A 57671-nucleotide genomic window follows, 5' to 3' on the forward strand; every position below is an offset into this window, starting at 1 on the left:
ATTATTGGATTGTAAGTTTCAAGAGTGGCCTTCTAGACAACGCTTCCTCAGACCGAACGGATTGGAGACCTAGTTGCCAATTTAAATCTTTCGTTTCCGTCAATCACCGCAAAAGCAAAGACGCAGGCACTGAGTGGAAGCGCTATGCGCTTAGCTCGAATCAATAAGGTAATTTTATGGCATGGATTTATTTATTGTTTGCAGGCCTATTTGAAGTCGTATGGGCAGTAGGATTAAAGTATACAGAGGGTTTTTCAAAACTTTATCCTTCATTAGCGACAATATTTGCTATGCTATTAAGCTTTCTATTGCTTGCTCAATCGTTAAAAGTACTGCCTATTGGAACAGCCTATGCTATTTGGACAGGCATTGGAGCCGTTGGTGCTGTCTTTTATGGGATTTATTTTCTTGGAGAGCCGGCTACATTGATACGGCTTGGCTGTATTGCTCTAATCATTATCGCTATCATTGGACTAAAGCTGTCCAGCCCTCACTGATTGGTTTGTATTTTTTATGATTTCGCAAACTGCGTCGTTATTTTGAGAAAACTATCATAACGCCGCTGAGCTAGTTTACCTTCCTCCAAGGCCGCGATAATTGCACAACCAGGACTATCACGGTGGTTACAATTACGAAACTTGCACTGAGAAGTCAAGGGTTTAAATTCTCGATAACCTTGAGTGATCTCTGAGACAGGCATATGCCATAAACCAAATTCGCGAACGCCTGGAGAATCAATTAAATTGCCACCCGAAGGTAAATGATAAAGACGTGAATTGCTTGTTGTATGGCAACCTAATTCGGAGCCAACAGAGATTGCTGCGGTTTGAATATTAGTTTCATGAGGAAGTATTCCTGCAATTAATGAGGATTTTCCCACGCCAGATTGTCCAACAAAGACTGAGGTTTGATGGTTGAGTGTTTGCTTGAGTAAATCATAGCCCTGATTATCCTGACTGGACGTAAACAAAACAGGATATCCAAGCGGTTCATAAAATGCTAATAATTCGTCTTGCAAGCTAGGGTTAGCAATATCCATCTTATTGAGAACAATACAGACGTTGAGACCTAGATGTTCGATCATGACGAGATAACTATCGAGCAATGACCAAGATAGTTCGGGTTTTGCGGCAACCACCACAATGACTTGTGTAATATTTGCAGCGATTGGTTTAAACTCCCCTCGCTTATCAGGGCGGCCTAACATGGAGTCCCGAGGGAAACGGCTAACCACAACACCGTGTTTACCCTCAGCTTGCCAAATGACTCGATCTCCAGCGACTAAGGAGTCAATGTTGGGACGAATAGAGCAATGAATGCGGTCATTTGTATCGTTTTCAATAATTGCATGACGGCTAAACCGAGAAAGCACTAAACCTTGTTGCGTAGATAAAAGCTCGTCGGTTTCGATGTTTTGCCGATAGTCTGACTGTATTTTTTGAATACGTGCAGTCTGCTGTTTGTTAATTCGTCTTTTACTCATGGTTTAAACATAGTCTATAATTGAGAGCATTATAAACCATATGAACCTGAATAGCTGGCAAAATGTTAAAGCTAAGTGACTCGGTGCATATTTTTTAAATTAAAAGGTCTTTAATTGGAATGAAAGTTTATTTGGTTGGAGGAGCTGTTCGAGATCAACTATTGGGATATCCAGTAAAAGAGCGTGATTGGGTCGTCGTTGGCGCAACTCCTGAACAAATGCGCGAACAAGGCTACCAACAAGTTGGCCGTGATTTTCCAGTATTTCTACATCCTTCCACACGAGAAGAATACGCATTAGCCAGAACTGAGCGCAAGTCAGGGCCGGGTTATTATGGGTTCGATTGTGATTTCAATAAAAATGTGACGCTAGAAGACGATTTGTTGCGTCGTGATTTGACTATTAATGCGATGGCAAAAGACGAGGGCGGTCAACTTATTGATCCCTATCATGGACAAAACGATCTTAATGCAAAAATCTTACGCCATGTATCCCCAGCGTTTATAGAAGACCCCGTTCGTGTCCTTCGTGTAGCACGCTTTGCTGCTCGTTATGCGCATTTGGGTTTTAAATTAGCGGATGAGACCCGGGCTTTGATGTATGCTATGGTAACTCGCGGTGAATTAAAACATTTGGTTGCAGAACGAGTCTGGCAAGAATGGCAACGCAGTCTCAATGAACAAAATCCCGAAGTTTTTATTCAAATTTTAAGGGCATGTGGGGCACTTAAAGTGGTTTTACCGGAAATTGATGCTTTATTTGGCGTTCCCAATCCGAGACAATATCATCCTGAAGTCGATAGCGGAGTGCATTCATTAATGAGTCTTCAGGCTGCTGTTGAATTATCCCCAGACCCTCAGGTGCGGTTTGCAGCTTTACTTCATGATTTGGGGAAAGCAGAGACGCCAATGGAACAATGGCCTAAACATTATGAGCATGAAGAGCGCGGCGTGGAAATTATTAAGCCCTTATGCGAGCGTTTGCGGATTCCAGCCGATTACCGTAAATTTGCAGTGATGGTTGCACGTTTTCATTTAAATATTCATCGCTTATTTGAATTACGCGCAAACACAATAGTGAAAATTCTTGAAAAAACGGATGCTTTTCGTCGTCCCCAGTTATTTGAAAAACTTTTATTAGCATGCGAAGCAGATGCTCAGGGTTGCGGTGGTCACAAAATTGACTATCAACAAGGGGTATCTTGGCGTTATCTCTTTATGGAATGTGCTAAAGTGACTGCTCAAAATCTAATAGAGCAAGGCTTTCAAGGAGAAGCAATTAAGGAAGGGTTACATCAACGGCGTGTAGCTTGCGCTGATCTTATTTCAAATTCGTGGAAACAACATGAAAAACATCAATAATTTAATTTGGATTGATCTGGAAATGACAGGTCTTTTGCCAGAAAAAGATCGTATCATTGAAATGGCAACTATTGTTACAGACGCTCATCTCAACATTTTAGCTGAGGGCCCAGTGTTTGCTATTCGTCAGGATGAAGCTTTGCTGGCAGGAATGGATGAATGGAATACGCGACAACATAATCAGTCAGGTTTGGTTAAGCGTGTGCTGGAATCAACAGTTACTGAGGCCCAAGCTGAGCGCCAAACAATCGAATTTCTCAAAAACTATATCGACCAGGGTAAATCTCCTATGTGTGGTAATAGTATTTGTCTGGATAGACGCTTTTTGTATAAATATATGCCGGACTTAGCCGCCTATTTTCATTACCGCAATTTAGATGTGACTACTTTAAAAGAATTAGTAAAACGTTGGAGACCAAGATTGCTTCAAGGCGTGATAAAAGAATCAAAACATTTAGCACTGGATGATATCAAAGATTCAATTGCTGAACTGGCCTATTATCGTCAACATTTTATTAATTTAGCGGATGCTAATCATGATTGAGCGCGAAGATCTTATTCTACCTAATGAGGCCGATAAATTATTATTGCATTCATGCTGTGCGCCCTGTTCAGGCGAAGTCATGGAAGCCTTGTTATTTTCAGACATAAATTTTTCTATTTTTTTCTATAATCCCAATATACATCCAGTACAAGAATATGAAATCAGAAAAAATGAAAATATAGCTTTTGCAAAAAAGCATAATATTCCCTTTATCGATGCCGATTATGATAAAGATAATTGGTTTGCACGAATAAAAGGCCTTGAATGGGAGCCTGAACGTGGAAAACGTTGTACGGCCTGTTTTGATATGCGTTTTGAGCGCACAGCACTTTATGCTTATGAGCATGGTTTTCCCGTAATAAGTAGTTCACTTGGCATTTCCCGCTGGAAGGATATGAATCAAATTAATGAGGCTGGTATACGTGCAGCTAGTCGTTATCCACAGATAGAATATTGGACTTACAACTGGCGCAAAAATGGCGGGGCGGCAAGAATGTATGAAATCGCGAAGCGGGAAAGTTTCTATAAACAGGAATATTGCGGTTGTGTGTATTCTTTGCGAGACACTAATGCTTGGCGCAAACAGAACACACGTGAGCGAATTAAGATTGGTATTAATTATTATGGTACTGAACAAGAGCAGCAGGGATCGGACACACAAGAAAATTAAAGGAGAGCAGCGATGATCTTTCATGAATATGAAGAAGAAGCGCATGATCATCATAGTCACTCTCATGGTCATCATCATGGGCCCAGGGAATATAATCGGGCATTTTTGATTGCTATTATAGCGAATGGTGTGTTTGTGATTTGCCAAATTATTTTTGCTTATATTGCGAACTCCACCAGCTTATTAGCGGATGCAATTCATAATCTTGGTGATGTCTTAAGTTTGATTCTTGCTTGGATTGCCAATGGCTTACTGAAGCGAAATCCTACCCAACAGACAACTTATGGTATGAAAAAAACCTCCATTTTAGCTGCCTTGGCTAATGGAGTTTTACTGGTATTTACCTGTGGAATTATCGCGACTGAGGCGGTGTATAAATTATTCTCGCCCTCGCAAACTGAAGCAATTTCCGTCATGATCATCGCTAGCATAGGAATTCTAGTGAATGGAGCAACTGCGGCCCTCTTTTTACGTGGTTCGGATGATTTGAACATTCGCGCGGCTTTCCTGCATTTATTATATGACGCAATTATCTCAATCGGCGTTGTGCTCTCCGCAGCACTTTTGTATTGGACACATTGGTTGTGGATTGACCCCGTCGTTGGTTTGTTAATTTCTATTTTAATTATTAAAGGAACTTGGACGCTCTTCACGGATAGCTTCCGACTGATTATTGATGGAGTTCCTCGAGGGATATCGTGGAATGAAGTGCGGGAATCGTTACAGGCTGAACCAGGGGTCAAAGAAGTTCATGATCTCCATATTTGGGCAATTAGCACCCAAGAAAATGCACTCTCAGTGCACCTTTTCATGCCCGATTTGCCATTAAGTGATGAAGCACGACAGACTTTAGTGAAGCACTTGCATGATAAGCATAATATCCATCATGCGACTATCCAGGTTGAACGTGATTTATCCTTTTGCGCGGATGCTTGTACTCCTACGTTGAGCTAGGTTCTTAGAAATGTTGGGCTGTGATACCTCAGGGCTAAGGTCCAACATATCCTTATTTTTCTTCCTGAATTGCAAGAGCTAATCCCTGACGATAGGCAATACAGGCGCCCGGCTGATCGCTTAAACGTTCAAGTAAGTGGCCTAACTCCTCATAACTTTCGGGGGTTGCTGCGAGGTTAATGCTTTTTTCAAAATAAGTTTTTGCTTTACCCCATAAATGATTGTGCAGACATAATCGGCCTAGGCAAAGATATAACTCAGCAGAATGAGGTTGTTTTTTCAGTAAGGACTCGGCGAATAGGAGCTGCTTATCACTCGTTCTCACTTTACCATATAAGTTAATTAAATTTTCATCGTATTGTCGACGTAGGCAGTAGCGTAAAACGGATTCTGCTTTTTGATGGTCTTTATGAGCTATTAAAAAACGACAATATTCAGCCATCAAATCTGGATCATGAGCTAGGTTTTTGGGTAATCGGTCGATTAATTGAGTTAAATTCTCAGGTTGAGAATATTTTGTTGCATCTGAAATCGCTTGCAAATAAGTTTGCTGCTGTAATCGAGCAAAAGCATTGCCCGAGACAACATGATATTTCTTTAATTCAGGAAGAAGAGCAATAAGCTGGGGCCAATCTTTAACCTCGATATAAAGGCGCATGAGCAGCTTTAACACATAAGGATGTCGCGGAGCCAAGTCTTGCAAATGACGTAAAGTGGCTAGCGCTTGCTCCCATTGCTGATTGGCAAGTTGCAGCTGCGCTTGAGTTAGCTCCACTGCTATTTTGGCATCTGGCATGGATTGCTGAGCTTCACGAAGATAATTGTCGCGCAGTTGATTATCACCCATCTCTTGAGCCGCTCGCGCTGCCGTTAAATAGTTGAGCAAAGGACTCTCTGTATCTGGCAGTGCTTTGATTAAGTGGTTTTTAGCCTGAGACCAATGGCCCTCACTGAATTCAATTAAACCCTGCTGAGTTTTAGCTTGCGCTTTTTGAATACGTCGTTTTGCTTGCCAATTGCGAAAAGTTGTAGGGCTTCTACCTAGTTTAGCGAGTAGTAATAGAATTCCATGGAGTACAAAAAATGCGACAATCAATGAAAATATGGCAAACCAAAGCGTGGTTTCTAGACTCCAGTGGTTAACGGTGACTAGTAAGTAGCCCGGGTCATGACTTAATTGAATTCCTACATAGACGGAAATCAGTAAGACAAGAAAAATTAGGAATAAGCGAATCATTGGGCTTTGCCTCCTTCCTTGGTAGTAGAGGTATCCATCGACTGCGTTTGTTTGGAATCTATCAATTGATTGAGGATTGTAAGTGATTGATCAAGCGTTGGCCTAACTCTTTCTAATTTTTCTTTTTGCAAGGACTGTAGTTGTTTGATTAAGGTTTGTGTGGCTAATGCATTTTCATCAAAAGCACGATTGATATTGTTTAAAGCCTGTGAGAGCGCTAATTGATAGATTTTAGGATTACTGTGTAAAAGTGCCCATTGCGCCTCTTGCAAATTAAACCGGATGCTATCACGGAGTAAGGTCTGATGAAGAGGTGAAAGTAAAGGTTGAATGTCTTCATCATTACGACGAACAACAACAAGCTTTTCTAAAACATAGAGGCTTTCTTTGAATTTTTGGCGCCAAGTGGGATTTTCCTTATCGATTTTCTGATTAAGTTGCGAATCATCCAAAGGTTGTTTAATGGGTAAGTTGTCGATCACGTTTTCAGCCGCATCCAGTTGACTTAAAAGTCCGGCAACATCGATTTTAGGAAGCGATTGCAATTGTACTATTTCTTGCGCGATGGCTTGTCGTACATTAAATAACTGTTGATCGGGAATATTACGTAATAAGGCATCTGCTTGCTGTAAGAGGCCAATAGTCGCTTCCTGATCATCACTCCAATGAGCATTAATTTGTGCCAACTCCAAATAGTAACGGGCTTTTAACAATAGCCAATCTTGCGTTTGAAAAAGACGCTGTTGCATAGCAGATTGTAGTTGGTCATTCATTGCTTGCATTTGGTTTTGCATACTGGTTTGCGATTGGCTGGCGGCTGTCTTGACGGTTGCGAGATTGTTTTGGGTATCCGATTGCTGTTGTTTGATTTGTTCGACTGTACGATTAATTGTTTGTGCTTGCTGCTGATTGAGTTGCTGCGATTGTTTACTCGCATAGATGGCATAGAAAGCGACGAGGAGGGCAAGAAGAGCCAGGGCGCTTGGAAGCAAAGTTACTATTCCTGGTAGTGATTTAGAGGAAGACTTCGTTTTAATGGTCTGTTGGGTTTGAATTTTATCTAACTGAGAAGGTTTATCAGCCGGTTTGGAAGACTTTGTCTGTTCTTCATTGTTATTGGCCATGACTTAATCCTTGGTTGAATTCGTGCAATGCATTTAATAGTGTTTCTAGGGTACTGACTATAATGGTTTGCATACCCAATAATGCAGCTTCTTTCGCCAAACGCTCGCTAATTACAATACAGGGTAAACTACGAAGCCAGGCATGTCTCCCTTCACCAAACAAAAGAAAAATATTATGCATCGCTTGTTGACTTGTAAACAGTATAATATCCACAGCTTGATTGCGCCACAATGAATGAAACAGTTCTGAGTTGGCTTGTGGCAGAAGCTGTTTGTAGACCTGAAAGATCAATAAATTCGCGCCGCGAGTGCTCAGGGTTTCCTCAATGAGAGGTCTTCCTTTTTCGCCTTTAAACAGCAAAATGGTTTCATTTTTGACCTGTTGTAACGTCTGAAGTTCTAGTAAATGCTCACTGTCAGCAATCTCCGGACTAAGATCTACTTGAATGCCATAATTCCTCAAAGCGTTTGCTGTTGCCTGTCCAACAGCGATGACTTGGATAGTCGTTGGCCACTTTTGCGCTAGAGCACTAAAGCAATATTTCACGGCATTAGTGCTCACGAAGATAGCTTTTTCCACGGTATTCAATTGCGGTAATGACCTCAGCCAATCCTTAGGTGTCGGTTTAATAGTGAGGGCTGGACATTCAATTGCCACACCGCCAGCTGCATTAATCATCTGACTTAGGATTTTGCCCTGCTCAAGAGGGCGAGTATTTAAGACACGCAGGCCGTTGAGTGAACTCATGATTGGGCTAATAGCTCTGCTGCTCCTTTAGCATATAAGGCCTTAGCGCAAGCTTCAGCTAAGTCTTGTGCCTGGGATTGATGACTCCTTCGACTATCACTAATCACTTTTTTGCCATCAGGGGAGAGTACTTTTGCACGAAGCTCTAATTGGTCTTTTCCTTCGGCTCTGCAATACACGGCAAGAGGCGCATGACAGTTACCGCCTAGTAAGGCATTCACTTGACGTTCAGCACTTACACAAAGAGCAGTAAGTGGATCGTTTAAAGGGGCTAAGAGTTCTTGTATTGCCCGATCACCTTGGCGGCATTCTATACCTAAGGCACCCTGCCCACAGGCTGGTAACATTAAATCCTCGTTTAAGATTTCACTAATCGAATTATGAAACTCCATGCGTTCGAGACCAGCGACGGCAAGGATAATTGCATCATATTCGCCGGCGTGTAGCTTGTCTAATCGCGTATTAATGTTGCCACGTAGGGGTCTGATTTCAAGATCGGGACGCAGTGCTAAAAGTTGTGCCTGACGGCGGAGGCTTGCTGTTCCCACAATACTTTTTTGAGGAAGTTCGCTTAATTTTCTGTGGTTTGCGGCGATGAATGCGTCAAAGGGATTATGTCTGTCACAAATCGTAGTAAGCGCTAAACCCTCGGGGAAAGTTGCAGGCACATCTTTTAGCGAATGGACGGCTATATCAGCTCTATTATCTAAAAGAGCTTCTTCTAATTCTTTTACAAATAGTCCTTTACCACCAACCGCTTGCAACTTATCGCGTAGAAATTTATCTCCTGAGGTGGTCATGGGAACTAGCTCTATTTTAAGTGAGGGCCAGTATTGATTGATTTTTTCACCGATGTGATTTGCCTGCCACAGAGCAAGAGGACTTTTTCTTGTCGCTATCCGCAAAACTTGAATGACCATTAATTTTTCTTACACAATTTTTTATTGCCATAATACACAGGATTAGTTTTTCTTGTAACCCCTCTTATGGAGGCATTATTGAATGGGTGAATTTTGCGCAACTAATGTAGGTTGAGGTCAAGGCCCAACAAATTCATTAACCTAAGAATAGGTAAAATGTTGGGCCCAACCGATGGTTAATGCATCCTTGCCTCCTCTTAATTAAAGAACGCGACCTCCTTTTCCCCTTCAGCGATCATTGCATGCTCCATGGCAATTTTCAAAGCAGGAATATTCAAGTTCAATCTACCTTGCTTATCAATCCATTGAAGTTCGGTAATCACCTGACGAGTGAGACACTCTTCTCGCAATCCTTTGCGGAATATGTCTTCCAAAGTTGCCTCTTCGAAATGAATATCCGGTTGCAGGTTAAGTGCTTTATTATTTAATAAAGAGCTGTATTTTTTTATAAATGCGTTTTGTAATTTTTCTGTGCTAATATCAATTTCTTGATTATTGAAAATGTCTATATCTGGTGCAGAGAAATGATATTTGCGAGCAAATTTTTCATAAAAAAATTCAGCCAACAAAGCATGGATATCGGCGCTTGGATGGATATCATCCCAAAATATAGAGCCATCTGTTGGTGAAGTGTTATCCTCTCTAATTTTGAAATAAGGAGACGTCGTGTAAGGTACATCACGTTTCTTTTTCTCAAAATGGTATTTTTCTGGATTATCATAAATTTCTTTGAAATGTTTAGCGGTATCAAAGACGGTAATTGAACAATGTGGATACATTTCAGCAAGCTCATGAGACGCTTTTGCTAACTGATCATTAAAATAAACACTGCATTCATGTGCATTGTCGAGCTCAAAGCCGCCTAAGGCTTGGTATCGTGGGGATAAGGAAAGATCGGGTAAATTGAATAATACGAAGTGACGGTAGCCATTTTTGATTAACGTTTCGGCATTCTTGATTCGAGCTTTGATCGCACGATCAACTTCTTCGTGAGAAGGGCGGGCATTCACAGTAATTAAGTCATTTGCCCCTGACCATTCAATAATGAGGGTTTGGTCTTTATGAGCGGGTGAGATGTTTTGCTCCCGATCGTAGGCGAGCAATTTTTCGCGTTTTGATTCCAAAGTAGACAGAATTAAACGGCTAAAAAAGCGGGCAGGGTTATAGCTTAATGCCCAACTATAATCATGAGCGGTTAAGCCCCCCTCATCATAGGTCCTTACAAATTCATGACCTTTATATTTAATGTAAAGATCATTATCCAGGGTGTAGCTTTGGTGGATGGGATTTTCTATTTTTGCGTCACCATTCAGGATAGCATCCGAGATCTCCGTAGATTTTAGCCCTTGCCTTTTAAAGTGACTAATTAAAAAGTCACTGATAAATCGGGCACTGATGTGATCACTCCAAACATACCCGTTGGTAAATCTCCCTTTAGGTGATTTATTATGCAAATCAGAGAGATAACGTAATATTAGGCTCCGATTGGCAGTGCCTCGATCAGTAAGACTATCTCCCTGCGTGATAATGCGCGTTATGGTCTTTGGTTTCACGATTTTTTCCTTGTTAGTTTAATAAATAAACAACTAAAATCGCCCATACAAAGGTAGAAAAACCAAAAGCTGAATACCCTTTTCTGTAGTGACTATTCCAGCATAAAACAGTCTGATAAAAATTAATACTCTTTTTTAACGAAAAATTAAGCAGACAGAAAATTTTTATAACACAGTGATTTGTTAATTTAAAAAATGAGTTAATAAAAAACATTGGCTGTTTATTAATGACTTGACTTTATTGAGGAGGTAGACAAATCTAGAGTGTTCCTAGGGAAAGAAATTTCATCGCATGCAAAACTTTAAAAAAATAGTGAATAATCTCGATCATTCTATGCAACGTAGTTTGTCTAATGCTGGGCATCAGTTGGTTGCAGTAGGGGCGATTGCTTTTTTGGGGTTCCCTTTATTTTATATAATATGGACAGAATGGTTTCCTCAGTCTTATGAAACCTTTTGGTTGAGAATTATTGGTAGCTTTCTTGGACTTGGCTTAATGCTTACCCCTTATTGGCCAAATGCAACAAGACCTTATCTACCCTGGTATTGGTTTTTGTCGATTCTTTACACCCTATCGTTTTTTTTCGCTTTTTCATTTTTTATGAATAATGCGAGTGTTATTTCGGCTATGTCTCTGCTTTGTTCTGTATTTTTGTTAGTGTTGCTCGTTGACTTGCTAAGTCTAACCATTTTGCTCCTGTTAGGTTGGGGGATGGCTTTGATTTGCTATTGTTTATTTGCCCCAGAGCTTTATTTTGGTGTAGAACATATTGAAACCTCCCTTGTTTTGTTATTTGTCATTATTACCGGTTCAACTGTCAATTATAAAGCGACGATGCTTCAACAGCAGCGCTTAGAAGGTATGGCTGCCGCTGCAGGAATGATAGCGCATGAATTAAGAACCCCTTTACTAGGAATTAAAAGTGGGGCGAAAGCAATGTCGCGTTATTCTCCGCAATTGTTTCAGGCTTATCAGCTTGCCAAAGAACAAGGTCTTTTAGGCAATACCTTAAGAGACTTACGCATGCAACAACTTGAAGAAGTAAGCGATAGAATTATCTGTGAAATTGATTATGCAAACACCATTATTGATATGTTATTAATCAAAGCAGGGCGTGAAAATTTCTTGCAAAATTGCACTCTAGAATCTTGTTCTATGGCGGATTGTTTGGCGGCTGCAATAGCACGATATCCCTTTAAAACTTCTGAAGAACGCTCCCTAGTCACTTGGCAAGGTGATTTTGCGTTTACAGGCTCAAAATTACTGATGCAACATGTGCTTTTCAATCTCTTAAAAAATGCATTATATGTGATAGCAACAGCGCAAAAAGGAGAGATCAATATTTGGACTGAAAAAAGGGATAAATTTAATACGCTGTATTTTAAAGATTCTGCTATCGGCATGTCTTCTCAGCAACTAGCACGAATATTTAATCATTTTTATACAACTACTTTTATGGGAACTGGGATTGGTTTATCTTTTTGCAAGCTTGTGATGAATCGCTTTGGAGGAGATATCCGTTGTGATGCAAAGGAAGGATGTTACACACAGTTTATGCTTTCTTTTCCTGCGATTTGAGTTGAAAAAGAACGATAAAAAGATGAGGTTTTTATCTAATATTTACTCGCATTTATTTACTCGCATTTTCTTTTATTTTATTTGGAAAAATAAAGTAGTCGTGTTATTTTTATTTGCAATTTGTAAGTCTTCAATAGGTAATGCTGTCTAATGGCTTTTATTTAACTACGTATAAGCTGAAGATTGGGTAAGGGCTCAGATGAATAAAGCGCTGAACTTTTACAAACTTAGCATTAATTAGTGATAGGAACGCTCGCTCAGGAGGAGCCATGCAATACTCTTCTATACCTACCTGCTACTTTCCAAGCACGGCTTTATTTATTGATGATAGCCGTGATTTTCTATTAAATTTTGTACTGCAATTAGATGAGGGTTTGGCGTATCGAATTTTTGATTCTCCATTCGATGCACTTGATTGTATCCATAAAAAGCGCTGTGAATTAGATTTGCTAAGCCAACGTTGTTTAAGCGAATACACAGAAGCGAAGAATTGTCCTGTAACTAATCATACAATTAATCTTAATTTGGCAGCGATTCATGCTGAAATATATAATCCTCGTCGCTTCTCAGAAATTTCAGTCGTAGTGGTGGATTATGCAATGCCGGGGATGGATGGTTTAGAGTTTTGTCGGCGCATTGAAAACACTAAGATCAAAAAAATTCTATTGACAGGACAAGCTGACGAAAAGTTGGCAATTGAAGCATTTAACGAGGGATTAATTCATCGTTATATTCAAAAAAGTGATCCCAATGTCGCTGAATTGATTACTAAAAGTATCTACGATTTGCAAATGCAATATTTCCAAGCAATGTCCGATATGATTGTGAGAATGTTATCCGTTGCCTCTCCTAGCTGTTTGCGCGATAAAAAGTTCGGCGAATTTTTTCATCAACTTCGTCATGAAAAACGCATTGTTGAACATTATTTAGCTGATAATTCAGGTAGCTTTTTGTTGCTTGATGATGATGCTAATGTCAGTTTTCTGATTGTAAGAAATGAAGCTGATCTGCGGTTGCATTATGATTTGGCATTGGATAATGGTGCGAGTGGAGAAGTGTTAGATCAACTGGCAGGAGGAGAAAAAATTCCTTGTTTCTGGCAAGTTAAGACTCAAGCACCCAATTGGAGTGATTGGTCAAGCTGGCTTGTTCCAGCACAGAGATTTGACTCTAATGAAACCTATTTTTATTCCTATGTACGCGGCCCAGCGCTTTTCGACGTTCAGCAAGAGAAAATACTTTCCTATCATCGTCATCTAGAAGAGCTTGATGCAGAGGAATTGCTTTTGGTATAAATTTCGTTGGGCCTTGGCCCAACAAATTCGGTGCCCGATCAACAATTACTGCTGCGCGGTATAACCAAAAAAAGGCAATTGCCCTTTTTTTCTATCCAAGCTTGCCAGGCAATCAACGACTTTAGCCAACTCTTTTTGGCAATGATGAGCAGAGATTGATAGTCGAATTAAAGCTTTATTTTTAGGTGTTGCCGGGGCACAGAATACGGAGCCATGAAGATCTTCCTTTTCAAGTTCATTGCGAAGCCAAATGGTATTGGCTTCACTGCCCGTAATGAGTGGAATAATCTGCGAATTACTCTCACCTATATAAAAACCAAGTTGTAATAGCTTATTACGTAAAAAGGATGCGTTATCATGTAGTTTGTCGCGTCGCCACTCTTCATTAGCAATAATAGAAAGTGCAGCGCAAAACCCTGCTAAATCATGAGGGGCTAGTGCTGAGCTAAAGATGGTGGGTAAAGAAGTATAACGAATCAGCTCTATCAAATCATGATTCGCTGCGACCAAGCCCCCTCGGCCAGAGAAGGCTTTAGCAAGACTTGCTGTGATGATATCAACCTCTGATGATAAACCGAGCTCTGCGACTAACCCGCTACCTTGTGGCCCATGTGTCCCCAAGGAGTGAGATTCGTCGACGATGAGTAAGCAATCAAATTCTCTCGCAAGTTGCACATATTCAAGTAACGGACTGATGGTCCCAGTTGAACTGTAAATTGAATCTACTGCGATAATACCAGAGCCATAGCGCTTCAGACGATTGCGTAAAGATTGTACTGAATTATGTTGAAAAGGTACAGGCTTAGCATTCGCTGCCTTGACTCCTTCCCAAAATGACATATGCGCATAAAAATCCAAATAAACCGGTAAACCATGCGAAGCAAGGGCTTGGATTAAACCAATGTTAGCACACCAGCCGGATTGAGTGAGCAAGGTAGCTGGATAGTGAATAAATTGAGCAAATTGCTGTTCACAAGTTGAGAGCAAACTTTCATCGCTTAAAAATACAGGCGATTGCATCTGACCATTCCCATGTTTTTTCATGGCGTTAATTTGCGCTCGGATCAGCTTAGGATGATTGCTAATATGCAGATAATCATTACTCGAAAAAATCAACGAGTTCGCTGTGGGTATTTTTCCTTTGAGAATATGCTTGTCCTGCCAGGATTGTTTGACCCGCACATCAAAATATTGCTGCATAGCTTGATGAATAAAAAAAGGGAGTTCATCCCTTATTTTGCTAGAGAGTACATTGAATTTCTTTTGAGTGAGCGTATTTCGCTGATCGTACTTTGCCATTCCTTTGCCTTATCACTTCTAGGTATACAAAGCGATTATCCGTGCTAGTGTTTCCACTCCGTCATTTTCCTGATAAGAAATCCAGACCCATAAAGAACAATACCAGTAAGTATCAAGCTTAAAATACGTACAATGGTGGGTGTTGAGGAAGCGTCATAAAATAGTGCTTTAATCGCGGCAAAACTTAAGATAAAGAGGGCCGATTTAGCCATTATCTTATCTTGGCGAATAAAGGCAAAACCGATTACGCACATTGCATAAAAAAGCCAAGATGCCGAGACAGCAAGAGAGCCATAATCATTAGTCAGTTGATAAAGCCAGGCTATTCCAAGTAAATGTGCAGCAACCAGAACAAAATAATAGCTGTATTCATCTTTTAAAGTAAAGTAATCATGATGAAGGAGCAGAGCTGTCCAAATACTTGCAAAAGCGGCGAATCCGACGATAAACCACGGTATACTAAATTGTCCCGCGAGATGACTTAAGATATTAATGTATTCAATTCCTAAAATAATAACCAAAGCGGTTAAAGGAATAAGAAAAACGCGAGTAAATTTAAACTGGGCGAACTTAACATAAAGACTATATCCAAGAACAATAATAATAAATAACCAGGGTCGAAAAATAAGAGGCAAAAGTTCAAGATAAATGGAATGAAATCCCACGATAGTCGAAAAGGTTAAAATCACTAAACGACTATTATAAAGTCGTTCAGAAAACCATCTTGTTGCTGATAAATAAAGCCAGATGAGAAGAGCTGCAAACCCTAATGAAATCCATGGAGCAAGGACTGGCTGAATGCGATCAAGGAAATAATATTCCATTGCATAAAAAATCAATAAAACAGGCAAAAAGCTCCACGCTTCTTTCTCAGTCAATTGTTTATGGGTTAGCTGAGTATGAAAATAAGTACCGAGTGAATAGATCAAATAATATATGGCGAGAACGACAGCAATTAAACCATCCTGATTGAGTTGAAACCCAATATAAGAAGTGACTGTAATAGCCAAATAAGCAGAAATTACAGTTAATGTGCGTGTTTGAACCCAGACAGAAAGTGTTGCGAAAGTTAACGAGCAAATAATGAAATAATACAAGGAAAATACGGCATTAGAATCGAACTCTAAAAGAAGAGGACCTAAAAAAGCACCTAATGCGGCAATAATGGCATAAAGATCGTGTTTGATTTTTACGTAAAGCCAAATGCAAAATCCAGAGATAAAGCTTGTCAGCGCAATTGCGGTTTGAAATGAAATAAGATAATAAAAGGCGTAGCCAGCAAAAACGGTAAGATACAAAATAATAGCTCCCGCTGCGGGCAACAAACTGGCATAAGTGAGGTCGTATTCAAACAATTTAATGCCCGTGGTGATAAGAGCAAGACCAAATAGAATGGCAAAAGCGAGTTGTTTTTGGGGAGTTAGCCAACCGGATTGAATGGAAAGCTTAATAATAAAACCTGCAGCAAGGATGAAGCAAACCACAGCGACTATACCAAGCCAGTTGCCTGCTCTAGCAGGTTGGGATTTGTCGGTAGAGGAGGGTTGCATCAGTTTTGGCGTTTGCTTAGCAAGTTTGCTTGGAGCATTTAACGCTAATTGATTTTCGATCATAGCAAGGCGTGCTTCAATAACACCTAAACGCTCTTCAATATTGCTATAGCTCACAAACGCCTCCTTTTCGGTTAAGGGTTAAGTTTTTAAATTCTCAATATTTTCTAATGATAAATTTGCTGTCACATAGATTCATTGCTTATAAGCAAGTGTAGTCTTGATGCAGCGAAGCGGGATCAAGGTTTACTTATGCTTCTAAGTTGTAAAAACTTTTCAGTCAAGGCAGCGATTTTATCATAATTATCATCTAAATTTTCGAGTATTTTTTAATTGCAAAGATAAAAGCTATGCGGAGTATGATCAACAACAATCCTCTCAGAAAATAGCTTGAATTTATAAGCAGTTAAATTGACTACACTCTTCAACTAATTCTCGCATCAATTTAGCGACAGAAATTTCTCTACATAAATTAGCGGATTGTCCTGCCCACAATGACATAAAATCAGTACAGTTTTGTTTTCCTGCTTCGTTACGCATTCCCCGCGTCATTGCATTTTGGATAGGAAAGGGAAGTATGTATTTTTTATGATTAGACATGCGCTCAATAAATTTGTTTTTTATACCACGAGCGAATCTTCCTGAAAATGCTGAAGTTAAGACAGTGCTATCTTTTTTAGTCTCTAATAGGAGTTGTTTATATTTTGTAGAAATTTCTGATTCGTTACAGGTTAAAAAAGCAGTTCCCATTTGCACTGCAGAAGCACCTAACAAATGCGCAGCAGCTATTCCTTTTCCATTCATAATGCCCCCTGCTGCAATAATCGGAATTTTTATCTGTTCAACCAGTTGAGGCAATAAGCTGAATAGGCCAATTAAGCCGTCCTCTTCATCACCGATAAAAGTACCGCGATGCCCCCCTGCTTCACTACCTTGCGCGACAATCATATCGATGTCTGATTTTTCAAGCAAAATGGCTTCGGGAACATTCGTTGCTGTACCGATTATTATCGTTTTATTCTTTTTTAGTTTCGTTATCCAGGTTTCGGAGAGTAATCCAAAAATAAAACTGAAAACGGGGACTTTTTCCTCAATAATCACCTGCATTTGCTCTTCAAAATCAGGCGAATAGGGCGCAGGAACTGGATGCGTTTTATAATTTAACTCAGGGCTTGCTTGTTCTATCATTTTGCAAGATTGCAGAATTTGCTCCTGCTGTGCTGAGGCCGGATGTTCATTCGGTATAAAAAGATTAATAGAAAAAGAATGATCAGTTAATTCACGAATTTTGCGAATAGCGTCCCTGAGGGCTTCCGCTTGCATATAAGCCCCACCAAGCGAACCTAAACCACCCGCATTAGACACCGCTGCAACTAGAAGAGGAGTGGTTGATCCTGCCATAGGTGCTTGGATAATAGGAAATTGGCTCCCAAGTTTTTTTGCGATAGTGGCCATGGGTTTCATGAAACAGATCTCCTTATACGCCTAAACGGCAGGGCTAGTCCAAAAAAACTTAAAAATTCGCATTCCCAATATAAGCAATGATAATCTTGTCCCTAAAAAACCAATTTGCTTGATTTTTATAAGAAATCGCTGCCAAATCGGGTTCTAGATGAGCAAATTGCCGGATTAAAAAACTATAGCAGATCAATACAAAAAATGAAGACAAGCTGGAAATACGGCGTGCTTGCCGGTATCATTTTTGGATTCGTAGTAGAGGGTTTGATCATGCGTTATAGTTTTTTCTTCTTAATTGCTGCTTTATCACTAAATATTTTTGCTCTGGTGGCTCCAGATAAACAGCAAATAGAAGAGCGTATTAAACCGATTGGCCAAGTACGTATAGCGACGCAAGATAGCACGTCGACTAAAAAACCTGTGCAAAGTTCTTCAGACACTGGCTCGACTAATACTGCCGGACAAGCGACGTATGAACAATACTGTTCCACATGTCATCGTGATGGATTAGCGGGTGCGCCTAAATTCGGAGTGAAAGAAGATTGGCAGCCACGTCTAGACAAACAAGCTTTGGATGGCCTTGTTACTTCAGCAATCAAAGGACTCAATGCAATGCCAATGAGAGGTACCTGCATGCAATGCAGCGATGAGGAGATTAAAAATGCTATACAGTATATGTTGCCACAATCATGACTAAACTCACTTATAAACGCTGGCAGATCTTATTGACCTTTTTAAGTTTTCTTGTGTTGGTTAGTTCGTTTTACTTTCAATATGTAAAGGGATTACCCCCTTGTCCATTATGCTTGATGCAACGATTATGTGTATCGTTGCTATTTATGATTTGTTTTATCGGGATAAATATTCGCAGTTTAAAGGGAGGGAAGGTCGTTGCTTGCTTACAATTTATCGTTGCTGGCTGCGGTTTATTTTTTGCCAGTCGCCAACTTTGGCTACAATCCCTGCCTGTCGGGCAAGCCCCCAGTTGTATGCCAGGATTAGATGTACTGATTCGTTATTTTCCCTGGAAAGATGTGATGCATTCTCTTTTGTGGGGCACAGGCGATTGTGCTGAAATTTCTTGGCAATGGTTAGGATTATCAATGCCTGCTTGGGCTGCGTTATTTTTTGCCTTTTTATTAATAGTCGCTATCCCAGTTTTTTGGATATTACGTCAACAACTACTAAGGTTAGAACAGCGCTGAGAAGCCAGCTTAAGTTGCTATCTTCATTTGTAAATGCTATATAAAAAACAAAATACTCTTCCGCTAAGAAGGACATCATGCGGTTATTTTACTCGCTTAATTTAAGTATCATTATTTGCGGTTTAACTGCCTGTGAGCAAATTTCTGTTTTATCCACACCAAAGAAACAAGCAATTGCTTCACACAGCGAGCTTGCTAATAAAGCACAAAATTATTTCTGGGAAACCTTGCATCAGGGTAATTATCAGGATATCCCTCAGGTAGATTACTTATTAATGGCTGCTTATTTAGAAAATCCCAACGATCCCACGCTGGCAGCCCATATCGGACTGCTCCATCTCTGGAAGATTACGGAGCGTCAGCGCAACAAAACGATACCTCCTACTATTACGAATGAAATAATATTATCAAAAAAATATCTCTCTGATGCCCTGCAATTAGATCCCAATAATCCAATTTATCAAGGATTTGTGGGGGATGCTCAATTAATCGAGGGAAAAATTTTTCACGATCCACGTGAAGAAACAAGGGCTTATTTTAAGTTAAAAACTGCAATTCACAGTTGGCCAGAGTTTAACTATTTTACTGCGGGTTACACAATGACTTCATTGCCCCCGGATTCTAAATTCTTCCAAGAGGCATTAGACTGGCAATGGAAAACGCTGGATCTCTGCTCAGGACAGAAAATCGATCGCCGTAATCCTGTTTATTCTCTTGCCCCGAATCAATCCAAAGAGGGTAAAAAACGAGTTTGTTGGAATTCTTGGATTGCTCCATTTGGATTCGAAGGATTTTTTATGAATATGGGTGATATGCTCGTTAAATCCGGTGATTGGAAAACGGCCATCACCGTCTATAACAATGCCAAGCTTGATAAAAATTATTCGCAATGGCCTTATCGAGAAATGTTAGAAAAACGAATAATTAATGCACAACAAAATGTCACTAATTTTCAAAAAGAATTTTTAGGTCCTGATAAGACAATTATGTTTAATTCCGGTTATGGATGTATGACCTGTCATCAGAGTGTCGCTAAATAAGCTTATTGCTACGGATTAATCGATAAAAAGCCATAAGTATTGATTACTGTGCTGGTAAATAAGCAGCCACTTAGCTATCATCGCCAACCATTGTAACGATCAATTCACTCAATATGAAAAAGTTTCATTCTGAGCTTATTAAGAATCATGCTTTTACTAAAGCACGTGTGACACGAGTAAGCACGCCACATGGTGACTTTATAACACCGGTGTTTATGCCTGTGGGAACTCGCGCTGGAGTGAATAATATGACACCGCGAGAGCTCGTTGCGGCGGGTAGCCAGATTATTCTGGGAGGTAATACTTACCATATGCTTTGTGCTCCAGGTATGGAAGTCATTGAAAAAGCAGGGGGCATGCACTCGTTTATGGGTTGGCATGGACCTATGTTAACGGACAGTGGTGGATTCCAAGTTTTTAGCTTATCTAGAAATAAAGAAATATGTACGATTGATGAAGAGGGAGCACATTTTCGTCTACCAGGTACAACCCGTCTAATTCATATGACTCCAGAAATGTCACTTGAAACGCAGAAAATTATCGGTGCAGATATTATTATGGCGTTTGATCAATGTACTCCCGATAGTTGTTCTCGTGAGGAAGTTCAGCACATCATGCGACGTACTCATCGCTGGCTTAAACAATCAATTAATTATCATCGGCAGTATCCAAACTCACGCTATGGTGCAAGCCAAGCGTTATTCGGAATTGTGCAGGGTGGTATTTACGAGGATTTACGTCAGGAAAGTGCGGAATTTGTTGCCTCAATGAACACGGACGGCATTGCCATAGGCGGTGAGACCGTTGGTTTTGATATGAAAATGACGGTCAATATCATTCGCTGGATTAAAGACTATCTACCTGAAAATAAACCACGTTATACAATGGGTGTTGGTATGTCGCCTCAAGATTTGCTGGATGTAGTCGCTGAAGGCATTGATATGTTTGACTGTGTAGCGCCTACTCGTAATGCTCGACATGGCGCTTTGTATTGTGGGGAAATTGTAAAAGATGGGAATTGGTTAAGATTTGCCAGCCCCTACGAAAATGAGCGTATTCAGATAAAAAAAGCCTGTTTCGCCAATGATTTTTCACCCATTATGCCTAGCTGTACTTGCTATACTTGCCAACATCATTCCCGTGCATTTTTACATCATTTAAGCAAACAGAAAGCCAATCTGTTTACAGCATTAGCGACTATTCACAATATCCATGTAATGCATGAAGTTTGTGCTAAAATGCGCGACCTTATACTTAACTCTTAGCCTTAATTTTAGAATAAACAGGAGAACTCAATGATTTTAATTAACACATCAAAGGGTGACATTCGTATAGAAATGCACAAAGAGAATGCGCCAAACACTGTAGAGAATTTTCTAAATTATGTCCGTAATGGATTTTATAATAATACGATTTTTCATCGTGTGATTGATGGATTTATGATCCAAGGTGGCGGGTTAACTGCAGATATGGATCAGAAAGCAACTGAAACACCTGTAAAAAATGAAGCGAAACAAGCGAAACCCAATAAGCGCGGTACAATAGCTATGGCAAGAACCATGGATCCTCATTCAGCTACTGCACAATTTTTTATTAACGTAGCTGATAATGCGTTCCTCAATTTCAGTGGTGAACATTCGCAGGGTTATGGTTATTGTGTATTCGGTGAAGTTGTTGAAGGAATGGATGTTGTCGATGCTATTGCTAAAGTCAAAACAGGTCAACATAAAGGTCATGCAGATGTACCAGTAGAAGAAGTGACTATTCTCGAGATTAAGGAAGAAGTTTAGTATCTGTCTTGTAAATTCTTTCTACAAGCTCAAGCGATATCTAAAGTATTCGCTCTCCGCGAAAGCAGAGAGGCCAGGCTCAATCAGCGTAAGTTGAGCCTTGGCCCAACCTTTTGCTAAAAACCGGCAACCTAACAATTGAGTCATAAAAAATAGCCATTCACTGATTTAGCCGCAAAGATTTGCATAGCGATAAAGTAATTAGGATTATTTTGACAATCTATAACGCAAAAGAAATAGAATCAACTCGACTATTGCTAACAAAACCAACTAATAAAGATGTTCCTATTCTGGAAAATTTGTGGCGAAATGAAGCGGTGCGGAAATTCCTTGGAGGTACTTTAACTGATGAAATAATTCATCAAAGGATTGCTGACTTACAAAATCATTGGGAATTATACAATTTTGGATTATTAGTCGTTTTTGAAAAATTTTCACAGCAAATTATGGGTCTTTGTGGTTTACACCATTCGGATGATGGAATAGAAATTTCATATATGTTTTTCCCTGACTTTTGGGAGAAAGGTTTTGCTAGCGAAGCAGTAAAAGCATGTGTAGCTTATGGATTCAATGTACTGAAAATAGAACGTATTATTGCGATCACTCAGCTAGAAAACACAAAGTCCTGCCGTCTTCTAAATAAAATCGGGATGCGCCATATAAGCAATTTTATGCGGTTTAATGCTATTCAAAGTGTGTATGAATTAAAACGTTAAAAATTTTAATTTGGGTTTTGCTTAACATACCGTTGGCGAATCCTCGTGGTAGCATTTGTGCGCCTGTAGAGAGAAATGAAAAAAGACGCTATTTATCACTCCGTTTCCGTAAACTGGCTGAATAGTCAAATTTAGGGATCTCAATATGAAACAAAATAGCTAATAAGCGAGTCAAAAAAATAGCGATTAGAGTAATCACTAAATTGAGCTCGTCTGCGACGTGAAAATGGGCCAAAACGGTAAATAATAAAGCGCCAGCAAGTGCAATCACTGCATACAATTCTTTGCGAAGAACTAAAGGAATATCATTACAAAGTATATCGCGTAACATTCCCCCGCAAATACCGGTAATCATCCCGCTAAGAATCGCGACACTAGGTGAGAAACCATTACTAAGACTTTTTTGCGTACCTAGAATCACAAAAGTAGATAAGCCCAGCGCATCAAGGATTAAAAAAACCTTCATAATGCGCACTAATGAATGAGCAATAAAAATAGTTAAAAAAGCACAGGCTGAAGTGTATAAAAGATATTCAGGATGGACTACCCAAGTTAGGGGATAGGTATTTAAAAGTGTATCACGTACAGTACCTCCACCCAATGCCGCGATAGAAGCGATTAACAGAACCCCAAAAAAATCCATTTTCTTTCGACCTGCTGCAATAGCGCCTGTCATAGCTTCCACACAAATGCCCAAAATAAATAAATAGTTGAGTAACATAATTTTTGCTTTGTGCTCAAAAAATGGCGATCATACCATTGATCCTATTGCTGGCGAAATAGCTAGGAAAGCGCTAGGATTATAATAGACTAGCTGTTGAAGCATGATGTTCGGAGAAATCAAATGGTTAAAGAGCAACTTAAACCGTCAATATTTATTAACGCAGTCGAGCAAGAAATGCATGATAATATCCTGCGTTTAGATCAAAAATTAAAAGGCTTTTTAACTGAGATCAACGTAAAAATTGAAGCAATCGATGATGATGAGTTGGAATATAAAGAGGAGCGAAAAAATCAATTATCGCTATTGGCTGGAGACATCAGCAAAGCACTTGATGGCATAAAAAATTTAGTTAATATGGTGCTTGAAGACGGCGTAAGTGCTAGCCAATTTGTGGAAATGAATCGAGAGGGTTTAGATGCTTTACTCGAGACCTTTAAACAAAGCCTAAAAAAGGTAAATAAGGTCAGAGATAAATTTTAAGTCAGCACTGACTCGAGTGGAATTGAGTAAAAAAATAGGTCATATCGTATTCGTCGAGCGCATAACCATCACATCAGCAATTAAAATTTGTACTATTTGCTGTTTTTGGTTAATCGTATGATTGCAAATTTTTACTGTTCCCCATTGTGGACGCGTTTTCGAAGGTTTAATTTCCAAAACCTCACCCTCGATATGTAAGCAATCTGAAGGATAAGTGGGATTAGGCCAACTTAACTCCCCCCTTTTACCAATGAGACCGCCAGCAAAACGGTAGCCTACTGCTTCTACTAAAAGTTTCATGGTAATTGCCGCAGTGTGCCATCCACTCGCTATAAGCTGGCCAAAGAGGGTATTTTTTGCGGCTTCTTCGTCAAGATGAAAGGGCTGTGGATCAAATTGCTTGGCAAAAGTTTTAACTTGCTCTGTATCAAGTGTGTAACTATTACTAATGAAACATTGACCTACTTGAATATCATCAAGATACAATAAGTTAGCTTTGTTTTTTGATGTCATAGGCTTTCTCGCTATTTAATTAGTGTTAGCTTACCTACTCTGAATAAGTCTAGCAATAAAAGCAGTCTCTAATTTTAAACACAAAAATATTGAGGATATTTATCTGTTTTCATTCAAAATGGTTTTATTTTTCCTATCTGACAGTTATTCTCAGTGAACTTTTAGCCTAAAAGTAAAATTATCCTGAAATCAGGAGAATTGGAATTCAAAAATGACTATTCATACTTGGTATTTTCCCTCTATTATCGCACTCTTGTTGTATGGCGCTTGGGGATATTGGGGGGCAAGAGCATCCAGTTTTATCAATCCTCTTTCAATTACCTTTTATTCAAGTTTAGGGGTTTTAGTTGCTGGATTCCTAGCTTTGGCATTGCTTGATTTTAAACCAGAAATTTCTGCCAAGGGTAGTGTTTATGGTTTGCTCAATGGATTTGCCAATGGCATCGCTTGCATTTTTTTCATCATAGCCCTACGTAAAGGCCCTGCAATGCCTGTTGTGTTAATTACGTCAATGTATCCGCTGATTACTCTAATTCTGTGCGTCGTCTTTCTCAAGCAAGGAGTCAGTTCTCGACAAGCATTAGGGATGCTTTTTGCTGTAGCTGCCTTAGTGTTGTTTTCATCGGAAGCCTAATCTATTACAAATCAATTAAGTTGCTAATTATTGTATAAAATACTCTCCTATGATTGTTAAAAGACAGATAACAAGCTCAAAACGATTCCCCCTTCCCATTTGAGAAAAAACGTATTATTGTGTTATAATGCGTCAGTTGATAGAGAGGTCTTGTATCTATAAGGCTCCTGAGGATGATGGTGTAAAGTAGTAAATGCCTGACCAGAGTACTCTAAAAACTAGACATGGAAAAAGTATGAAGCGCATTTAAAGAAGATGATAAGTTTAGTTTTTTCTTTAGATGATTAAGTCCTAACTTAACAACTAAAAGGGTATTTAATGAAGAAGATAGCACTAGTAATTGGTTTCTTAATTCCAGTATTATCATTTGCTAGCAATATTCCCAGCAACCAAGCAACCGACAATTTCCTCGAGCAATGTGCGAAGGAAAAAGATCCCGTAAAACGACAAAATTCTTGTCACATGCTTGATCACCACAGCACATCTCAAATCAATATTCCAGAGTTTCATAAAGAAATCGTTACTGTATAGTAATTGGCGATCCTGATTAACCGAATCAGGATCGCGAAAAGCTTTCTTTCCTTTACCAAATAACTGTATTTATCCATCTAATCGTTATGCGAGCTAATTAATCCTGGGTTTTGGTAATTTATAACAAACTGAGGGTTTTTCCTCTTGAAGGGTGACAAACTGATAGCGATTTTTCAGCAATCGGTATCGCGCGATAGCTCACTGGATAAAAAATAACAGATGGAAATGTCATACGCCTCCACCACATTACTGATGAAGCCGCCATGAAATAGTCTTAGTTTGATGTTTCATATTCGACCTGTGTTTGAGGCAAGTAATGGCACAATATTGGCCAATATTGTAAAAATCATCATGTGGATTGTTCACGAGCCTCGTTGCAAGATCTGCGAGTTGCAGAATAAAAAAAAGTTATTGGCCAAAGAGTAGCCGATGCGGTATTGCGTTTATGCAATTTGTATCCATGAGTAACTCTCAAACAGGCTCCATGTTAATGACTAAAGTGCTTCACCGAGGACAAAGCCAAGTCAATAATTTTTGTAGATTGCTCTTCACTGGCATTGATTTGACTTACATCATTGATTAAATCAAGCAGAAAACCAGGGACATCATCTCCTAAATGCGAGTTATTATAGAGGCTCGCAGCACGCGTGAGAATATAGCGAAGTAAATTCTTAGTAATGATAATTTTATCTTCTGAAGTCATAGTAGCGTTATGACTATCGCCAAATAATAACCAGCCTGGTGAAACCTGCAATTTTGCTGCGATATCAACTAACTTTACAGGTTCTGGAATAGCTTCTCCACGAAGGTACTTGCGACAAATTTGCACTGAATAACCAGTGATTTCGGCTAATTTGTGAATGCAGACCCCGGAAGTGGAGCGTTGAGAGTTAAATCCAGCAGCTATCATTGCATCCCGCAGGCGACAAGCAAACTGTTTTGTTAAGTCGACTTTTTCCATGGATGCAATAACCCCAAATAGATACGTAGATAAATGGTAACAAAGTGTTTCATTTTCTGCAAATTTACCTTAAAACGAAACTTTTGGTTTCTTTTCGATTTTAATTGTTGCGATAAGGAAGGTGATGTGTAATAATCGGTTCGAAACTTAAGGATCAGTTTCGAACTAGAGTTTAAAGCTGTATAACTGATGGAAAAATTGTTTACAGATAAGTCCAAATTATGGAAAAAGTGGTTTAACCATAGCAGTAAACCTCGTGAAATTTTGTGGCTTGAATCGATGTCAATCCATTCAGGCCTCTCTACTTAGGGGATTCGCTCCCTATTTGTATGAATTTTAAGTAACAACAATTTATTATTTTTAAATAAACGGTTGTTCGGTTTATGCGAGAGAGGTTAATCAACCAGTTTATGCTGTTCTTTTTTCCAAGCAGGCCTGCAAGAAAGGAATAGTTTCATATTGCCTTCCCAGAAGTATTTCTCACCTGCCTCAATCAAAACAACATCACCGGCAGATAAGGTATATTCCTCATGATTGATTACTATCTTACCTCGACCCTCAAACACATAGGCTAATTCATCACATTGCTCATTAACTGTTCGACGCTCAATAGGATAACGACCAGCGATCGTAGCAATTGCTACGTCAAGCATTTCATGATTTAAAGCGTATTCAGTCACTGAACAGGTTGCACTATTCTTTTTTTCCATAGCTTGATGTTTAAAAGATATTTTCATTGGGTTCTCGAATTTATTTTACGATGAAAGAAATGGCTCCTCATCTAATAAGTTTTCAATGATAAAAAAACCATTGATGCTAAAATATCATAAAAAATGAGAAAAATAATTTAATTAGACACTTAGAAAACTGTTCTCTGTCTGTACAAAATTAGATAAACCATCGTGCACTATAACAACAAAGCCAGTTTTATTTGTACAAAACATCTATTTGTTAAAGCAATCATCCAAGTAATTATTGCTTTGTGATTCTAGCTTTTATATAATCATCGCCACTTTGATATGCTAGAACGAATAATAGGCACGTAGCTCAGTGGTAGAGCACCACCTTGACATGGTGGTGGTCGGTGGTTCGATCCCACTCGTGCCTACCAAACTAACCCTGCTGTGCAGGGTTTTTTTTTCTCATTGAATCTTTGACGTGTGTGCCAGGGGAATGGAGGGACAACAAGATGCCGAACATTAAATTACCTGATGGAAGTGTTAAACACTTTGAACACACTATAACTGTTCATGATGTGGCGCATAGTATCAGTCCTGGACTGGCAAAAGCCGCTTTGGCTGGCAAGGTAGATGGAAAATTAGTTGACACAAGCTATGCTATCTCTCGCGACTGTGAGCTGATGATTATCACTGAAAAACAAGAAAAGGAAAGTTTGGAAGTCATTCGCCATTCTACTGCACACTTATTGGCTCAAGCAGTTAAAAGTTTATTCCCTAGCGCACAGGTTACAATTGGTCCAGTGATTGAAGATGGATTTTATTATGATTTTGCTTTTGGCAGGCCTTTCACTCCAGAAGACTTAGAGCAAATAGAAGAAAAAATGCAGCAATTAGCGAAGGCCGATTATCCTGTCGTTCGTCGTGAAATGCCGCGTGATGAAGCGATCGATTATTTCCGTAATATGGGCGAAGAATATAAAGCGAAGATTATTGCCGACATCCCTGCAGGAGATGTGATCTCTCTCTACCAGCAAGGCGATTTTGAAGATCTTTGTCGAGGTCCTCATGTACCCTCTACAGGCCGCTTAAAAGCATTTAAACTCACTAAAGTAGCTGGTGCTTATTGGCGTGGAGATGCTCGTAACGAAATGTTACAGCGAATTTACGGAACAGCCTGGGCGGATAAAAAAGCTTTGGCCGATTATTTACATCGACTCGAAGAAGCAGAAAAACGGGATCACCGAAAACTCGGAAAGGCCCTCGATTTCTTTCATTTTCAAGACATCGCACCCGGTATGGTCTTTTGGCACCCCAATGGTTGGATTGTCTATCAGCTGCTTGAGCAATATATGCGCGGCCGTTTAAAAGATTTCGGATATCAAGAAATTAGAACTCCCCAATTAGTTGATAAAGTGTTATGGGAAAAATCGGGTCATTGGGAAAATTTTCGCGAAGAAATGTTTGTTACCGAGACCGAAAATCGTCAATATGCGGTCAAACCAATGAATTGCCCTTGCCATGTACAGGTTTATAATCAAGGATTAAGAAGTTATCGCGATTTACCGATGAGACTCTCTGAGTTTGGTAATTGTCATCGCTGCGAACCTTCCGGAGCACTACATGGTTTGATGCGTGTTCGCAATATGGTGCAAGATGATGCACATATTTTCTGTACAGAAGAGCAAATTCAATCCGAAGTAGCAATGATGCTTGAATTAGTCAAATCAGTTTATACTGATTTTGGCTTCACGGAAATTAAGTACCGATTAGCTTTGCGACCAGAGAAAAGAGTAGGTAGCGATGAAATTTGGGATAAGGCTGAAAACGCATTAAAAGATGCAATGAATGGTCACAACATTACTTGGATAGATGCACCTGGCGAAGGGGCTTTTTACGGCCCTAAGATCGAATGCTCCCTTGCGGATTGCTTAGGGCGAATTTGGCAGTGTGGTACAATCCAAGTTGATTTTTCGATGCCTGACCGTTTAGGTGCTCTCTATGTTGCTGAGGACGGGTCAAAACAAATCCCTGTGATGCTGCACCGTGCGATCTTAGGTTCTTTTGAGCGATTTATGGGAATTTTAATCGAGCATTACGCAGGACGTTTACCCCTTTGGTTGGCTCCATCGCAAGTAGCGGTCCTCCCAATAAGTGAAAAACAGCATGATTTCGTGCGAAAAATCACTAATATTTTACAAAAGCAGGGTGTTCGTGCAAATTTTGACTTGAGAAATGAGAAGATTGGCTTTAAAATCCGCGAGCACACTATGCAAAAAGTTCCTTATTTGCTCGTGGTTGGTGATAAAGAAGTCGAAAGTGACTCAGTCGCTGTACGAACTCGTGAAGGAACTGATTTGGGCGTAATGCGCATAGATACAATTTGCGAGCACTTGCATCAAGAAATTGCTGCAAAAGGCCGCCTTGAAAAAGATAACCTACTTGGAGGATCGAACTATTAGTGCATCAAATAAGCGTGACAGTGATCGCGCGCGGATTAATGAACAAATCAATGTACCTGAGGTACGCTTAATTGATGTCGATGGCAATCAGGTGGGAATTGTATCAACGCGAGAAGCCCTACGCACAGCAGAAGAAGGTGGTTTTGATTTGGTTGAAATATCACCAACAGCCAGACCTCCTGTCTGCCGTATTATGGATTATGGTAAATTCCTCTTTGAAGTGAGTAAAAAACAGGCTGAAGCCAAGAAAAAGCAGAAGCAAATTCAAGTCAAAGAGCTTAAATTCCGTCCAACAACGGAAGAGGGAGATTATCAGGTAAAGCTACGCAACCTGATCCGTTTCCTAAATCATGGCGACAAAGTCAAAATCACACTGCGTTTTCGCGGTAGAGAGATGGCTCATCAGGACATTGGCATGAAAATCATGGAGCGTTTGCAACGAGATACTGCTGAATTTGCAGTCCTTGAACAGCAAGCAAAACGTGAAGGTCGTCAATTACTGATGGTGTTAGCGCCAAAGAAAAAGTAAGGGGCGAATTGAAAGCCAGCTTTTAAACCCACCCTATGGTGTGGTAAAAGAGATGATTTCAGTTGGTTCCTAGGTGGTTGTTTAGATCTTCGCTCCCGCTAGATTCCATAGAATCGGTAAAAAGAGTTGATTGAAAACGCTACATCATTATAAGTAAATGAATGCGGAGTATTTAGTTATGCCAAAATTAAAGTCACATCGTGGAGCTGCAAAACGCTTCCGAAAGACAGCGACTGGTAGAGTTAAGCGTCGTGGCGCTTATCGAAACCATATCCTCACTAAGAAGTCGCCTAAGCAAAAACGACAATTACGTGTTGCTTCAGGTACTTTAAAAGCATGCGATGCGCGTTTAGCAAAACGTATGCTGCATGGTAGTTAAGGGGAGGATAAAAAATGCCAAGAGTTAAACGTGGTGTGACGGCTAAAGCACGTCATAAGAAAATTTTAGATCAAGCCAAAGGCTATTACGGTGCCCGTAGTCGGACTTACCGAGTTGCCAAACAAGCGGTTATCAAAGCTGGGCAATATGCTTATCGTGACCGACGTCAGAAAAAACGTCAGTTCCGTGCATTGTGGATTACTCGTATTAATGCTCAAGCACGTGAATGCGGTATGTCATACAGCCGCTTAATCGCTGGATTAAAGAAAGCTGAAATTGAGCTCGATCGCAAAATATTGGCTGATATGGCTGTATATGATAAACAAGCTTTTGCAGCGTTAGCTGAAACAGCAAAAGCAGCACTTGCTTAAAGTTTTGTTGCCAATTCACTAACTTGTGGCCTAAGGAACAAGTTAGTAGAATTGATAACAATACCTAGTAATTTCTGTTGTAATAAATTATTGAGGAGGCTATAGCCTCCTTTTTTACATGTGGGTTTAATCATGCAAGATATTATCCTGTTACGGCAAAAAGCTGCTGATGCGATTTCCCAAGCCCAAGACGTTACAGCCTTAGAAGCCATTCGTGTAGATTACCTGGGGAAAAAAGGGCAATTGACTGAAATTCTCAAAGGATTGGCGGGCTTATCTGCGGAAGAAAAACCTAAAGTAGGCCAATTAGTCAATCAGGCTAAGGTTGAAATCAGCAAATCAATCGAAGAGAAAATGACGCATCTTAAAGAGATGCAGTTGCAAAAAAAATTATCTGCTGAGCGCATCGATGTGACTCTACCGGGACGCCATCAAAAGTCAGGTTCGTTACATCCAGTGACACAAGTTAAGCATTGGATCAACGACTACTTTAGCCGTTTAGGTTTTGATATCGTTGAAGGTCCCGAAATTGAAACCGAATTTTATAATTTTGAAGCCCTGAATATTCCTGGGCATCATCCTGCCCGCGCGATGCACGATACCTTTTATTTTGGCGATGGGCATTTATTGCGTACTCATACTTCTCCAGTACAAATAAGAACCATGGAAAAACGAAAACCGCCTTTACGTTTAATTGCTCCTGGCAGAGTTTATCGTTGTGATTCGGATGTAACACACACACCCATGTTTCATCAAGTTGAGGGATTATTAATTGACAAGCAGGCCACGTTAGCAGGATTAAAAGGGTTACTGCAGGATTTATTTGCTCATTTCTTTGGGCGAGAATTGGCTCTTCGTTTTAGAGCCTCTTACTTTCCTTTTACAGAACCTTCGGCCGAGGTTGATATTGAATGCACTCAATGTGCTGGTAAGGGCTGTCGTTCTTGTAAGTTCACCGGATGGTTAGAGGTATTAGGTTGCGGTATGGTTCATCCTAACGTCCTAACTGCCGTCAATATTTCACCTGCGGAATATCAAGGATGGGCGTTTGGCATGGGCATCGATCGACTGGCAATGCTGTATTTTGGCATTGATGACTTGCGAACGATGTTTGAGAATGATTTGACCTTTTTAAGACAGTTCTAAGCGATATTAGGCGGGTATTTAAATGAAAGTTAGTGAATTGTGGTTACGTGAGTGGGTAAATCCTTCTTTAAATGAGCAGCAACTTGCTTCGTTGTTAACTATGGCTGGTTTAGAAGTTGATGCTCTAAACCCTGTTGCCGGGGCATTTGATCGTGTTATCGTCGCGCAGGTAACAACTACTAAACCTCATCCACAGGCTGACAAATTAACTTTATGTGAAGTAAATACTGGTAGTGGTGATTTATTGAAAGTTGTCTGCGGTGCAGCAAATGTTCGCGCTGGTCTCAAAGTTGCGCTGGCTCAGATTGGTGCCAATCTCCCTGGCGGATTAGTCATTAAAGAGTCGACTTTACGAGGCGAGTTGTCGCAGGGCATGCTATGCTCTGTGGCTGAACTTGGTTTGGCAGAGTCCTCTGATGGCATCATGGAGCTTGAAGAAGATGCGCCGATAGGCGCGGATTTACGTACTTATTTGATCCTGAATGATCATGTGCTTGATATTGACTTAACGCCAAACCGTGCCGATTGCTTCAGTGTTCTTGGAGTCGCACGGGAATTATCAGCACTGACTCAACTTCCGCTTAAATCAGTACCGCAACAAGTTATCCAACCCACGATTGATGAGTCGCTAACCATTCAATTACAAGCAAAAGAAGCGTGTCCTCAATATGCTGGACGTATTATTCGCGGCATTAATTCTCAAGCTCGGACTCCAAGTTGGATGAGTGAGCGCTTGCGTCGTGCAGGTTTGCGTACTATCCATCCCGTTGTGGATGTAACTAATTACGTCATGCTTGAATTAGGGCAACCGATGCATGCTTTTGATTTGGCAACGATAAAAGGTTCTATTATCGTTCGTTTTAGTAATGATAATGAAACACTTGAGCTACTTGATGGTCAACAAATTAGTTTGAGCAATAAAGTATTGGTAATTGCTGACAACGAAAAACTGCTAGCGATGGCAGGAGTGATGGGGGGCGAAGAGAGTGCCGTTCAGGAACACACGAAAGATATTTTTCTTGAAAGCGCCTACTTTAATCCTCTGACAATTGCTGGAGTAGCGAGAAGTTACGGTCTCACAAGTGACTCATCTCAGCGTTTTGAGCGCGGTGTTGATCCTAATATACAAGTTTTAGCACTAGAGCGTGCTACTGCACTGTTGCTTGAAATTGTTGGTGGGCAAGTTGGCCCAGTTTGTTTAGTCGCAGAGCCCAGTGCTTTGCCTCAAAAAATGACAGTACAGTTTAATCCCGAGGCGGTCAAACGAATTACAGGGATGACAGTCGCTGAGGAAGAAATGGCAGTGATGCTTCAAGGTCTTGGTATGACCGTTGATAAAAAAACGAATTTGTGGATGGTAGAAATTCCTTCTCATCGATTTGATATTCGCCTCGAAGCCGATTTAGTTGAAGAAATTATTCGTCTTTATGGCTATGATAAAATGTCTGGCGAAAAAATGATTACCACAGTGCAAGCCGGTAATGTGAATCCTTTTGAAGCACTGGCTGTGCGAATTGCGCGCTTATTTACTGCCAGAGGGTATCACGAAACCATTAGTTATAGCTTCGTTGATCCTGAATTACAGCAAGCACTTTATCCTGATCAGGCAGCAATGCAGCTTCTCAATCCAATTTCCTCAGAACTCTCTCAAATGCGAGTGGGCATGTGGCCTGGATTACTTGCCTCGATGGTTCATAATATTCATCGTCAGCAAACCGCCATCAAAATTTTTGAAAACGGAGTGATTTTCGATTTACAAACAGGTTCTTTGCAAGAGCATTCCTGTGTGGCTGGCTTATTAGCAGGTGAACATGGGACTATGAATTGGAGCGAAGAAACAAGGAAATTTGATTTTTACGATCTAAAAGGGGATTTAGAAGCGCTTTTTAGTTTTTTACACCTAAACAACACAAGTTTTGAAAGTGCCGAGCATCCCGCTCTACACCCCGGTAAATCAGCAAAAATTATGATAGGCGGGCATCATGCAGGTTGGTGTGGATCCTTGCACCCACGGATCGCTGATGAACTTGATTTAAATGAAGAAGTTATATTATTTGAATTAAAATTAACTTCTTTAATCAATGAAACATCTGTGCGTTATCAGCAAATTTCCAAATTCCCGCAAATACGCCGCGATTTATCGATGTTAGCCGATAATGAGGTGAGTGCAGCACAAATTGAGGCGGCAGTACGCCAAGTAGTCAATACGGCTTGGCTCAAAGCATTTGATGTATTTGATGTTTACACCGGCGAATCAATTCCTCCAGGAAAGAAAAGCTTAGCAATTGCCCTTACTTTGCAAGACAATACACGTACCATGATTGATAGCGAGATCAATGCAATAATTAGTGCTATAATCAACAAATTGAAAGAGGAATTTTCCATAATATTGAGGGACTAATCGTGAATGCGCTAAGTAAAGCAATGATTGCGGAAACCTTATGTAACGAGCTAAATCTTACCAAACCTGATGCAAAGGAAATGGTAGAACAATTTTATGAATCTTTAAGGTACGCCTTGGAAAGTGGCGAACACATAAAATTGTCGGGATTTGGTAACTTTACTCTGCGTGATAAAGCGCAGCGACCGGGAAGAAATCCTAAAACAGGAGAAGAAATTCCTGTAGTGGCAAGGCGGGTGGTAACGTTTAAGCCTGGCCTTAAATTAAAGACCAAAATCGAAGAACGGGATAAATAAGCTGTTGACCCACTATACTAAGCATGTATTTTTATGCACTAACCAGAAAGTAGCCGGAAAAAAATGCTGTGCTAGTTCTGGCGGTGAGCCTTTTTTTAATTATATGAAATCTAAATTGTCAGAGCTTGAATTGCATGGGCCTGGCAAAATCAGAATATCTAAATCTGCTTGTCTTGGCCGCTGTAGCGAAGGTCCCTGCATCGTGATTTATCCTGAAGGCGTATGGTATACTTACGCCACTGTGGCTGATATTGATGAAATAATAGGCAGCCATCTCATAGCCGGCGAGACTGTAGAACGCCTGCTGATCCCTAATTAGTAGATAATTGCAAGAATATATAACATTTTTACTTGTAGGTTATCTCAGTTTTAGTTAAAATCGCCCGTCTGATTGAAAGATTACCAATAAAGGCGGTACGGAGTTAATTTAATGAAAACATTTAGCGCCAAGACACATGAAGTCAAACGAGACTGGTATGTGATCGATGCTAGCGACAAAGTTTTAGGTCGTCTTGCTACTGAGATTGCCCGACGTTTACGCGGCAAACATAAGGCTGAGTACACCCCTCACGTGGATACTGGTGATTACATCATTGTAACCAATGCGGAAAAGGTGACTGTTACAGGCCGAAAATTTAAAGAGAAGATGTATCATCATCACACTGGGTTTCCTGGTGGGATTAAATCGATTTCTTTCGATAAATTACAGGCGAAAAATCCTGTGCGTATTATCGAGTTGGCAGTAAAAGGCATGCTTCCCAAGAACCCATTGGGTAGAGAAATGTACCGCAAACTAAAAGTATATGCTGGTAATGAGCATCCGCATACTGCACAGGTACCCAAGCAACTTGAGATTGAGGAATAAGTACTATGGCTGAAAAACAGCAATACTATGGCACTGGTCGTAGAAAAAGTTCAACGGCAAGAGTGTTCTTACGTCCTGGTAAGGGCGAAATTAAGGTTAATAACCGTGCCTTAGAAGATTATTTTGGTCGTGAAACTTCTTGCATGATTGTTCGTCAGCCTTTAGAAACTGTTGATGTAATCGGAAAGTTTGATGTTTACGCTACTGTAGTTGGCGGCGGAATTTCTGGACAAGCAGGTGCAGTTCGTTTAGGTATCGCTCGTGCTCTCGTTATTTATGATGAGCAGGGCTTGGCAGAAGACGCTGAACCAAATCCAGAATCCTACCGTAGAAAATTACGTGCTCGCGGTTTGTTGACTCGCGATTCACGACGCGTAGAAAGGAAAAAAGTTGGTTTGCACAAAGCACGTCGTGCAACCCAGTACTCCAAGCGTTAATATATTCAACCCCACTCCTGTGGGGTTTTTTTTATGCGTTTTCGAGTTAACCTAGAAGTTCAGAAGACTTAAACAAGCGTAGTCTTGATGAAAGAGAACCTCTTGTGAAGGTTTATCTTTCTCCAATGAAATAAAAGCTAAATCGGTGAACCTACAAACTCTTCCATCATTCTCCTATAAAATAAGCGCTTACCTTCTTTGTTAGTTAGGCATTATAAGCATTGTTTACCAAGTTCGATAATTTTTGATCAAGCTCTAGAGCTACTTTAGTCACTTGCTCATTCTTAAATTGTCCAAAAAGAGTGGAGGGTAAATCATATTCAACGGTCACATAATTAGGCTTATCAGTAGGGTATGTATAGCAAAACAATTGAAGATATTCAGAATGAATTAGAAGAAATATTTGATATCAAAAATCGAAATCAAATCGATAGCAAACAGAGAGTATTACTAGAAAATATACTAATTGGCTTAAGAACATTTCAAAATACAAAAACGTTCACTAATTTAGCTCTCATTGTTGACGAATGTGAGGCTTTTTTTTTTAATATCTCAATTGAGTTGCGCAAAGATTGGAATGCATTATTAGACTTAGCTGGCCTTCCATCACCGCTTGTTAACTCTAGAATTTATCCTGCTCAACTTAATCAAGCCTTATTAGTCCTTGCTATACAAAAAAATGCAGCGTCTCTTTTAAATTTACAAAATAATCTTGATTCTGAGTTGCAATCCGTAGAATTAACTCCAGATAATTTGGCATTAATCAGATGGGCTCGTATAAAAAACCTGCTAGTACAAGATGGTTATTCAGGACTTCGTTATCTTCGTCCAGAATACTGGGATGAATTTTGGACTCATGGATTTTTATCGCTAAAAAGCTGGGTATTTGAAGAGGGAGTATTTGCCAATACTATTGTAACTTTTCAAGAGCTAAGAACAAACAAGGCAGTTCTGGGAAAATGGAATGATTTAAATAAGGTTTATTTCACAAATCCTAGTAACTATGAAGTTTTTGTCAAAGAAGGATTACTATTTTGTCTTGATGGTAATGAAAAATTATGTAGTATGAATACTTATTATCGTGAAGCTCATATTGCTGATAAGGAATTATTATTAGCAATAAGTGCAGAGGGTAGAATATTTGTAAGCAATTGCCTTGAAAATGTTGGAAATGGTTATAACCACTCAACTTTTTTCAGTGGAAAACCTGGCTTATTTTTCGGAACGATTCGTGTCGATCAAGGACAAATTGTTTATCTTTCTAATCAGACTGGTCATTATAAATCCACAGTTCGCGAGCTCTTAAATGTATTGAGGTTATTAAAACAAGCTGATCTAGACTTAAGAAAATTTCATGTAAAATTGAGCGGTGTCAGTGGCAATAGGAATGCTGAGCATTTTTTGGCGATGAGAGGGTTTGTTCTAAGAGACGAGCTAAGGCTTTTTGTCTCTCCGAAAGGCGCTATTCTTCAAAAAGCAATAAAAAATAGTAACATCGATACAGTGACTGAGTTTTTTACAAGACCAGGATTAAGGAAATATTTGATTATGGAGGATAAGGATGGAAAAAATATTTTACAGCAAGCGATTGATGCCTATAATCCTCAAATACCTGATTCAGAGATTGTATTTCGCCTTATTGTTGAAAATTTAGATAAGCTACCACGGTTTTTTTACAGGTATATGGATAATAGTCTTTGCGATTCTATTTATTATTTAGGCAATGCTGATAAATCTGAATTAAAAAATATTTTTGAGAACAAATTTCCTGGAATGAAGATAAATTATTAAAAGAAGGGTGCTGTCCTAATTTTTCGGACACCCATCAGCCCTTTGGATCAAGCTATAATCAAGGCCTCGCAAAGAATGAAACGTTTGCAAAAGATTAATTCTTTGCTATAACAGAGCCTATTTTTCCTGGACTCGCCAGTTCAATGAGTAAGATTTTGCAATGACCCAAATTGATAAGAAACATCCTAGTCCTGAGGATAATCCTAATGCTGAAGCCGTCGATGAGCAAAGGCGGCGTTTTTTGTTAGTCACAACGGGTGTTTTAGGCGGGATTGGTGCAGCTTGTGCTTTAACTCCTTTTATTTCATCTTGGTTACCCAGTGCGAAAGCTCAGGCAGAGGGTGCTCCTGTACAAGTCGACCTCAATCGATTAGAACCGGGTCAACAAGTCACTGTAGAATGGCAAGGAAAGCCAGTTTGGATAATACGGCGAACAAAGAAAATGCTAGTACAACTTGCAGGTCATGACAGTCAATTGCGAGATCCCCAGTCGCTCGTTGAACAGCAACCCGATTACGCAAAAAATCAATACCGTTCGATTAATCCTGAATACCTAGTCCTAATTGGTATTTGTACCCATTTGGGTTGTGCTCCCAAATTTAGACCGGTTGAAAACGAATTAGGCCCTCATTGGCCTGGTGGATTTTATTGTCCTTGTCACGGCTCAACTTTTGATCTTGCCGGACGTGTCTTTAAAGGGGTGCCGGCACCGATTAATTTGGAAGTTCCGCCTTATCGATTTATTAATGAAAGCACAATTATTATTGGTGAAGAGGAAGAAGGATTTTCATCATGAAAAAATTAATCAACTGGATCGATGAGCGTTTTCCTCTTTTAAGTACTTGGAAAGAACAGTTCAGCGAGTATTATGTTCCCAAAAATCTTAATTTCTTTTATTTTTTTGGTTCCTTAGCCCTGGTTGTCCTAGCCATCCAATTAGTAACTGGGTTGTGGTTAACCATGTTTTATGTTCCCACCGCAGAGCAAGCGTTTAGCTCAATCGAATATATCATGCGAGATGTGAATTATGGTTGGCTGCTCCGTTATATGCACTCTACTGGTGCCTCGGCTTTTTTTATTGTGGTTTATTTACATATGTTTAAAGCACTATTGTATGGCTCCTACCAGAAGCCGAGAGAACTGGTTTGGCTTATAGGGGTGGTGCTATTCATTTTGTTAATGGCCGAAGCGTTTTTTGGTTACTTACTCCCTTGGGGACAAATGTCGTACTGGGGGGCACAAGTGATTACGTCTCTCCTGAGTGCAATACCCTATGTGGGTGAAAATTTAGTGACTTGGTTGCGAGGAGATTACAATGTAGCGAATGCTACCCTGCAACGTTTTTTTGCCCTCCACGTGATTGCTATTCCTCTTTTATTGCTATTTTTTGTTTTTTTACATCTTATAGCCTTACATAAAGTGGGCTCGAATAATCCTGAAGGTATTGAAATAAAAAAGCAACTCGACCAACGAGGTAAACCGCTTGATGGCCTGCCTTTGCATCCTTATTTTACCGTTAAAGATTTTGTGGCTGTTCTCGTTTTTTTAATTGTGTTTTTTGCAGTTGTATTTTTTTTCCCAGAGATGGGAGGGTACTTTTTAGAACATGAGAATTTTGCTGCGGCAAATCCTTTAATCACTCCTGAACATATTGCTCCTGTTTGGTATATGACTCCATTTTATGCCATTTTACGTGCAATTCCTGATAAGTTGATGGGCGTTATTGCGATGGGGGCATCCATTCTAATTTTATTTTTATTGCCTTGGTTGGATAGAAGCCCGGTGCGCTCAATGCGTTATAAAGGATATTACTCCCGCTATGCGTTGGGCTTGCTTGTGCTATGTTTCTTTATCTTAGGTTACCTAGGTACGGTTAATGTGACCGCTGTAAAACAGTATGTAGCACGCGTTTGTGCATTCATCTATTTTGCTTATTTTCTGGGTATGCCGATTTATAGTCATCATGAAACCTATCGAGAAGTGCCTGAGAGGATAAAAAGGTGAATAAACAGAGCATTAAGTTTCTGATTGGTTTGCTGGCTCTATTCTTACTAAAAATAGCCCAGAGTACTACAGTTAATTTATTGCCAGTAAAAGTTGAGGTTCAAGATAAAGCAAGGCTTCAACGAGGTGCGAAAATTTTTATGAATTATTGCTCTGGCTGCCATTCTTTGCGCTATCTACGCTATAACCGGATGGGGAATGACTTAGGACTGGTAACTTTTGACGGGCAATTAGATAAAAAGTTATTGTTTAACAACCTCATTTTTACCAGTGCAAGAATTCAAGATCCTATTCAAATTAGCTTGCCAGCAACCGATGCTCGACAATGGTTTGGACTGGTGCCCCCTGATTTATCTTTAGTTGCACGTGAACGAGGCGCGTCCTGGTTATATACCTATTTAAAAAGTTTTTACGCAGACAGCTCACGCCCATTTGGAACCAATAATTTATTAGTGCCTGATGCTGCTATGCCTAATGTTTTAGCTCCTCTTGAAGGAGAAGTGGTTGTAGTAAGAGAGAATCCCGAGCAAACGCCTCATCTGCTGCTTAAAGATAAAGGAGAAATGAGTCAACAGCAGTTTGATAATATGTTGGAAGATTTAGTCAGTTTTTTAGTTTATGTCAGCGAACCGGCGCAATTAATTCGTTATCGTATCGGCCTAGTAGTGCTTGCCTTTTTAGGTGTTTTTTTATTAGTTGCTTATTGGCTCAAAAAACTTTATTGGAAAGAATGCCGTGATAAAATTTAACTCTTTTTTGAATTTAAAAATTCTAAGCTGATCAGGACACCTAAAATTGTGCTAGAATGGTGCCTTTTGGCGTACTGTAAAGTATGAGTTAATTGATTTCAGAGGAGTTACGATGGCCATTGTAGCAAAGCGTACGATCATGTCTTTGTATTCTGACAATGATGATGTTTATAGTCATCAAGTGCGAATAGTTTTAGCGGAAAAAGGAGTCAATGTTGAAATCCTTCACGCTAAGCAAGGGGAAGCTACGGGCGATTTGTATGCAGTTAATCCTTATGGCTCCGTTCCAACGCTTCTCGATCGCGAATTAGTATTGTATGAAGCGCGTATAATTATGGAATATTTAGACGAACGATTTCCTCATCCTCCACTGCTTCCTGTTTATCCAGTTGCTCGTGCTGAAGCACGTAAAATGATGTATCGTGTGGAACAAGACTGGTATCAATTATTACAGCGTATAAAAGCTGGTGTTGAGGTTGAAGAGGCGCGTCAACATTTGACCGATAGTTTGATAAGTCTTGAGCCTGTTTTTGCTGACAAACCTTATTTTCTAAGTGATGAATTCTCATTACTGGATTGTGCGCTTGCTCCTTTATTATGGCGATTGCCACAATTAGGAATCGACATTCCAACGAAATTAAAAGGTTTAAATGCTTACATGCAGCGTTTATTTAAACGAGATTCATTCCAAGCGAGCTTAACGGACGTTGAGAGACAATTGAGAGCAGCCTAAAATGACTACCATGACTTCCAACAAGCCTTATCTGATTCGTGCAATCTATGATTGGATAGTGGATAACGATTTAACGCCTTATATTTTGGTTAATACAGACTATCCTGATGTTCAGGTGCCACAAGAACATGTTAATGGCAGTCGGATAGTGTTGAATATTTCACCTAAAGCTTGCCGAGGCCTGCATCTTGAGAATGATAGAATCGTTTTTACTGCGCGCTTCTCTGGACAAAGTGTACAAATTTTTGTTGTTCCTGCAGCAGTTCTTGCTATCTACGCTAAAGAAAATGGTCGTGGGATGGAGTTTGGTGAAGAATATGGAGACGAACCTCCTTCCCCAGCAAAACCTTCGACCACCAAAGGGCGAAACAAACCGGCATTGACCTTAGTGAAAAAAGAAGATAAAGACTAAGCGGTTGATCAATGAGACAGATGCTGAATTGTCATCTCTGCCTTCGAGGGATGACAACAAAATCATGGGGATTTATGAGTTCGAGACTGCCTTACGGCCTCCTCAGCTCGAACGGAACTAAGATAAAAAATCATCTTAGCTTGACGGCGATGAAGTACTCAGGCAAAACTGATGATAGGCGCGCAGATTAGTCACTAAGACAGTCTTCTGCGAGAATCAACAAATCAAAGTGTCAGACTCATTGATTTTTATTTCTGAACTTTTCACTATTAAAGCTTCACTCATCAAATGGAGCGCTAAAGCGATGACATCAGCAAAAATTGCCCTATATCAGACTCCGCAAATTCGTTCATGTGAAAAAATGGCCATCGACGATTTGGGTTTGCCTGAAGATGAATTGATGGAGCGTGCTGGTTCTAGCGCATTTTCTACGCTAACCATGCTACACCCAGATGTCAGAAGCATTGCCGTTTTTTGTGGTGGTGGGAATAATGCGGGTGATGGTTATGTATTAGCACGACTTGCCCAGGAAAAAGGGTATTCTGTTGTTATCAATCAATATAAAACCATTGAGAATCTGCCCCCCGCAGCTCAACATGCAGCATTGCAAGCGGTGGCTGCAGGCGTACTTTGCCAATGTCTAGATGATCCAATCGATAGTGACGTCGAGTTAATTGTAGATGCCTTGCTAGGTATTGGTTTAAAAGGTGATGTCCACGGCCCTATAGCGACTGCAATTAATCAAATGAATGATTCTAAGCTTCCAATCTTAGCGATTGATGCGCCTTCTGGATTGGATGCAGACACTGGACAAGTGATGGGTGTGTGTGTAAGAGCTACCGCGACGGTGACCTTTATTGGTTATAAATTAGGATTAATGACTTTGGACGGGCCAGATCATTGTGGACAAGTGGTTTGTCATAGTCTCCAACTTGATAAATGTTTAGCCGCCTTGCAACCAGTCGCTTATCTTTTAGATGGTCATTTAACTAAACAGCTCCTCCGACCGCGTTTAAAAAATTCTCATAAGGGAAAGTTTGGCCATGTTTTGGTGATTGGTGGAAACTATGGAATGCCAGGAGCGATTTACATGGCGGCGAACGCTGCTTTGCGAGTTGGAGCAGGTCTGGTATCTATTGCTACACGGCACGAATATGCAAGGCAAATTTTACCGCTGCTGCCAGAAGCAATGCTTTATGGGGTTGATGAGGTTAGCGATCTGCTTCCATTAATCGCCAAGGCAACGGTCTGTATTCTTGGACCTGGTTTAGGCGACGACGAATGGGCAAAGGCATTATTTACCACCGCGGTTGCTTCGCAATTGCCAATGATTATCGATGCTTCGGCACTGCGGCTTCTTGCCCAAAACCCTCAACATGATGATAATTGGATACTCACACCTCACCCGGGTGAGGCTGCGAGTTTGTTGCGTGATACAACTGCTGAAATTCAGAAAGATCGCTATCAAGCCGTCATTCGCTTACAAGATGAATATGGTGGTAATGTTGTACTGAAAGGTGCAGGCTCACTTGTAGCAACGGATGAATCAGAAGTTTATCTGTGCAATGCAGGAAATCCTGGAATGGCCAGTGCTGGGATGGGCGATGCCTTAAGTGGAGTCATTGCAGGTTTAGTAGCACAAGGATTACTGCTTTCTGATGCCACTAAATTAGGGGTTTGGTTGCATGCGACTGCCGGCGATGCTGCAGCTGCTGAAAAAGGAGAGCGAGGTTTAATGGCTAGTGATCTGATGCCTTACCTGCATAGCTTAGTGAATTGGGTAAACGAATGACGGCTCTGAGTTCCATCGATTTACCGAATGAATTGAGTTCAGAACGGCTTGCAACTCAGTTAGCCGCCTGTTTAACCCCGCCTTTAGTGCTAACTTTCAGCGGTGAAATAGGTGCAGGAAAAACGACTTTTATTCGCGCTATGTTACGTGCTTTAGGAGTAAAATCAGCGATTAAGAGCCCAACATTCTCATTGATTGAGAGTTATCAATGTGAGGGCTTGCAAATACATCATTTTGATCTGTATCGTATTCATGATGAGACGGAGCTGGAGTATATTGGTTTTAGAGATTATTTTTCGCCAAATTCGGTCTGCTGTATTGAATGGCCGGAACGTGCGAGTCATAGTCTAGAACAGGTTGATATTAATTTTGCATTTGCTATCAGTGGGGGCGGACGATTGCTAACTATACAAGCATTCAGCGCCGCTGGAGTAACAATTTTGTCTTGCCTTGAAGGTAAACAATGAGTATGCGAACGTTTTGTTTTGGTTTGTTAATGGTCTGTTGCTCTACTCTTATGGCGGCAAAACTGCTATCGGTAGATATTAAGCAGGAATCAGGTCATCCCTCCGTGCTTTTTAAATTGGATAGCGCAGTGTCTCATAAAGTATTCACTCTCACTAATCCGAATCGAGTGGTCATTGATTTTGAAGATACTAATTTAGCTGTCGATCTTAATCGAGTTAATTTGGGTAGTCAGCTGATTAAATATATTCGCAGTGGCCACCCTAATCCAAACACTTTACGCTTGGTTTTTGAAGTGAGCCAAATAGTCCAGACAAAAACAAACCCGCTAAGGTCCGCTGCTGCGAATGGGTTTACGGTTGATTTATCAGCCAATGGGGGACAGCCGGCTAAACCCAACGCGCCAGCTAAGCTCGCCCTAGTCGCGAAATCAGCTGAACCCATTAAGCTTGCCTCATCGGTGCCGATTTCGGTTCGCCATGCTCCAAGTCGAAATTTACGTGACGTAGTTGTCGCGTTAGATCCCGGTCATGGTGGAAAGGATCCAGGGGCTAGTGGGCCAAGTAATGCCATTGAAAAAGACGTGACTTTAGCGATTGCTTTAAAATTAAAGCAAATTATTGATAAGCAACCTGGTATGCGGGCAGTTTTAACGCGTAAAGGCGATTATTATATTGGCTTACGTGAGCGTTTAACTATTGCAAGAAAATATAATGCCGATGTTTTTGTTTCAATTCATGCGGACGCGTTTATTAATCAACAATCCAACGGAGCTTCGGTTTTTGCTTTATCCCAGTCTGGAGCAACCAGTGAAGCGGCGCGTTGGCTAGCAGAAAAGGAAAACTATTCAGAATTAGGTGGTGTTAATTTAGCCAATTTAGATGACCAGAGTGGTCTAGTGCGCACTGTTTTAATTGATTTATCACAAACAGCGACTATCGGCTCAAGTCTGCACATGGGAGATAGGGTTTTACACAATTTAGACGCGATTACTACCTTACATAATAACAAGGTGGAACAGGCTCGGTTTATGGTACTTAAATCACCTGATATCCCTTCCATTTTGATTGAAACTGGATTCATTTCTAATCCTCGAGAAGAAAAAAATCTTAGCTCTGGGGCTTATCAAACTAAGTTAACACAAGCCATTTTCCAAGGACTTAAACGTTATTTCTGGGATTACCCTCCTCATGGTACACGCGTTGAAATGCTGGCTGGTGGCAATAATACGATTCAAACGCAAAAAGCTAATATTCATGTCGTGCAACGAGGAGAATCTTTGCCCAAGATTGCTAAGCAATATCATGTGAGTATTGCGGCTTTACAAGCGGCGAATCATTTGCCGGGTTCTCTATTGCAAGCCGGGCAAAAACTGCTCATCCCGTCTTCGGTGACTTAGGATAGATGAATGTTTTCGATAGGCTGTAGAACGGCAGGCCTTGAGTGTCTGCCATGAGAATTCACCAACTGCCTAGCGCTCTAGCAAATCAAATTGCTGCAGGTGAAGTGATTGAACGACCTGCTTCAGTTGTCAAGGAGTTATTAGAAAACGCCTTCGATGCGCAAGCCAGTTTAATCAGTATTGATATTGGGTATGGCGGTTTAAATCAAATTAAAATAAGCGACAATGGTATTGGCATTGTAGCCGATGATTTACCTCTCGCAATCGCTGCACATGCTACAAGTAAAATCACTCAGCTTCAGGATTTATATTCCATTGCTAGCTTGGGATTTCGCGGTGAAGCCTTGGCAAGTATAGCCTCAATATCTCGTTTATTTATTAGTTCTAAACCAGCCAATCAACCCCATGCTATGTCGCTTTCCACTGCTGGAGGAGAGGCTATTCATCTAGCGCCTTGTGCCCGCAACCAAGGTACGACAATGGATGTGCGCGATATTTTTTTTAATGCGCCAGTGAGGAAAAAATTTTTAAAATCCGAGCGCATGGAGTTTCAAGCCATTGAAACGATTGTTAGACGCTTTGCTTTGAGTGCCCCTGAAATAGCGATTTCTCTAAGTCATAATGGCAAGCAACAATTTCATTTACCGCCTGCTAATTGTGATAAAACGCAATTGGCGCGTATTCGCAAATTGCTGGGAAAAACCTTTATTGATCAAGCACGGTATTTCAATACTGAGCATGCCGGTCTGCATTTGTATGGATGGATTAGTACGGCCGATTATCAGCGTTCCCAAAATGATAAACAATGGATTTATGTCAATAAACGCATGGTAAAAGATAAATTACTGAATCATGCAATCAAGAAGGCCTACGAAGATTTATTGCATCCGGGGCGTTATCCTGCTTGCTTATTATATTTAACGATTAATCCGGAAGAAGTTGATGTTAATGTGCATCCAACAAAGCATGAGGTCCGATTTCAACAACCCCGATTAGTACATGATTTTATCAGTTCCCAGATTCAACAGGCTTTACATAAACCTAGTTTGCAATGGAATTATTCTCAAGAAACTCTACCGGAAGTGTCCCAATTACAGGTAGCTGAACCTTATTCTCCGCCTGCATTCATGAAAAAAATGGTGAATGATTTGCCGGAGAAAAAAAATTGGATCGCTATAAATGCCTCGTTTGTTTTAATTTTTTTGCAGGAACAACCTTATTTAATCGATATCATTGCTTTACAGCGTCATTGGCTTTTGTCGATTCTAGCTGGGCAAGAATTACCTTTAGCCAGCCGGCCGTTACTTGTTCCAGTCAGTTATTCGATTAAGAAGTCTTATCTTGAACAGATTAACGAATATCGACAAGCGTTAAGCCAAGTTGGCATAGGCTTCGATTTAGCAAGTGAGCAGACGTTATTAATTCGCAGTTTACCTCTAGTAATCCCCAATTTGGATCTCAAGCAATTTTTAAGCTCAGTCTTTGAATCTCCTCCACCATCAACGAAAGAATTGTTTGAATTATTAACTTTATGCCAATCTTTTGATGCTCAATGTGCAAGAGAAGAGGAAATTGGCACACTAAGTGACTATTTAAGGGCCTTAGGTAGTGATAAACTAAACATCTGGTGCAAGCATTTATCCAAAGAAACCTGCCGAGGCTTGCTAAATGCCTAAAACTATTTTTTGTTTAATGGGGCCGACTGCTTCAGGTAAAACTGCGTTAGCCTCTGAGCTTATCAAATCATTTCCATTTGAAATCATCAGTGTCGATTCTGCAATGATTTATCGAGAAATGAATATCGGAACAGCGAAACCTAGTCCCGAAGAACTTTTAATTACTCCCCATCATTTAATCGATATTATCGACCCTCCAGAAAGCTATTCAGCCGCGCAATTCTGTGAGGATACGGTGAAGCTTGTTGAAGCAATTTATAGTCGTCATAAAATCCCCTTATTAGTTGGCGGAACGATGATGTATTTCCATGCTTTACAACAGGGTTTATCTCCTTTGCCTCAAGCGGATGACACCTTGCGTGCTGTGCTTACTCAACAAGCAGAATTGTTAGGTTGGGTTTATATGCATGAACAATTAGCGCAAGTGGACCCGCAGTCGGCTTTAAGAATTCATCCCAATGATGCTCAGCGCATTCAACGTGCTTTAGAAGTCTATCATTTAACAGGTAAACCACTTTCTTCATTCTGGTCCGAGCAAAAAGAAAATCAGAATTATCATTTTGTTAATCTTGCTCTATTTCCAGAGGATCGGAATTGGTTACATACACGTATTGAAGCTCGGTTTGAGCAGATGCTGGAACAAGGGTTTGTTTATGAGGTAGCTCAATTACTGCAAAAATGGCAATTGCCCTTAACTTGTCCTGCTATGCGCTGTGTAGGCTATCGTCAGGTCATTGATTATTTAGCAGGGGATTATAATTATGAAATCTTGCGTCATAAAGGGGTTGTCGCTACACGTCAGCTCGCCAAAAGACAATTAACATGGCTTCGTTCTTGGCCAAACTCATCGGCTTTTCCTTGCGAAAAACCGGCTGTTGTTGGGGAAATCATAGCACTCATCAGGGAAATATTAGATAATATGTCGGCTTCTCATAGAGCGTGCGAGAAAACACATAAAAAATAGAAATTCGAGGGGAAACATACAGATGGCAAATACAGTCGAAGAACTAGCCTGTGCTAAAAAAAAATATATCGTTCATCACCACGATTTACCTTTAAGTTGCCCAACAGATGAGATGATTTTGTGGAATGCTCATCCGAAGGTATACCTGCCTATCGAAAAAACGGGTACGGAAGTTTGCCCCTATTGTGGGTCTGAGTTTGTTTTAGAATGATAAAATCAATTTGCGTAGTTCGGTTATCAGCTTTAGGCGATGTGCTAATGTTTGTTCCCTTAGTGCGCACACTGCAAGCCAATTTACCTCAAGCATCGATTACTTGGGTTATTTCTCGCCCAGCTTATGATCTCGTTGAGGGAATGGATGGCGTTGAGTTTATTGTCATTAACAAACCGAGCAGCTTGGTTGATTATTGGCGTTTTAAAAGACAATTAAAAGGTCGAAAGTTTGATGTATTATTGGCGTCGCAAGCTAGTTTTCGCGCAAATTTACTTTATCCTTTGATTCCTGCCCCGCGAAAGATTGGCTATGATAAGATTCGTGCCAAAGATGGTCATGATTGGGTGATTAACGAAACCATTGAGCCAGGACAGGATCACACCTTGGATGGATTTTTAAAATTCGCAACTGCTTTAGGGCTACCAAAAAAAGATCTGCGCTGGGATTTACTTATTCGCCAAGCTGATTATGAATGGGCAAGTGCTCATTTACAAACCTCTAAACCGATTTTAGTGGTTAATCCAGCCGCGAGTAAACCTGAACGAAGTTGGCCCACCGAGCGTTATATTGAAGTGATAAAAGAAGCTCAACAACGCTGGCAGGTGCAGGTTGTTTTAACAGGCGGACCTGGTGCTTATGACAGAGCTTTAGCCGATGAAATACTACAGCAGGTAGAATGCATCGATTTAGTAGGAAAAACTAAGCCAAAACAACTACTTGCCGTTATTAACCACGCGCAAGCGGTATTATGTCCTGATACCGGTCCCTCACATATGGGAACTGCAGTAGGTACTCCCGTTGTAGCTTTACATGCCGTAACGAGTGCGAATGTCTCTGGCCCCTATACGTTTAGACATTTAGCGGTGGATTGCTATCCTGAAGCGGTAACTACCATTCTCAATAAGACTGCTGAAACCAATATTTGGGGTACCCATGCTCATGGTGAAGAAACGATGAAGTTAGTTAAGGTAGATGCTGTTCTTGCGAAGTTGGAGTCTTTATTCTCAAACTCAATTCCCGCTCCCACAGTTGAGCCATAGGGGGTTTGAAGTCCAACGGAACGAAAACGTACGCTAAGAGCTTTCAATCTATCTAAAAGTTTGCCTAATGACCTAAATTTCTTAAAAATATTTTTTAAAGAAAAAACGCTTGTGTCTTGGAGGACAATTTTCAATTACTCCGAAAACTTCATAACCACGTTTCAAATAAAAATCTTTTGCCTGCCAGTCAAACGTATCCGTATGAGATACGATTGCTCCCTTTATTCTGGCTTCTTCTTCAATTTTATTTATTAAGATTGAACCTATTCCTTGATTTCGATACTCCTGAGTCACATACAACTCACTAATGTAGACCATTTGCCAGCAAGAAAAGGCATTAATGCCTGCAATGATTAATCCATTTTGGTCTTTAATATGATAATTAAGTGGGGTGAAATCCATTTTAGAGGTGTATTGGACTTGGTTCTTATTAAACTCACCTAGTGTGTTATCAATGTACTCAATTTCATTTTCTGAACTTTTTAAGATGTTGAATTTCACGTTTTACTTGCTCCAATTGGCCTTATCCTTTGATTAAATTTATGATTAATTCAATCATGATATCTTTTTGGTCTGATTGACTTTGAGCGACCAGAAGTGCAAGAGCAACTAAGGCATTGTCATTAATTTTCGCTTCCCCATTGTTTTTCAAATGATGTTTATTTTTTTGTAAAAACCAAATAAACATCAATGCACCAATCCGTTTGTTTCCATCAATGAATGGGTGATTTTTTATTATAAAATAAACAGATGAGCAGCCTGCTCTTCAATACTTGGATAAAGATACTCCCCATTAAAACTTTGAACTATATTGCCTAAGATTCCTACGAAGCCATCATCTCTTGAATTACCAAATAAAGGCGTAGCTTCTCCTTGCGTAATGAGCTTTTCTTTTAAGCTATGAATTGCATACATCGCTTCTTTGATACTAATTTCCTCTGTTATTCCTTTGCTCAATCCAGCCTTCGGGAAATGACCTGTATCATATTGATTTAATAGAATAAAACTATGGGTGTATTCCGTTAGTACTGTCAGTAAACCCTTCGCTTCAATTTGATCTAAAGATTCTAACTGAGCACTTTGAATCAAGGCGAGGCCTATTTTTAGCTTATCAATTGCTTCTAATTGTTGTTTTAACCTGGCTTCGTTTAAAGAATACCCTTGTAGTAGGTATTCTTTAAGTACCTGAGTAGCCCCAAATCCTAAATTGTGTTCCTTTTCTTGAATTAATTCGATAGCCAACAGAGATAATAGCATCTAAATTATAGTGCTTAATCAAGCGCTTAACTTTTCTAGTTCCTTCAATGCGAACTACCGAGTAATCCTCGGTAGTTGCCTCTTCTGAAAGTTCACCTTCGGAGTATATGTTTTTTAAATGTAATCCAATATTATCAATAGAAGTACCAAACAAATCGGACATCTGTTTCTGGTTCAGCCAAACTGTTTCACCTTTCAAATGCACTTCTGTTTGAAAGCTACCATCATCGGCTTGATAAATAAGAACCTGTTTTTGAATATTACCGTTATTATCCATTACCTTGAAACCTCTTGAAGTAATTTGTAAACGGTTGATCGCCCAATTCCAGTTTTCCTGGCAATTTCGGTTGCTCCAATACCTGATGTATAAAGTGAAATAATTTGTTCTCTATCGATGGTACGCTTGCGACCAAAATTTACCCCTCTTAGCTTAGCCTCTGTGCGACCTTCATTGGTTCGTTCTAGGATACGTTGTCTCTCTGCTTGGGCAACTGCAGCCAAGATGGTTACTATCATTTTTCCCATAGAACCTTCAGTACTAATCCCATCATCAAGAAATCGAATCGATACTCCCATTGCATCAAATTCTTTAATTAATTGAATCATATCTGCGGTATCTCGCCCTAGCCGATCTAATTTTTTAACCAAAATAACATCACCTTCTTCAACTTTAAGACGAAGAGTTTGCAAGCCATCACGTTCACAGTGACTGCCAGTTGCTTTGTCTGTAAATAGTCGATGTGATCTAACACCAGCATCCTTCAGTGCGTTAACTTGAATGTCCAAAGATTGCTGACTGGTTGAAACACGAGCATATCCAAAGAGCCGCATAGGTTAAAAATGTCTCCCTTATCGATTTGTAGAAGTTATGTCTACTAATCAGGTAAATCCGATTTTTTAGACAGTTTATGATAAGGTCTTTTGATTGTCTAACAATTTATAAATTATTAGACAGAACCTAGGCCGGGTTTGTAAAGTTTGTTGGGAGAATACATGCCAGTCTTTTTTTAACTGAGGAACAGACAGCTAGTTATGGACAATTTTCTGGCGAACCGATGAAGTACAATTAGCATGCTACTTTCTTCTTGATGAAACCGACCTTGCCTTCATTGCTCAGCGGCGAGGGGAGCAAAACCGTTTAGGAGCTGCTTTGCAACTTGGTTGTGTTCGATTTCTTGGAACTTTTCTCACTGATCTGTCACGGGTTCCAAGCAACGCCCAAAGCTTTATCGCCAGGCAACTAGGTATCACCAATATACAAATATTATCCACCTATGCACAACGAGAAACTACTCAAAGAGAGCATGCAGCTCAGATCCGTATTCAATACCATTATCGAGAATTTATATGGCCATGGTCATTCCGTTTAAGCAGGTTATTATACACCCGCAGCTGGGTAAGCAACGAGCGACCGAGCTTGCTCTTTGATTTGGCCACAAGTTGGCTCATCAAACATAAAATCCTTTTGCCAGGTGCTTCTACATTGACTCGCCTAATTTCTGAGATTCGCGAACACTCTACTAATCGATTATGGAAGCGTCTGTCTGCGTTGCCTAGGCCGGAACAGATTATCAAACTGGAAACATTGCTTCAAATCCCTGATGGATCAAGAACTTCTTGATTTGACCAGTATCGCAAAGGGCCAGTGACTATCAGTGACCCTGCCTTTAATGAGGCTGTTGATCGTTATCAGGAACTGAGAGATTTTGGCATTCATATCGATGGATTTTACCAGTATCCCACCAGCTCGCCTTAAAAATATTGCCCGTCAAGCTAGCATGGTCTCAATGCATAAGATTGCTCGTATGCCTGAAACTAACGTACTGCAATGTTGGTCGCATTTGTTAAAGCATACGAAACTATCGCACTGATGATGCATTGGATATTTTGGACTTGTTGATCAATAACATCGCTGGTGAAGCCAAAAGATTGGGTAAAAAAAGCGCCTGCGTACATTGAAAGATCTGGATAAATCCGCTCTTGCTCTGGCAGAGGTTTGTACTCTGATACTCAACGAAAACATGCAATATGAGCTCAATAAGACTCTTTATCTGCTTAATTACATCGATGATGAAGACTACCGCAGGAGAGTTTTAATTCAGTTAAATCGCGGTGAAGGTCGCCATGCAGTTGCAAGAGTGATTTGTCATGGGCAACGTGGAGAAATCAGAAAAAGGTATCGTGAGGGTTAGGAAGATCAACTTGGCGCTTTGGGGCTGGTAACTAATGCGCTGGCTCTTTGGAGTACCATTTATATGCAAGCCTCTTTAGATAACTTAAAGTTTCAAGGCAAAGAAGTACAAGAGGACGATGAAGCTCGGTTATCGCCTCTGAGCCATAAACATGTGAATATGCTTGGACATTATTCATTTACCCTTGCTGAGCAGGTTATGAATGGAAAGCTTAGACCGCTGAAACAGCAAACGGAAGTTGATGAATAGACTTAGCGTACGTTTTCGTTCCATTGGACTTCAAGCCCCTATAGCTATTATTCAAATCCAAGTATTGGATAGCTAACTAATTGAAAAAATACAGACAACAAATAAAAATTTGCTTAAACTGTCCTTAGCGCAGTATAATAATTACCCAGTTTCAATTAAAAAAATAAGTTATGCGATATTATTTATATCTATTTTTTATCCTAATCAGCTTAGTTAGTAGCCTAGTTCATGCACAAACCTATGTCGTTAAACTAGGAGCTACCCCAGTAAAAATATTAAAAGAAAGAGGACGAGGTAAAACCTTTGTTCACTTGCATGAAAGTGAATTTACCGCGTTCGCAGCGGCCAAATGTTTTATCAAAAGAGAAGGGGGTTCTTTAATTGCTCTCAAACACTCTGGCCAACGTAATGTCCGCTTTTACTTAAAAGGTGTTCGTTATGAATTTGATCCGAATCGGATTTTTACTGATAAAGGAATTAAAAGAACGCTGAAAAAATTCGGACCTTATTCTCTCGCAGCCCATCGAGAAGTCAAAAAACTGGCCAATAAAATTATTAGTCTATTGCCCAAAGGAAAAATTATTGCAGTGCACAATAATCGAGATTATTCTATTAAAGAATATTTTCCCAACCATTCCTTAGCTAAGGATGCGAAAGAACTTCATTATCGACCTAGAACAAGTTATAGAAATTTCTATTTTGTCACTAAAAAAGAAGATTATGAGCGCCTGAAAAGATTCAATTTCAATGTGGCACTGCAAGCAACTAAAGCACAAGATGACGGGTCACTATCTTATTATCTTGCGAAGAAAAACTACATCAATATTGAATCTGGTTATGGTGAAATGGTGGCTCAGCTGAACATGCTGCATTATGCTTAAAATCCGTAATCACTTGAATTAGCTTATTTGTTTTCTTTAAGCTATGATGTTTTGAATAGAAAGGAGATTCTCAAGATAGACCATTATCCAACGGAGGGATTAAGTTATGCATTTTAATCGATTAAAAATGGTGCTAGTTGTGATAATTTTTAGCGCCTTTTCATTCATGGCTTCTGCTGCTGCCATGGATCCCACTAAACAAATTCCCCCCCCTCCTACTGCAACGATGGATAATGCTACACAACAGACCTCTGCTGGAACTACAGATAATACAATTAAGCAGACTTCTACTCCTGGGACTACGAATGATACGACCAACCAGAATCCTGTTCCTGGGACTACGAATGATACGACCAACCAGAATCCTGCTCCTGGGACTACGAATGATACGACCAACCAGAATCCTACTCCTGGGACTATGAATGATACGACCAACCAGAATCCTGTTCCTGGGACTATGAATGATACGATCAACCACAATTCTACCCCTGCGGCTACGGATAATACGACTAAACAGCCCTCTGCTCCCGGGAATATGATGGATAGTAATCAGGCTGAGTCGTTTCAAGCAATTTGCCTTTCATCGTGGATGAAGAGAGAAACTAATGTAGCCAATATGACGGATTATAAAAAATTTGGCGAAAAATATTGTGCTTGTGCACTCACTCAACCGCTCGATACTGATGCTGCTGTGGATAAAGCAATTCAGGTCTGCATGTCTCGTACTTTATTACGTAATACAATGGATTCTTTGGAAGAAGAAATTGGTTTAGATAAAGCGAGCGACAAGGATGTGAGTCAGTTCTGTCAGGATACTTGGAACCTAATTTATCCCAAAATGAATGATCAAGCGAAGCAAATAGCAACCAGCTTTTGCGACTGTTCACAACCTAAATTAGTATCGCTTATTAAAAGTTCCAATAATATGGCCGATAAAGATTATTATGATCAAATCGATTCGGTTGCAGCGTCCTGCTCTGGTCCAATCCAATCAAGTCAAGAGCCTGCGAAATCAGCGAATTAAGCGCTAAAACCTTGATCTTGCCAATGCAAGATCAAGGTTTTTTTAATGCGATTGAAATATGCTAGGATTATCTTGAGTATATTTTGAAATTCTCAAGAGGATGTAGCTATAGACAAGAATGCAGAGCTTTACTACAAAAGCTCATTGGATTTATTCCTCCCTGCTGAGCAAATCGATGATATTGATGGATTTGCAGTAAAACTAGGTAAAAAACATTATTATTTTCGCGGGGGCGAAACGCCTTTTAATGACAGCTGTAGCGCTAATATTGCTCTCAATAAATATTGCATGAATAAAATTTTAGAATCACAAGGCATTCCTGTGCCTAAAGCTATTGCTTTACATCGCAGTGAGTTGGAGGATGGAGAGCTTAAAGAAAAAATAGCGGATCTAAAGTTTCCCCTGGTGGCAAAACCAACCAAAAATGGTTCTCGTGGACGTGATGTATTATGCAATATCCAAACCCTTGAGCAATTAACAAACTATCTAAACTACGCCTTTACACTTTATGAATTTATTACTATTGAAGAGTTTCATGGAAAATTGAAATCTTATCGCGTCCTAGTATTTAATCGCCAAGTGATAGGCGTTATTCAAAGATACCCCGCACAGGTGGTAGGGGATGGCAAACACAGCCTTGCTCAATTGGTTCAGTCGACTAATTTGCAACGAGCAAAACTGAATGATGCCTTAGGTGATATAGTGATTGATGAAGAATGTCGTATTAAATTGCAGGAATTAAAGCTCGACCTCGATTATATTCCCCAGCAAGATGAGCAAGTTTTCTTAGCTTACACTTCTAATGCGACCAGGGGAGGGACTTTTAAATCGCTGGGGAAGCAAATTTGTAAAAAGAATAGCCTTTTATTGATTCGTGCTGCCCAAGCTTTGAATTTAAATATTGTCGGAATTGATGTTGAATGTGAGGATATTAATGTACCTATGGAAGGCTCCAGAGGGGTAATCATCGAAATGAATAATTGCCCGAGTATCAAGATTCATGAGATACCCATGAGCGGACCGCCTAACCGAGTTAGCAAAAAGATAATGCGCAGTTTTATCTACCGTCATCCTCTTTCTTATCTAGCTATGCTATATATTAATAAAAGGGCTAATTTTTATATAAGAGGTTTTGTTTTAGCAATCTTTTTAGGTTTTATATTAAGTTATTTGTATAATCTAACTTAAATTAGGTCTAAAAAGGTGAACTGGTGGTAGATAATGGACACAATTAAAGTTCTCGACGTTTCCTTAAGAGATGGTGGTCATCGAACAAATTTTCATTTTAAAAACAAAGACTTAGAGGAAATTTTACAATTATTAGATCATTCAGGTCTTGAATACCTTGAAATTGGTTATCGCAATGGTTCTTTACATCCGATTGAAAATTTAGGCAGAGCAGGTCTTTGTGAAAAAGATTATCTTCTTCTTTGTCAGTCACTCATCAAGAATGCAAAAATTGCGGTAATGGCTCATCCTAACAATGTCAATAAAGCCGATCTCGAAGAATTAAAAGAGTGCGGAGTTGATCTTTTACGAATTTGTATTGCAAAAGGCGAGGTGGAATCTGCTTATCCGACCATTTCTTTAGCCAAGGAGTTAGGTTTAGAAACCTCCGCGAATTTTATTCATATGTCTTATTACAAAGAAAAAGAACTTGATGAATCAATCGAGGCAATTTCTAATCATCATCCTGACATGATTTATTTTGCGGATTCCAATGGCAGTATGTTGCCCTCTAGGATTCAAGCAATTTATAAAAAATACACCCAGCAATATTCTATTCCTTTTGGATTTCATGCTCATGATAATTTAGGTCTAGCCCAAGCGAATGCGTTAGCTGCATTAAATAATGGTGCGCAATATATCGATGTTTCTCTAGCTGGTATGGGTAAAGGCATAGGCAATCTTAAAACTGAATTTTTCACGGCTTATTTGCATGCGATAGATATTAAGAAATACAAACTTCCTGAAATTCTATCAGCAGCCAATTATGTTCGAAATGCACTGGGAATTGGCCATGAAGACATTGAAATGGATGAATTTATTAGAGGTATTTCCGATTTTTCAACCGCAGATCTAAAAGCTCATAAAGCAAGCACGATCTAGTGTTGTAACATCCTATAATTAGACCTTTATTTGAGAGTGAAATGAAAAAAAAAATACTAGCTCTTGCTCCTGTTATGCCTCATGAGTCTGATATTGAAGGAATAGCGAAGACCTTAGTCTTCCTCAATGAAAACTTTGAGCTCGATTTTATTGACCCGTTGATGAACATGGAAGCTTTGCCTAATGATCTTTATTATTCCTCCTGGCAAAGAGAATTAGCAAGTCGAATTGCTAATTATGATGCTTTTTTAGGTTTTTCTTTCGGCGGCGTTATTTTGCAGCAATGCTTTAACTTGTTTGAAGGGGCTAACAAACCAATCGTATTATTTTCAACCCCAACTTTTGCAAATGAGTCTTTGCAAGAGAAATTAGGAGGAGTCATTGATCTCTGTAAAAAAAATCGGGTGATGGAGGCGCTTAACACACTATATAACGATGTTTTTTTTCCTAATAAACCGCCACAAATTAATTATGGAATTTATGATCAAGAGCTTGCGTCGCGACGATTGATTTTTGGTTTGCAACGAGTATTAGATACGGATTCAACCCAGATTCTTAATCATGCCACTGTTGATCATTTGCATTTAATCGGTGAATTTTCAAATTTGGTTAATGTGGGTAATGTGATTGCTCCTAGGGTGGGGCTGTTAGCCATCGTACCGCAAGCGGGGATGCGCATATTACAAGATAACCAAGCTTTTTGTCAGAAGCTCATTTGCGAACGCTTGAATGATGGAGTGTAGCCCTTGATAAAGATAGCTGTTTTACCTGGTGATGGTATTGGT

62 protein-coding genes, 1 tRNA gene and 3 pseudogenes (1 of these 66 only partly in view) are annotated in these 57671 nt (G+C 40.0%); 48 read left to right on the forward strand and 18 right to left on the reverse strand.

Going from position 1 to position 57671, the window contains the following annotated elements; translation table 11 throughout:
* Positions 1–176: 176 nt before the first annotated feature.
* Positions 177–497 carry a quaternary ammonium compound efflux SMR transporter SugE gene (sugE, locus tag Ldro_RS04830; RefSeq protein ID WP_058495288.1) on the forward strand — a complete coding sequence of 107 codons (321 nt, stop codon included), beginning with the start codon at positions 177–179 and terminating at the stop codon, positions 495–497.
* 14 nt (positions 498–511) lie between these two features.
* On the opposite strand, the gene rsgA is transcribed toward sugE, so the two are convergent.
* Entirely contained in the window at positions 512–1483 is a 972-nt protein-coding gene (gene rsgA / locus Ldro_RS04835) for a small ribosomal subunit biogenesis GTPase RsgA (protein WP_058495289.1), read from the reverse strand.
* A 119-nt stretch (positions 1484–1602) separates the two neighbouring features.
* Here rsgA and Ldro_RS04840 point away from each other — a divergent pair, with 119 nt between their 5' ends.
* The 4 genes from Ldro_RS04840 to Ldro_RS04855 are packed head-to-tail and all read left to right on the forward strand — an operon-like array spanning position 1603 to position 5012.
* A complete protein-coding gene (locus Ldro_RS04840) occupies positions 1603–2844 on the forward strand; it encodes a multifunctional CCA addition/repair protein (protein WP_058495290.1) in 1242 nt (413 codons plus the stop codon).
* Positions 2828–3388 (forward strand): oligoribonuclease, encoded by a 561-nt coding sequence (orn, locus tag Ldro_RS04845; RefSeq protein ID WP_058495291.1) that lies wholly within the window; start codon positions 2828–2830, stop codon positions 3386–3388. Before Ldro_RS04840 ends, orn begins: the two co-directional genes overlap by 17 nt.
* Positions 3381–4058, forward strand: a complete 678-nt coding sequence (locus Ldro_RS04850; RefSeq protein ID WP_058495292.1) for an epoxyqueuosine reductase QueH — start codon at positions 3381–3383, stop codon at positions 4056–4058. The genes orn and Ldro_RS04850 overlap by 8 nt, the downstream gene beginning before the upstream one ends.
* Before the next feature lie 12 nt (positions 4059–4070).
* Entirely contained in the window at positions 4071–5012 is a 942-nt protein-coding gene (locus Ldro_RS04855; protein ID WP_058495293.1) for a cation diffusion facilitator family transporter, read from the forward strand.
* A 52-nt stretch (positions 5013–5064) separates the two neighbouring features.
* Here Ldro_RS04855 and Ldro_RS04860 read toward each other — a convergent pair whose 3' ends face one another.
* The 5 genes from Ldro_RS04860 to Ldro_RS04880 form a co-directional block, all read right to left on the reverse strand.
* Positions 5065–6249: a heme biosynthesis HemY N-terminal domain-containing protein gene (locus Ldro_RS04860; RefSeq protein WP_058495294.1), complete on the reverse strand. Its 1185-nt coding sequence runs from the start codon at positions 6247–6249 to the stop codon at positions 5065–5067.
* On the reverse strand, positions 6246–7373 hold the full coding sequence (locus Ldro_RS04865) for a uroporphyrinogen-III C-methyltransferase (RefSeq protein WP_058495295.1): 1128 nt from the start codon (positions 7371–7373) through the stop codon (positions 6246–6248). Before Ldro_RS04865 ends, Ldro_RS04860 begins: the two co-directional genes overlap by 4 nt.
* A complete protein-coding gene (locus Ldro_RS04870; protein WP_058495296.1) occupies positions 7363–8121 on the reverse strand; it encodes a uroporphyrinogen-III synthase in 759 nt (252 codons plus the stop codon). The genes Ldro_RS04865 and Ldro_RS04870 overlap by 11 nt, the downstream gene beginning before the upstream one ends.
* On the reverse strand, positions 8118–9041 hold the full coding sequence (hemC, locus tag Ldro_RS04875) for a hydroxymethylbilane synthase (RefSeq protein ID WP_058495297.1): 924 nt from the start codon (positions 9039–9041) through the stop codon (positions 8118–8120). The genes Ldro_RS04870 and hemC overlap by 4 nt, the downstream gene beginning before the upstream one ends.
* A 197-nt stretch (positions 9042–9238) precedes the next feature.
* Complete coding sequence (locus tag Ldro_RS04880; RefSeq protein ID WP_058495298.1) at positions 9239–10594, reverse strand: SGNH/GDSL hydrolase family protein; 1356 nt, start codon at positions 10592–10594, stop codon at positions 9239–9241.
* Between the two features lie 292 nt (positions 10595–10886).
* Between Ldro_RS04880 and Ldro_RS04885 the strand changes: the two genes are divergently transcribed.
* Both Ldro_RS04885 and Ldro_RS04890 read left to right on the forward strand, forming a co-directional pair.
* Complete coding sequence (locus Ldro_RS04885) at positions 10887–12173, forward strand: sensor histidine kinase (RefSeq protein WP_058495299.1); 1287 nt, start codon at positions 10887–10889, stop codon at positions 12171–12173.
* Between the two features lie 269 nt (positions 12174–12442).
* Entirely contained in the window at positions 12443–13468 is a 1026-nt protein-coding gene (locus Ldro_RS04890; RefSeq protein WP_058495300.1) for a response regulator, read from the forward strand.
* Between the two features lie 45 nt (positions 13469–13513).
* On the opposite strand, the gene cqsA is transcribed toward Ldro_RS04890, so the two are convergent.
* The 3 genes from cqsA to Ldro_RS04905 form a co-directional block, all read right to left on the reverse strand.
* Entirely contained in the window at positions 13514–14767 is a 1254-nt protein-coding gene (gene cqsA / locus Ldro_RS04895; protein WP_083497896.1) for an alpha-hydroxyketone-type quorum-sensing autoinducer synthase, read from the reverse strand.
* A gap of 44 nt (positions 14768–14811) precedes the next feature.
* Complete coding sequence (locus tag Ldro_RS04900; RefSeq protein WP_131764348.1) at positions 14812–16434, reverse strand: DUF2339 domain-containing protein; 1623 nt, start codon at positions 16432–16434, stop codon at positions 14812–14814.
* Between the two features lie 279 nt (positions 16435–16713).
* Entirely contained in the window at positions 16714–17781 is a 1068-nt protein-coding gene (locus Ldro_RS04905; protein WP_058495301.1) for an NAD(P)H-dependent flavin oxidoreductase, read from the reverse strand.
* A 195-nt stretch (positions 17782–17976) separates the two neighbouring features.
* Between Ldro_RS04905 and Ldro_RS04910 the strand changes: the two genes are divergently transcribed.
* The 6 genes from Ldro_RS04910 (at position 17977) to Ldro_RS04935 (ending at position 22526) form a co-directional block, all read left to right on the forward strand.
* Complete coding sequence (locus Ldro_RS04910) at positions 17977–18468, forward strand: c-type cytochrome (RefSeq protein WP_238583968.1); 492 nt, start codon at positions 17977–17979, stop codon at positions 18466–18468.
* Positions 18465–18980 carry a disulfide bond formation protein B gene (locus tag Ldro_RS04915; protein WP_058495302.1) on the forward strand — a complete coding sequence of 172 codons (516 nt, stop codon included), beginning with the start codon at positions 18465–18467 and terminating at the stop codon, positions 18978–18980. Before Ldro_RS04910 ends, Ldro_RS04915 begins: the two co-directional genes overlap by 4 nt.
* Before the next feature lie 77 nt (positions 18981–19057).
* Positions 19058–20020 (forward strand): hypothetical protein, encoded by a 963-nt coding sequence (locus tag Ldro_RS04920; RefSeq protein WP_058495303.1) that lies wholly within the window; start codon positions 19058–19060, stop codon positions 20018–20020.
* A 113-nt stretch (positions 20021–20133) separates the two neighbouring features.
* Positions 20134–21285, forward strand: coding sequence for a tRNA guanosine(34) transglycosylase Tgt (gene tgt / locus Ldro_RS04925; RefSeq protein WP_058495304.1), 1152 nt, complete (start codon positions 20134–20136; stop codon positions 21283–21285).
* Between the two features lie 30 nt (positions 21286–21315).
* Entirely contained in the window at positions 21316–21810 is a 495-nt protein-coding gene (locus Ldro_RS04930) for a peptidylprolyl isomerase (RefSeq protein WP_058495305.1), read from the forward strand.
* Between the two features lie 212 nt (positions 21811–22022).
* Positions 22023–22526, forward strand: coding sequence for a GNAT family N-acetyltransferase (locus Ldro_RS04935; protein WP_058495306.1), 504 nt, complete (start codon positions 22023–22025; stop codon positions 22524–22526).
* Between the two features lie 88 nt (positions 22527–22614).
* Here Ldro_RS04935 and Ldro_RS04940 read toward each other — a convergent pair whose 3' ends face one another.
* Positions 22615–23247, reverse strand: coding sequence for a trimeric intracellular cation channel family protein (locus Ldro_RS04940; protein WP_058495307.1), 633 nt, complete (start codon positions 23245–23247; stop codon positions 22615–22617).
* A gap of 123 nt (positions 23248–23370) precedes the next feature.
* Here Ldro_RS04940 and Ldro_RS04945 point away from each other — a divergent pair, with 123 nt between their 5' ends.
* Positions 23371–23730 carry a hypothetical protein gene (locus Ldro_RS04945; protein ID WP_058495308.1) on the forward strand — a complete coding sequence of 120 codons (360 nt, stop codon included), beginning with the start codon at positions 23371–23373 and terminating at the stop codon, positions 23728–23730.
* Between the two features lie 39 nt (positions 23731–23769).
* Here Ldro_RS04945 and Ldro_RS04950 read toward each other — a convergent pair whose 3' ends face one another.
* Positions 23770–24243 carry a MaoC family dehydratase gene (locus Ldro_RS04950; RefSeq protein WP_058495309.1) on the reverse strand — a complete coding sequence of 158 codons (474 nt, stop codon included), beginning with the start codon at positions 24241–24243 and terminating at the stop codon, positions 23770–23772.
* Between the two features lie 211 nt (positions 24244–24454).
* Between Ldro_RS04950 and Ldro_RS04955 the strand changes: the two genes are divergently transcribed.
* Complete coding sequence (locus Ldro_RS04955) at positions 24455–24877, forward strand: EamA family transporter (RefSeq protein ID WP_058495310.1); 423 nt, start codon at positions 24455–24457, stop codon at positions 24875–24877.
* 318 nt (positions 24878–25195) lie between these two features.
* Positions 25196–25408, forward strand: coding sequence for a hypothetical protein (locus Ldro_RS04960; protein ID WP_058495311.1), 213 nt, complete (start codon positions 25196–25198; stop codon positions 25406–25408).
* A 487-nt stretch (positions 25409–25895) separates the two neighbouring features.
* On the opposite strand, the gene Ldro_RS04965 is transcribed toward Ldro_RS04960, so the two are convergent.
* Positions 25896–26369 (reverse strand): helix-turn-helix domain-containing protein, encoded by a 474-nt coding sequence (locus Ldro_RS04965; RefSeq protein WP_058495312.1) that lies wholly within the window; start codon positions 26367–26369, stop codon positions 25896–25898.
* 395 nt (positions 26370–26764) lie between these two features.
* Positions 26765–27106: a cupin domain-containing protein gene (locus Ldro_RS04970; RefSeq protein WP_058495313.1), complete on the reverse strand. Its 342-nt coding sequence runs from the start codon at positions 27104–27106 to the stop codon at positions 26765–26767.
* 299 nt (positions 27107–27405) lie between these two features.
* Between Ldro_RS04970 and Ldro_RS04975 the strand changes: the two genes are divergently transcribed.
* The 24 genes from Ldro_RS04975 (at position 27406) to Ldro_RS05090 (ending at position 49174) form a co-directional block, all read left to right on the forward strand.
* Positions 27406–27480, forward strand: a tRNA-Val gene (locus Ldro_RS04975).
* Positions 27481–27558: 78 nt separating this feature from the next.
* Positions 27559–29508, forward strand: coding sequence for a threonine--tRNA ligase (gene thrS / locus Ldro_RS04980; RefSeq protein ID WP_058495314.1), 1950 nt, complete (start codon positions 27559–27561; stop codon positions 29506–29508).
* Positions 29504–30037: a translation initiation factor IF-3 gene (gene infC / locus Ldro_RS04985; RefSeq protein WP_083497930.1), complete on the forward strand. Its 534-nt coding sequence runs from the start codon at positions 29504–29506 to the stop codon at positions 30035–30037. The genes thrS and infC overlap by 5 nt, the downstream gene beginning before the upstream one ends.
* Before the next feature lie 178 nt (positions 30038–30215).
* On the forward strand, positions 30216–30416 hold the full coding sequence (rpmI, locus tag Ldro_RS04990; RefSeq protein WP_058496063.1) for a 50S ribosomal protein L35: 201 nt from the start codon (positions 30216–30218) through the stop codon (positions 30414–30416).
* A 14-nt stretch (positions 30417–30430) separates the two neighbouring features.
* On the forward strand, positions 30431–30787 hold the full coding sequence (gene rplT, locus Ldro_RS04995) for a 50S ribosomal protein L20 (protein WP_058495316.1): 357 nt from the start codon (positions 30431–30433) through the stop codon (positions 30785–30787).
* Between the two features lie 132 nt (positions 30788–30919).
* Positions 30920–31933, forward strand: a complete 1014-nt coding sequence (locus Ldro_RS05000; RefSeq protein WP_058495317.1) for a phenylalanine--tRNA ligase subunit alpha — start codon at positions 30920–30922, stop codon at positions 31931–31933.
* 22 nt (positions 31934–31955) lie between these two features.
* Positions 31956–34334: a phenylalanine--tRNA ligase subunit beta gene (pheT, locus tag Ldro_RS05005; protein ID WP_058495318.1), complete on the forward strand. Its 2379-nt coding sequence runs from the start codon at positions 31956–31958 to the stop codon at positions 34332–34334.
* 2 nt (positions 34335–34336) lie between these two features.
* The gene (locus Ldro_RS05010) at positions 34337–34630 is read left to right on the forward strand and encodes an integration host factor subunit alpha (RefSeq protein ID WP_058495319.1); all 294 of its coding nucleotides are present in this window, start codon (positions 34337–34339) and stop codon (positions 34628–34630) included.
* 1 nt (position 34631) lies between these two features.
* On the forward strand, positions 34632–34949 hold the full coding sequence (locus Ldro_RS05015) for a (2Fe-2S) ferredoxin domain-containing protein (protein ID WP_193786638.1): 318 nt from the start codon (positions 34632–34634) through the stop codon (positions 34947–34949).
* A gap of 111 nt (positions 34950–35060) precedes the next feature.
* Positions 35061–35495: a 50S ribosomal protein L13 gene (gene rplM, locus Ldro_RS05020; protein ID WP_058495321.1), complete on the forward strand. Its 435-nt coding sequence runs from the start codon at positions 35061–35063 to the stop codon at positions 35493–35495.
* 5 nt (positions 35496–35500) lie between these two features.
* The gene (gene rpsI, locus Ldro_RS05025; RefSeq protein ID WP_058495322.1) at positions 35501–35932 is read left to right on the forward strand and encodes a 30S ribosomal protein S9; all 432 of its coding nucleotides are present in this window, start codon (positions 35501–35503) and stop codon (positions 35930–35932) included.
* Positions 35933–36286: 354 nt separating this feature from the next.
* Complete coding sequence (locus Ldro_RS05030; RefSeq protein ID WP_058495323.1) at positions 36287–37723, forward strand: hypothetical protein; 1437 nt, start codon at positions 36287–36289, stop codon at positions 37721–37723.
* A gap of 160 nt (positions 37724–37883) precedes the next feature.
* Positions 37884–38519: a ubiquinol-cytochrome c reductase iron-sulfur subunit gene (petA, locus tag Ldro_RS05035; RefSeq protein WP_058495324.1), complete on the forward strand. Its 636-nt coding sequence runs from the start codon at positions 37884–37886 to the stop codon at positions 38517–38519.
* Positions 38516–39727, forward strand: coding sequence for a cytochrome b (locus Ldro_RS05040; RefSeq protein WP_058495325.1), 1212 nt, complete (start codon positions 38516–38518; stop codon positions 39725–39727). The genes petA and Ldro_RS05040 overlap by 4 nt, the downstream gene beginning before the upstream one ends.
* Positions 39724–40476, forward strand: a complete 753-nt coding sequence (locus Ldro_RS05045) for a cytochrome c1 (protein ID WP_058495326.1) — start codon at positions 39724–39726, stop codon at positions 40474–40476. The genes Ldro_RS05040 and Ldro_RS05045 overlap by 4 nt, the downstream gene beginning before the upstream one ends.
* A gap of 112 nt (positions 40477–40588) precedes the next feature.
* Positions 40589–41209, forward strand: coding sequence for a stringent starvation protein SspA (gene sspA / locus Ldro_RS05050; RefSeq protein ID WP_058495327.1), 621 nt, complete (start codon positions 40589–40591; stop codon positions 41207–41209).
* Between the two features lie 10 nt (positions 41210–41219).
* Positions 41220–41621, forward strand: coding sequence for a ClpXP protease specificity-enhancing factor (locus Ldro_RS05055; RefSeq protein ID WP_193786639.1), 402 nt, complete (start codon positions 41220–41222; stop codon positions 41619–41621).
* 304 nt (positions 41622–41925) lie between these two features.
* Positions 41926–43413 carry a bifunctional ADP-dependent NAD(P)H-hydrate dehydratase/NAD(P)H-hydrate epimerase gene (locus Ldro_RS05060; RefSeq protein ID WP_058495329.1) on the forward strand — a complete coding sequence of 496 codons (1488 nt, stop codon included), beginning with the start codon at positions 41926–41928 and terminating at the stop codon, positions 43411–43413.
* Positions 43410–43880, forward strand: coding sequence for a tRNA (adenosine(37)-N6)-threonylcarbamoyltransferase complex ATPase subunit type 1 TsaE (gene tsaE, locus Ldro_RS05065; protein ID WP_058495330.1), 471 nt, complete (start codon positions 43410–43412; stop codon positions 43878–43880). Before Ldro_RS05060 ends, tsaE begins: the two co-directional genes overlap by 4 nt.
* Positions 43877–45277, forward strand: a complete 1401-nt coding sequence (locus Ldro_RS05070) for an N-acetylmuramoyl-L-alanine amidase (RefSeq protein WP_058495331.1) — start codon at positions 43877–43879, stop codon at positions 45275–45277. Before tsaE ends, Ldro_RS05070 begins: the two co-directional genes overlap by 4 nt.
* Positions 45278–45330: 53 nt before the next feature.
* Positions 45331–46956, forward strand: a complete 1626-nt coding sequence (gene mutL / locus Ldro_RS05075; RefSeq protein WP_058495332.1) for a DNA mismatch repair endonuclease MutL — start codon at positions 45331–45333, stop codon at positions 46954–46956.
* Positions 46949–47920 (forward strand): tRNA (adenosine(37)-N6)-dimethylallyltransferase MiaA, encoded by a 972-nt coding sequence (gene miaA / locus Ldro_RS05080; RefSeq protein WP_058495333.1) that lies wholly within the window; start codon positions 46949–46951, stop codon positions 47918–47920. The genes mutL and miaA overlap by 8 nt, the downstream gene beginning before the upstream one ends.
* Positions 47921–47942: 22 nt before the next feature.
* Positions 47943–48131 (forward strand): zinc-finger domain-containing protein, encoded by a 189-nt coding sequence (locus tag Ldro_RS05085; protein WP_058495334.1) that lies wholly within the window; start codon positions 47943–47945, stop codon positions 48129–48131.
* On the forward strand, positions 48128–49174 hold the full coding sequence (locus Ldro_RS05090; RefSeq protein ID WP_058495335.1) for a glycosyltransferase family 9 protein: 1047 nt from the start codon (positions 48128–48130) through the stop codon (positions 49172–49174). Before Ldro_RS05085 ends, Ldro_RS05090 begins: the two co-directional genes overlap by 4 nt.
* A gap of 81 nt (positions 49175–49255) precedes the next feature.
* Here Ldro_RS05090 and Ldro_RS05095 read toward each other — a convergent pair whose 3' ends face one another.
* From Ldro_RS05095 to Ldro_RS05105, 5 genes are read right to left on the reverse strand one after another with little or no spacing between them, the layout of a single operon-like run.
* Entirely contained in the window at positions 49256–49675 is a 420-nt protein-coding gene (locus Ldro_RS05095) for a GNAT family N-acetyltransferase (protein WP_058495336.1), read from the reverse strand.
* 22 nt (positions 49676–49697) lie between these two features.
* Complete coding sequence (locus Ldro_RS16730; protein ID WP_238583969.1) at positions 49698–49862, reverse strand: hypothetical protein; 165 nt, start codon at positions 49860–49862, stop codon at positions 49698–49700.
* Between the two features lie 47 nt (positions 49863–49909).
* A complete protein-coding gene (locus Ldro_RS16735; protein WP_238583970.1) occupies positions 49910–50431 on the reverse strand; it encodes a virulence RhuM family protein in 522 nt (173 codons plus the stop codon).
* The gene (locus Ldro_RS16740) at positions 50352–50708 is read right to left on the reverse strand and encodes a virulence RhuM family protein (protein WP_238583971.1); all 357 of its coding nucleotides are present in this window, start codon (positions 50706–50708) and stop codon (positions 50352–50354) included. Before Ldro_RS16740 ends, Ldro_RS16735 begins: the two co-directional genes overlap by 80 nt.
* Positions 50708–51262 carry a recombinase family protein gene (locus Ldro_RS05105; protein WP_058495337.1) on the reverse strand — a complete coding sequence of 185 codons (555 nt, stop codon included), beginning with the start codon at positions 51260–51262 and terminating at the stop codon, positions 50708–50710. Before Ldro_RS05105 ends, Ldro_RS16740 begins: the two co-directional genes overlap by 1 nt.
* A 158-nt stretch (positions 51263–51420) precedes the next feature.
* On the opposite strand from Ldro_RS05105, the pseudogene Ldro_RS16005 reads away from it, so the two are divergent.
* The 8 genes and pseudogenes from Ldro_RS16005 to Ldro_RS16980 form a co-directional block, all read left to right on the forward strand.
* A pseudogene (locus Ldro_RS16005) lies at positions 51421–52449 on the forward strand (DUF4158 domain-containing protein); the annotation flags it as partial.
* A gap of 3 nt (positions 52450–52452) precedes the next feature.
* Positions 52453–52872, forward strand: a pseudogene (locus Ldro_RS16975) (Tn3 family transposase).
* A 170-nt stretch (positions 52873–53042) separates the two neighbouring features.
* Positions 53043–53753, forward strand: a complete 711-nt coding sequence (locus Ldro_RS05120) for a hypothetical protein (protein ID WP_058495339.1) — start codon at positions 53043–53045, stop codon at positions 53751–53753.
* 106 nt (positions 53754–53859) lie between these two features.
* On the forward strand, positions 53860–54777 hold the full coding sequence (locus Ldro_RS05125; RefSeq protein ID WP_058495340.1) for a hypothetical protein: 918 nt from the start codon (positions 53860–53862) through the stop codon (positions 54775–54777).
* A 144-nt stretch (positions 54778–54921) separates the two neighbouring features.
* Entirely contained in the window at positions 54922–55965 is a 1044-nt protein-coding gene (locus tag Ldro_RS05130) for a UDP-N-acetylmuramyl peptide synthase (RefSeq protein WP_058495341.1), read from the forward strand.
* A gap of 33 nt (positions 55966–55998) precedes the next feature.
* Positions 55999–56886, forward strand: a complete 888-nt coding sequence (locus Ldro_RS05135; protein ID WP_058495342.1) for a beta/alpha barrel domain-containing protein — start codon at positions 55999–56001, stop codon at positions 56884–56886.
* A 41-nt stretch (positions 56887–56927) separates the two neighbouring features.
* On the forward strand, positions 56928–57629 hold the full coding sequence (locus tag Ldro_RS05140) for a hypothetical protein (protein ID WP_058495343.1): 702 nt from the start codon (positions 56928–56930) through the stop codon (positions 57627–57629).
* A 3-nt stretch (positions 57630–57632) separates the two neighbouring features.
* Positions 57633–57671, forward strand: a pseudogene (locus Ldro_RS16980) (isocitrate/isopropylmalate family dehydrogenase); it runs 1720 nt beyond the window's last position.

Source organism: Legionella drozanskii LLAP-1 (assembly GCF_001467585.1).
Taxonomy (GTDB): domain Bacteria; phylum Pseudomonadota; class Gammaproteobacteria; order Legionellales; family Legionellaceae; genus Tatlockia; species Tatlockia drozanskii.

Bases quoted from the DNA above. Each gene is read 5' to 3' on its own strand.
- sugE (WP_058495288.1), top strand. From the start codon at position 177: ATGGCATGGATTTATTTATTGTTTGCAGGCCTATTTGAAGTCGTATGG.
- rsgA (WP_058495289.1), bottom strand. From the start codon at position 1,483: ATGAGTAAAAGACGAATTAACAAACAGCAGACTGCACGTATTCAAAAA.
- Ldro_RS04840 (WP_058495290.1), top strand. From the start codon at position 1,603: ATGAAAGTTTATTTGGTTGGAGGAGCTGTTCGAGATCAACTATTGGGA.
- orn (WP_058495291.1), top strand. From the start codon at position 2,828: ATGAAAAACATCAATAATTTAATTTGGATTGATCTGGAAATGACAGGT.
- Ldro_RS04850 (WP_058495292.1), top strand. From the start codon at position 3,381: ATGATTGAGCGCGAAGATCTTATTCTACCTAATGAGGCCGATAAATTA.
- Ldro_RS04855 (WP_058495293.1), top strand. From the start codon at position 4,071: ATGATCTTTCATGAATATGAAGAAGAAGCGCATGATCATCATAGTCAC.
- Ldro_RS04860 (WP_058495294.1), bottom strand. From the start codon at position 6,249: ATGATTCGCTTATTCCTAATTTTTCTTGTCTTACTGATTTCCGTCTAT.
- Ldro_RS04865 (WP_058495295.1), bottom strand. From the start codon at position 7,373: ATGGCCAATAACAATGAAGAACAGACAAAGTCTTCCAAACCGGCTGAT.
- Ldro_RS04870 (WP_058495296.1), bottom strand. From the start codon at position 8,121: ATGAGTTCACTCAACGGCCTGCGTGTCTTAAATACTCGCCCTCTTGAG.
- hemC (WP_058495297.1), bottom strand. From the start codon at position 9,041: ATGGTCATTCAAGTTTTGCGGATAGCGACAAGAAAAAGTCCTCTTGCT.
- Ldro_RS04885 (WP_058495299.1), top strand. From the start codon at position 10,887: ATGCAAAACTTTAAAAAAATAGTGAATAATCTCGATCATTCTATGCAA.
- Ldro_RS04890 (WP_058495300.1), top strand. From the start codon at position 12,443: ATGCAATACTCTTCTATACCTACCTGCTACTTTCCAAGCACGGCTTTA.
- cqsA (WP_083497896.1), bottom strand. From the start codon at position 14,767: ATGGCAAAGTACGATCAGCGAAATACGCTCACTCAAAAGAAATTCAAT.
- Ldro_RS04905 (WP_058495301.1), bottom strand. From the start codon at position 17,781: ATGAAACCCATGGCCACTATCGCAAAAAAACTTGGGAGCCAATTTCCT.
- Ldro_RS04910 (WP_238583968.1), top strand. From the start codon at position 17,977: ATGAAGACAAGCTGGAAATACGGCGTGCTTGCCGGTATCATTTTTGGA.
- Ldro_RS04915 (WP_058495302.1), top strand. From the start codon at position 18,465: ATGACTAAACTCACTTATAAACGCTGGCAGATCTTATTGACCTTTTTA.
- Ldro_RS04920 (WP_058495303.1), top strand. From the start codon at position 19,058: ATGCGGTTATTTTACTCGCTTAATTTAAGTATCATTATTTGCGGTTTA.
- tgt (WP_058495304.1), top strand. From the start codon at position 20,134: ATGAAAAAGTTTCATTCTGAGCTTATTAAGAATCATGCTTTTACTAAA.
- Ldro_RS04930 (WP_058495305.1), top strand. From the start codon at position 21,316: ATGATTTTAATTAACACATCAAAGGGTGACATTCGTATAGAAATGCAC.
- Ldro_RS04940 (WP_058495307.1), bottom strand. From the start codon at position 23,247: ATGTTACTCAACTATTTATTTATTTTGGGCATTTGTGTGGAAGCTATG.
- Ldro_RS04945 (WP_058495308.1), top strand. From the start codon at position 23,371: ATGGTTAAAGAGCAACTTAAACCGTCAATATTTATTAACGCAGTCGAG.
- Ldro_RS04950 (WP_058495309.1), bottom strand. From the start codon at position 24,243: ATGACATCAAAAAACAAAGCTAACTTATTGTATCTTGATGATATTCAA.
- Ldro_RS04955 (WP_058495310.1), top strand. From the start codon at position 24,455: ATGACTATTCATACTTGGTATTTTCCCTCTATTATCGCACTCTTGTTG.
- Ldro_RS04960 (WP_058495311.1), top strand. From the start codon at position 25,196: ATGAAGAAGATAGCACTAGTAATTGGTTTCTTAATTCCAGTATTATCA.
- Ldro_RS04965 (WP_058495312.1), bottom strand. From the start codon at position 26,369: ATGGAAAAAGTCGACTTAACAAAACAGTTTGCTTGTCGCCTGCGGGAT.
- Ldro_RS04970 (WP_058495313.1), bottom strand. From the start codon at position 27,106: ATGAAAATATCTTTTAAACATCAAGCTATGGAAAAAAAGAATAGTGCA.
- thrS (WP_058495314.1), top strand. From the start codon at position 27,559: ATGCCGAACATTAAATTACCTGATGGAAGTGTTAAACACTTTGAACAC.
- rpmI (WP_058496063.1), top strand. From the start codon at position 30,216: ATGCCAAAATTAAAGTCACATCGTGGAGCTGCAAAACGCTTCCGAAAG.
- rplT (WP_058495316.1), top strand. From the start codon at position 30,431: ATGCCAAGAGTTAAACGTGGTGTGACGGCTAAAGCACGTCATAAGAAA.
- Ldro_RS05000 (WP_058495317.1), top strand. From the start codon at position 30,920: ATGCAAGATATTATCCTGTTACGGCAAAAAGCTGCTGATGCGATTTCC.
- pheT (WP_058495318.1), top strand. From the start codon at position 31,956: ATGAAAGTTAGTGAATTGTGGTTACGTGAGTGGGTAAATCCTTCTTTA.
- rplM (WP_058495321.1), top strand. From the start codon at position 35,061: ATGAAAACATTTAGCGCCAAGACACATGAAGTCAAACGAGACTGGTAT.
- rpsI (WP_058495322.1), top strand. From the start codon at position 35,501: ATGGCTGAAAAACAGCAATACTATGGCACTGGTCGTAGAAAAAGTTCA.
- Ldro_RS05030 (WP_058495323.1), top strand. From the start codon at position 36,287: ATGTATAGCAAAACAATTGAAGATATTCAGAATGAATTAGAAGAAATA.
- petA (WP_058495324.1), top strand. From the start codon at position 37,884: ATGACCCAAATTGATAAGAAACATCCTAGTCCTGAGGATAATCCTAAT.
- Ldro_RS05040 (WP_058495325.1), top strand. From the start codon at position 38,516: ATGAAAAAATTAATCAACTGGATCGATGAGCGTTTTCCTCTTTTAAGT.
- sspA (WP_058495327.1), top strand. From the start codon at position 40,589: ATGGCCATTGTAGCAAAGCGTACGATCATGTCTTTGTATTCTGACAAT.
- Ldro_RS05055 (WP_193786639.1), top strand. From the start codon at position 41,220: ATGACTTCCAACAAGCCTTATCTGATTCGTGCAATCTATGATTGGATA.
- Ldro_RS05060 (WP_058495329.1), top strand. From the start codon at position 41,926: ATGACATCAGCAAAAATTGCCCTATATCAGACTCCGCAAATTCGTTCA.
- tsaE (WP_058495330.1), top strand. From the start codon at position 43,410: ATGACGGCTCTGAGTTCCATCGATTTACCGAATGAATTGAGTTCAGAA.
- Ldro_RS05070 (WP_058495331.1), top strand. From the start codon at position 43,877: ATGAGTATGCGAACGTTTTGTTTTGGTTTGTTAATGGTCTGTTGCTCT.
- mutL (WP_058495332.1), top strand. From the start codon at position 45,331: ATGAGAATTCACCAACTGCCTAGCGCTCTAGCAAATCAAATTGCTGCA.
- miaA (WP_058495333.1), top strand. From the start codon at position 46,949: ATGCCTAAAACTATTTTTTGTTTAATGGGGCCGACTGCTTCAGGTAAA.
- Ldro_RS05085 (WP_058495334.1), top strand. From the start codon at position 47,943: ATGGCAAATACAGTCGAAGAACTAGCCTGTGCTAAAAAAAAATATATC.
- Ldro_RS05090 (WP_058495335.1), top strand. From the start codon at position 48,128: ATGATAAAATCAATTTGCGTAGTTCGGTTATCAGCTTTAGGCGATGTG.
- Ldro_RS16730 (WP_238583969.1), bottom strand. From the start codon at position 49,862: ATGTTTATTTGGTTTTTACAAAAAAATAAACATCATTTGAAAAACAAT.
- Ldro_RS16735 (WP_238583970.1), bottom strand. From the start codon at position 50,431: ATGCTATTATCTCTGTTGGCTATCGAATTAATTCAAGAAAAGGAACAC.
- Ldro_RS16740 (WP_238583971.1), bottom strand. From the start codon at position 50,708: ATGGATAATAACGGTAATATTCAAAAACAGGTTCTTATTTATCAAGCC.
- Ldro_RS05105 (WP_058495337.1), bottom strand. From the start codon at position 51,262: ATGCGGCTCTTTGGATATGCTCGTGTTTCAACCAGTCAGCAATCTTTG.
- Ldro_RS05120 (WP_058495339.1), top strand. From the start codon at position 53,043: ATGCGATATTATTTATATCTATTTTTTATCCTAATCAGCTTAGTTAGT.
- Ldro_RS05125 (WP_058495340.1), top strand. From the start codon at position 53,860: ATGCATTTTAATCGATTAAAAATGGTGCTAGTTGTGATAATTTTTAGC.
- Ldro_RS05135 (WP_058495342.1), top strand. From the start codon at position 55,999: ATGGACACAATTAAAGTTCTCGACGTTTCCTTAAGAGATGGTGGTCAT.
- Ldro_RS05140 (WP_058495343.1), top strand. From the start codon at position 56,928: ATGAAAAAAAAAATACTAGCTCTTGCTCCTGTTATGCCTCATGAGTCT.